General features: G+C 65.0%; 60 protein-coding genes (2 of these 60 running past the window's edge). 31 read left to right on the forward strand and 29 right to left on the reverse strand.

Going from position 1 to position 54459, the window contains the following annotated elements; translation table 11 throughout:
- A protein-coding gene (locus tag WA950_RS04065; RefSeq protein ID WP_424550398.1) for an MFS transporter crosses the window boundary here: on the reverse strand, nucleotides 1–136 show its beginning. The gene continues 1106 nt to the left of window position 1, outside the view; the window shows 136 of its 1242 coding nt (coding positions 1–136); its start codon is at nucleotides 134–136; its stop codon lies beyond the left edge, outside the window.
- Between the two features lie 172 nt (nucleotides 137–308).
- On the reverse strand, nucleotides 309–752 hold the full coding sequence (locus WA950_RS04070; protein WP_424550538.1) for a MarR family winged helix-turn-helix transcriptional regulator: 444 nt from the start codon (nucleotides 750–752) through the stop codon (nucleotides 309–311).
- Between the two features lie 169 nt (nucleotides 753–921).
- On the opposite strand from WA950_RS04070, the gene WA950_RS04075 reads away from it, so the two are divergent.
- The 5 genes from WA950_RS04075 (at nucleotide 922) to WA950_RS04095 (ending at nucleotide 3424) form a co-directional block, all read left to right on the forward strand.
- Complete coding sequence (locus WA950_RS04075) at nucleotides 922–1344, forward strand: organic hydroperoxide resistance protein (RefSeq protein ID WP_424550399.1); 423 nt, start codon at nucleotides 922–924, stop codon at nucleotides 1342–1344.
- Between the two features lie 223 nt (nucleotides 1345–1567).
- On the forward strand, nucleotides 1568–1858 hold the full coding sequence (locus WA950_RS04080; RefSeq protein WP_424550400.1) for an ArsR/SmtB family transcription factor: 291 nt from the start codon (nucleotides 1568–1570) through the stop codon (nucleotides 1856–1858).
- Nucleotides 1859–1870: 12 nt separating this feature from the next.
- A complete protein-coding gene (locus WA950_RS04085) occupies nucleotides 1871–2266 on the forward strand; it encodes a VOC family protein (RefSeq protein WP_424550401.1) in 396 nt (131 codons plus the stop codon).
- A 62-nt stretch (nucleotides 2267–2328) separates the two neighbouring features.
- Nucleotides 2329–2706 (forward strand): antitoxin Xre/MbcA/ParS toxin-binding domain-containing protein, encoded by a 378-nt coding sequence (locus WA950_RS04090; protein ID WP_424550402.1) that lies wholly within the window; start codon nucleotides 2329–2331, stop codon nucleotides 2704–2706.
- The gene (locus tag WA950_RS04095) at nucleotides 2666–3424 is read left to right on the forward strand and encodes an RES family NAD+ phosphorylase (protein ID WP_424550403.1); all 759 of its coding nucleotides are present in this window, start codon (nucleotides 2666–2668) and stop codon (nucleotides 3422–3424) included. The genes WA950_RS04090 and WA950_RS04095 overlap by 41 nt, the downstream gene beginning before the upstream one ends.
- On the opposite strand, the gene WA950_RS04100 is transcribed toward WA950_RS04095, so the two are convergent.
- Both WA950_RS04100 and WA950_RS04105 read right to left on the reverse strand, forming a co-directional pair.
- The gene (locus WA950_RS04100) at nucleotides 3413–4939 is read right to left on the reverse strand and encodes an ABC-F family ATP-binding cassette domain-containing protein (RefSeq protein ID WP_424550404.1); all 1527 of its coding nucleotides are present in this window, start codon (nucleotides 4937–4939) and stop codon (nucleotides 3413–3415) included. The two genes, WA950_RS04095 and WA950_RS04100, sit on opposite strands and share 12 nt — an antisense overlap.
- Nucleotides 4940–5238: 299 nt before the next feature.
- A complete protein-coding gene (locus tag WA950_RS04105) occupies nucleotides 5239–6795 on the reverse strand; it encodes a helicase HerA-like C-terminal domain-containing protein (RefSeq protein ID WP_424550539.1) in 1557 nt (518 codons plus the stop codon).
- A 267-nt stretch (nucleotides 6796–7062) separates the two neighbouring features.
- Here WA950_RS04105 and WA950_RS04110 point away from each other — a divergent pair, with 267 nt between their 5' ends.
- Nucleotides 7063–7455 (forward strand): hypothetical protein, encoded by a 393-nt coding sequence (locus WA950_RS04110; protein ID WP_424550405.1) that lies wholly within the window; start codon nucleotides 7063–7065, stop codon nucleotides 7453–7455.
- A gap of 43 nt (nucleotides 7456–7498) precedes the next feature.
- Here the strand turns inward: WA950_RS04110 and WA950_RS04115 are convergent, their stop codons facing one another.
- From WA950_RS04115 to WA950_RS04135, 5 genes are all read right to left on the reverse strand, one after another.
- A complete protein-coding gene (locus tag WA950_RS04115; protein ID WP_424550406.1) occupies nucleotides 7499–8011 on the reverse strand; it encodes a ClbS/DfsB family four-helix bundle protein in 513 nt (170 codons plus the stop codon).
- 5 nt (nucleotides 8012–8016) lie between these two features.
- A complete protein-coding gene (locus WA950_RS04120) occupies nucleotides 8017–9171 on the reverse strand; it encodes an MFS transporter (protein WP_424550407.1) in 1155 nt (384 codons plus the stop codon).
- Between the two features lie 92 nt (nucleotides 9172–9263).
- Nucleotides 9264–10037 carry a trans-aconitate 2-methyltransferase gene (gene tam / locus WA950_RS04125; RefSeq protein WP_424550408.1) on the reverse strand — a complete coding sequence of 258 codons (774 nt, stop codon included), beginning with the start codon at nucleotides 10035–10037 and terminating at the stop codon, nucleotides 9264–9266.
- On the reverse strand, nucleotides 10038–10688 hold the full coding sequence (locus tag WA950_RS04130) for a haloacid dehalogenase type II (RefSeq protein ID WP_424550409.1): 651 nt from the start codon (nucleotides 10686–10688) through the stop codon (nucleotides 10038–10040).
- Nucleotides 10689–10776: 88 nt separating this feature from the next.
- On the reverse strand, nucleotides 10777–11817 hold the full coding sequence (locus WA950_RS04135; RefSeq protein WP_424550410.1) for a zinc-dependent alcohol dehydrogenase family protein: 1041 nt from the start codon (nucleotides 11815–11817) through the stop codon (nucleotides 10777–10779).
- Between the two features lie 181 nt (nucleotides 11818–11998).
- Here WA950_RS04135 and WA950_RS04140 point away from each other — a divergent pair, with 181 nt between their 5' ends.
- Nucleotides 11999–12883, forward strand: a complete 885-nt coding sequence (locus tag WA950_RS04140; RefSeq protein ID WP_424550411.1) for a branched-chain amino acid aminotransferase — start codon at nucleotides 11999–12001, stop codon at nucleotides 12881–12883.
- Between the two features lie 67 nt (nucleotides 12884–12950).
- Here the strand turns inward: WA950_RS04140 and WA950_RS04145 are convergent, their stop codons facing one another.
- Complete coding sequence (locus tag WA950_RS04145) at nucleotides 12951–13343, reverse strand: hypothetical protein (protein ID WP_424550412.1); 393 nt, start codon at nucleotides 13341–13343, stop codon at nucleotides 12951–12953.
- Between the two features lie 264 nt (nucleotides 13344–13607).
- Between WA950_RS04145 and WA950_RS04150 the strand changes: the two genes are divergently transcribed.
- The gene (locus tag WA950_RS04150) at nucleotides 13608–14210 is read left to right on the forward strand and encodes a superoxide dismutase (protein WP_119258180.1); all 603 of its coding nucleotides are present in this window, start codon (nucleotides 13608–13610) and stop codon (nucleotides 14208–14210) included.
- A gap of 54 nt (nucleotides 14211–14264) precedes the next feature.
- Here the strand turns inward: WA950_RS04150 and WA950_RS04155 are convergent, their stop codons facing one another.
- Nucleotides 14265–14960 carry a helix-turn-helix transcriptional regulator gene (locus tag WA950_RS04155; protein ID WP_424550413.1) on the reverse strand — a complete coding sequence of 232 codons (696 nt, stop codon included), beginning with the start codon at nucleotides 14958–14960 and terminating at the stop codon, nucleotides 14265–14267.
- Between the two features lie 121 nt (nucleotides 14961–15081).
- Between WA950_RS04155 and WA950_RS04160 the strand changes: the two genes are divergently transcribed.
- The 3 genes from WA950_RS04160 to WA950_RS04170 all read left to right on the forward strand — a co-directional run bounded on the left by WA950_RS04160 (nucleotide 15082) and on the right by WA950_RS04170 (nucleotide 17295).
- Entirely contained in the window at nucleotides 15082–15717 is a 636-nt protein-coding gene (locus WA950_RS04160) for a LysE family translocator (protein WP_424550414.1), read from the forward strand.
- 120 nt (nucleotides 15718–15837) lie between these two features.
- Entirely contained in the window at nucleotides 15838–16281 is a 444-nt protein-coding gene (locus WA950_RS04165) for a c-type cytochrome (protein ID WP_424550415.1), read from the forward strand.
- Between the two features lie 102 nt (nucleotides 16282–16383).
- Nucleotides 16384–17295, forward strand: a complete 912-nt coding sequence (locus tag WA950_RS04170; RefSeq protein ID WP_424550416.1) for a c-type cytochrome — start codon at nucleotides 16384–16386, stop codon at nucleotides 17293–17295.
- A gap of 68 nt (nucleotides 17296–17363) precedes the next feature.
- Here WA950_RS04170 and WA950_RS04175 read toward each other — a convergent pair whose 3' ends face one another.
- The 6 genes from WA950_RS04175 to WA950_RS04200 all read right to left on the reverse strand — a co-directional run bounded on the left by WA950_RS04175 (nucleotide 17364) and on the right by WA950_RS04200 (nucleotide 25724).
- A complete protein-coding gene (locus WA950_RS04175) occupies nucleotides 17364–17864 on the reverse strand; it encodes an N-acetyltransferase family protein (RefSeq protein ID WP_424550417.1) in 501 nt (166 codons plus the stop codon).
- Nucleotides 17865–18099: 235 nt separating this feature from the next.
- The gene (locus tag WA950_RS04180) at nucleotides 18100–18558 is read right to left on the reverse strand and encodes a hypothetical protein (RefSeq protein WP_424550418.1); all 459 of its coding nucleotides are present in this window, start codon (nucleotides 18556–18558) and stop codon (nucleotides 18100–18102) included.
- A gap of 68 nt (nucleotides 18559–18626) precedes the next feature.
- Nucleotides 18627–20303 (reverse strand): ABC transporter ATP-binding protein, encoded by a 1677-nt coding sequence (locus tag WA950_RS04185; protein WP_424550419.1) that lies wholly within the window; start codon nucleotides 20301–20303, stop codon nucleotides 18627–18629.
- A 192-nt stretch (nucleotides 20304–20495) separates the two neighbouring features.
- A complete protein-coding gene (locus WA950_RS04190; protein ID WP_424550420.1) occupies nucleotides 20496–22829 on the reverse strand; it encodes a glucose/quinate/shikimate family membrane-bound PQQ-dependent dehydrogenase in 2334 nt (777 codons plus the stop codon).
- Nucleotides 22830–22971: 142 nt separating this feature from the next.
- Nucleotides 22972–24480 (reverse strand): protein adenylyltransferase SelO, encoded by a 1509-nt coding sequence (locus WA950_RS04195; protein ID WP_424550421.1) that lies wholly within the window; start codon nucleotides 24478–24480, stop codon nucleotides 22972–22974.
- A 65-nt stretch (nucleotides 24481–24545) separates the two neighbouring features.
- Entirely contained in the window at nucleotides 24546–25724 is a 1179-nt protein-coding gene (locus tag WA950_RS04200; protein ID WP_424550422.1) for a GNAT family N-acetyltransferase, read from the reverse strand.
- 217 nt (nucleotides 25725–25941) lie between these two features.
- Here WA950_RS04200 and WA950_RS04205 point away from each other — a divergent pair, with 217 nt between their 5' ends.
- Complete coding sequence (locus tag WA950_RS04205) at nucleotides 25942–27978, forward strand: caspase family protein (RefSeq protein ID WP_424550423.1); 2037 nt, start codon at nucleotides 25942–25944, stop codon at nucleotides 27976–27978.
- Between the two features lie 83 nt (nucleotides 27979–28061).
- Here WA950_RS04205 and WA950_RS04210 read toward each other — a convergent pair whose 3' ends face one another.
- From WA950_RS04210 to bigR, 4 genes are all read right to left on the reverse strand, one after another.
- Nucleotides 28062–30155, reverse strand: a complete 2094-nt coding sequence (locus WA950_RS04210) for a S9 family peptidase (protein WP_424550424.1) — start codon at nucleotides 30153–30155, stop codon at nucleotides 28062–28064.
- An 82-nt stretch (nucleotides 30156–30237) separates the two neighbouring features.
- Nucleotides 30238–30672: a DUF6691 family protein gene (locus tag WA950_RS04215; RefSeq protein ID WP_424550425.1), complete on the reverse strand. Its 435-nt coding sequence runs from the start codon at nucleotides 30670–30672 to the stop codon at nucleotides 30238–30240.
- Nucleotides 30669–31079 (reverse strand): YeeE/YedE family protein, encoded by a 411-nt coding sequence (locus WA950_RS04220; RefSeq protein ID WP_424550426.1) that lies wholly within the window; start codon nucleotides 31077–31079, stop codon nucleotides 30669–30671. Before WA950_RS04220 ends, WA950_RS04215 begins: the two co-directional genes overlap by 4 nt.
- Complete coding sequence (gene bigR / locus WA950_RS04225) at nucleotides 31076–31369, reverse strand: sulfite-sensing transcriptional repressor BigR (protein ID WP_424550540.1); 294 nt, start codon at nucleotides 31367–31369, stop codon at nucleotides 31076–31078. The genes WA950_RS04220 and bigR overlap by 4 nt, the downstream gene beginning before the upstream one ends.
- Before the next feature lie 250 nt (nucleotides 31370–31619).
- Between bigR and WA950_RS04230 the strand changes: the two genes are divergently transcribed.
- Nucleotides 31620–32030 (forward strand): DUF930 domain-containing protein, encoded by a 411-nt coding sequence (locus WA950_RS04230; RefSeq protein WP_424550427.1) that lies wholly within the window; start codon nucleotides 31620–31622, stop codon nucleotides 32028–32030.
- A gap of 53 nt (nucleotides 32031–32083) precedes the next feature.
- Here the strand turns inward: WA950_RS04230 and WA950_RS04235 are convergent, their stop codons facing one another.
- Entirely contained in the window at nucleotides 32084–32941 is an 858-nt protein-coding gene (locus WA950_RS04235) for a VOC family protein (protein WP_424550428.1), read from the reverse strand.
- A 300-nt stretch (nucleotides 32942–33241) separates the two neighbouring features.
- On the opposite strand from WA950_RS04235, the gene WA950_RS04240 reads away from it, so the two are divergent.
- Together WA950_RS04240 and trhA are read left to right on the forward strand one after the other, a co-directional pair.
- On the forward strand, nucleotides 33242–33565 hold the full coding sequence (locus WA950_RS04240; RefSeq protein ID WP_424550429.1) for a TraR/DksA family transcriptional regulator: 324 nt from the start codon (nucleotides 33242–33244) through the stop codon (nucleotides 33563–33565).
- Between the two features lie 101 nt (nucleotides 33566–33666).
- The gene (trhA, locus tag WA950_RS04245; protein WP_424550430.1) at nucleotides 33667–34320 is read left to right on the forward strand and encodes a PAQR family membrane homeostasis protein TrhA; all 654 of its coding nucleotides are present in this window, start codon (nucleotides 33667–33669) and stop codon (nucleotides 34318–34320) included.
- A 94-nt stretch (nucleotides 34321–34414) separates the two neighbouring features.
- Here the strand turns inward: trhA and msrB are convergent, their stop codons facing one another.
- Entirely contained in the window at nucleotides 34415–34822 is a 408-nt protein-coding gene (msrB, locus tag WA950_RS04250) for a peptide-methionine (R)-S-oxide reductase MsrB (RefSeq protein ID WP_424550431.1), read from the reverse strand.
- 237 nt (nucleotides 34823–35059) lie between these two features.
- Here msrB and WA950_RS04255 point away from each other — a divergent pair, with 237 nt between their 5' ends.
- The 10 genes from WA950_RS04255 (at nucleotide 35060) to WA950_RS04300 (ending at nucleotide 43329) form a co-directional block, all read left to right on the forward strand.
- Complete coding sequence (locus WA950_RS04255; RefSeq protein WP_424550432.1) at nucleotides 35060–37396, forward strand: putative monovalent cation/H+ antiporter subunit A; 2337 nt, start codon at nucleotides 35060–35062, stop codon at nucleotides 37394–37396.
- A complete protein-coding gene (locus WA950_RS04260; RefSeq protein ID WP_424550433.1) occupies nucleotides 37393–37812 on the forward strand; it encodes a Na(+)/H(+) antiporter subunit B in 420 nt (139 codons plus the stop codon). Before WA950_RS04255 ends, WA950_RS04260 begins: the two co-directional genes overlap by 4 nt.
- A complete protein-coding gene (locus tag WA950_RS04265; RefSeq protein WP_424550434.1) occupies nucleotides 37812–38189 on the forward strand; it encodes a Na+/H+ antiporter subunit C in 378 nt (125 codons plus the stop codon). The genes WA950_RS04260 and WA950_RS04265 overlap by 1 nt, the downstream gene beginning before the upstream one ends.
- 17 nt (nucleotides 38190–38206) lie before the next feature.
- Nucleotides 38207–39748: a Na+/H+ antiporter subunit D gene (locus tag WA950_RS04270; RefSeq protein WP_424550435.1), complete on the forward strand. Its 1542-nt coding sequence runs from the start codon at nucleotides 38207–38209 to the stop codon at nucleotides 39746–39748.
- Between the two features lies 1 nt (nucleotide 39749).
- Nucleotides 39750–40223 carry a Na+/H+ antiporter subunit E gene (locus WA950_RS04275; protein ID WP_424550436.1) on the forward strand — a complete coding sequence of 158 codons (474 nt, stop codon included), beginning with the start codon at nucleotides 39750–39752 and terminating at the stop codon, nucleotides 40221–40223.
- Nucleotides 40223–40579: a cation:proton antiporter gene (locus tag WA950_RS04280; RefSeq protein ID WP_424550437.1), complete on the forward strand. Its 357-nt coding sequence runs from the start codon at nucleotides 40223–40225 to the stop codon at nucleotides 40577–40579. The genes WA950_RS04275 and WA950_RS04280 overlap by 1 nt, the downstream gene beginning before the upstream one ends.
- A complete protein-coding gene (gene mnhG, locus WA950_RS04285; RefSeq protein ID WP_424550438.1) occupies nucleotides 40576–40932 on the forward strand; it encodes a monovalent cation/H(+) antiporter subunit G in 357 nt (118 codons plus the stop codon). The genes WA950_RS04280 and mnhG overlap by 4 nt, the downstream gene beginning before the upstream one ends.
- A 422-nt stretch (nucleotides 40933–41354) precedes the next feature.
- Nucleotides 41355–41789 carry a MucR family transcriptional regulator gene (locus tag WA950_RS04290; RefSeq protein ID WP_424550439.1) on the forward strand — a complete coding sequence of 145 codons (435 nt, stop codon included), beginning with the start codon at nucleotides 41355–41357 and terminating at the stop codon, nucleotides 41787–41789.
- A 282-nt stretch (nucleotides 41790–42071) separates the two neighbouring features.
- Nucleotides 42072–42542 (forward strand): helix-turn-helix domain-containing protein, encoded by a 471-nt coding sequence (locus WA950_RS04295; protein ID WP_424550440.1) that lies wholly within the window; start codon nucleotides 42072–42074, stop codon nucleotides 42540–42542.
- Complete coding sequence (locus WA950_RS04300) at nucleotides 42535–43329, forward strand: DUF6456 domain-containing protein (RefSeq protein WP_424550441.1); 795 nt, start codon at nucleotides 42535–42537, stop codon at nucleotides 43327–43329. Before WA950_RS04295 ends, WA950_RS04300 begins: the two co-directional genes overlap by 8 nt.
- Before the next feature lie 64 nt (nucleotides 43330–43393).
- On the opposite strand, the gene WA950_RS04305 is transcribed toward WA950_RS04300, so the two are convergent.
- Complete coding sequence (locus WA950_RS04305; protein ID WP_424550442.1) at nucleotides 43394–43813, reverse strand: SufE family protein; 420 nt, start codon at nucleotides 43811–43813, stop codon at nucleotides 43394–43396.
- A 202-nt stretch (nucleotides 43814–44015) separates the two neighbouring features.
- Nucleotides 44016–44441 carry a DUF5330 domain-containing protein gene (locus tag WA950_RS04310; protein ID WP_424550443.1) on the reverse strand — a complete coding sequence of 142 codons (426 nt, stop codon included), beginning with the start codon at nucleotides 44439–44441 and terminating at the stop codon, nucleotides 44016–44018.
- A 504-nt stretch (nucleotides 44442–44945) separates the two neighbouring features.
- Between WA950_RS04310 and WA950_RS04315 the strand changes: the two genes are divergently transcribed.
- The 5 genes from WA950_RS04315 to WA950_RS04335 all read left to right on the forward strand — a co-directional run bounded on the left by WA950_RS04315 (nucleotide 44946) and on the right by WA950_RS04335 (nucleotide 49376).
- Nucleotides 44946–46475, forward strand: a complete 1530-nt coding sequence (locus tag WA950_RS04315; protein WP_424550444.1) for a sensor histidine kinase — start codon at nucleotides 44946–44948, stop codon at nucleotides 46473–46475.
- Entirely contained in the window at nucleotides 46447–47148 is a 702-nt protein-coding gene (locus WA950_RS04320; protein WP_424550445.1) for a peptidoglycan-binding domain-containing protein, read from the forward strand. Before WA950_RS04315 ends, WA950_RS04320 begins: the two co-directional genes overlap by 29 nt.
- Nucleotides 47149–47265: 117 nt before the next feature.
- Nucleotides 47266–48717 carry a methyl-accepting chemotaxis protein gene (locus WA950_RS04325; RefSeq protein ID WP_424550446.1) on the forward strand — a complete coding sequence of 484 codons (1452 nt, stop codon included), beginning with the start codon at nucleotides 47266–47268 and terminating at the stop codon, nucleotides 48715–48717.
- 59 nt (nucleotides 48718–48776) lie between these two features.
- Nucleotides 48777–49148 carry a DUF1491 family protein gene (locus WA950_RS04330; protein ID WP_424550447.1) on the forward strand — a complete coding sequence of 124 codons (372 nt, stop codon included), beginning with the start codon at nucleotides 48777–48779 and terminating at the stop codon, nucleotides 49146–49148.
- Nucleotides 49149–49244: 96 nt separating this feature from the next.
- On the forward strand, nucleotides 49245–49376 hold the full coding sequence (locus WA950_RS04335) for a hypothetical protein (protein WP_424550448.1): 132 nt from the start codon (nucleotides 49245–49247) through the stop codon (nucleotides 49374–49376).
- 5 nt (nucleotides 49377–49381) lie between these two features.
- On the opposite strand, the gene WA950_RS04340 is transcribed toward WA950_RS04335, so the two are convergent.
- A complete protein-coding gene (locus WA950_RS04340; protein ID WP_424550449.1) occupies nucleotides 49382–50296 on the reverse strand; it encodes a DUF2336 domain-containing protein in 915 nt (304 codons plus the stop codon).
- Between the two features lie 645 nt (nucleotides 50297–50941).
- Here WA950_RS04340 and WA950_RS04345 point away from each other — a divergent pair.
- Entirely contained in the window at nucleotides 50942–51130 is a 189-nt protein-coding gene (locus WA950_RS04345; protein ID WP_424550450.1) for a hypothetical protein, read from the forward strand.
- Nucleotides 51131–51235: 105 nt separating this feature from the next.
- Here the strand turns inward: WA950_RS04345 and WA950_RS04350 are convergent, their stop codons facing one another.
- The 3 genes in view from WA950_RS04350 to WA950_RS04360 are tightly spaced (at most 29 nt apart) and all read right to left on the reverse strand, a layout consistent with a single transcriptional unit that may run on beyond the window.
- Nucleotides 51236–51787: a DUF1254 domain-containing protein gene (locus WA950_RS04350; protein WP_424550451.1), complete on the reverse strand. Its 552-nt coding sequence runs from the start codon at nucleotides 51785–51787 to the stop codon at nucleotides 51236–51238.
- On the reverse strand, nucleotides 51780–52373 hold the full coding sequence (locus tag WA950_RS04355; RefSeq protein WP_424550452.1) for a DUF1214 domain-containing protein: 594 nt from the start codon (nucleotides 52371–52373) through the stop codon (nucleotides 51780–51782). The genes WA950_RS04350 and WA950_RS04355 overlap by 8 nt, the downstream gene beginning before the upstream one ends.
- A gap of 29 nt (nucleotides 52374–52402) precedes the next feature.
- Nucleotides 52403–54459 carry the 3' portion of a transglycosylase domain-containing protein gene (locus tag WA950_RS04360; RefSeq protein ID WP_424550453.1) on the reverse strand. It continues 115 nt past the right edge of the window, so 2057 of the gene's 2172 nt are visible here — the last part of the coding sequence; its start codon lies off the right edge, out of view; its stop codon occupies nucleotides 52403–52405.

Here is a 54459-nt window from a genome sequence, read left to right on the forward strand (position 1 = left end):
CGAGGAAGCCGATGAGAGAGGTGGAGAACCCTTCCTGCGAGGCCCTGAGTGCGATGAAGGTGCCTTGCAGGCCATTGCCCCCGATGAGGATGCCAGCAGTGACGAGAAGGGGAATCAGCGGACGAATCGTGGACATGCGGCCACTATGGCGAAGGTTTTGCGGAAAGGGAGGGGGAATGTGGAACGGGGTTTCGAAATTGTGTATGCGGCGCTTTGCAACCCTGCATCCGGCAGGCCCGGCCGCAAACCTTCAGCAATTTCACCGCTCTATGCAGAAGAGGGGCCGGGGCGGAAGGCGGGAGCCGCCATCAGGCCGCGTCGTCGCCCGCCTGGCCCGCCTCCAGCCGCTCGGTCAGCATCTGGAGTTCGCCGGTCAGCGCCTGCAACGCCTCCAGCGAGCAGCCGGTCGCCTTGCCGATGGCCATGCGGATGGCAAGCGCCTCGCGCTCCATGGCGCGGCCCTTGTCGGTGAGGGTCACCAGCACCTGCCGCTCGTCGCTCTTGTCGCGGGTGCGGTGGATGTAACCGGCCGCCTCCAGTCGCTTGAGAACGGGCGAGAGCGTGCCGGAATCGAGCCCCAGCTTCGCGCCGAGCGTCTTCACCGTGCGCCCGTCTTCCTGCCACAGCGTCATCAGCGCGATATATTGCGGATAGGTGAGGCCATAGGGATCGAGCAGCGGCTTGTAGGTGCGGTTCAGCGCGTGGGCGGCCGAATAGACGGCAAAACAGAGCTGCGCATCGAGCGCCAGCATGCCTCCCGGCCCCGTCGGCGCACTATCGTCCGTCTCAGCTTCGTCATGTTTGTCGATCATGCTGCCATTGTCGCACAAGCGGCCAAAATTGCAATTTGCAAAATCATATTGCGCGCAATCTAATTTTGCGCTACCTATGTCCGTCATCAACCGAAGGAAGGAGACATTCATGCCCATTCTCTACAGGACCAAGGCTTCCGCAACCGGCGGCCGCGCCGGTCATGGCGCAACGGAAGACGGCACCGTCGACGTGACGCTGACGGTTCCTAAGGAACTCGGCGGCGATGGCGCGTCCGGCGCCAACCCGGAAAAGCTCTTTGCCGTCGGTTATTCCGCCTGCTTCCTCGGCGCGCTGAAATTCGTCGCCGGCCAGCAGAAGGTGAAGATCCCGGATGACGCCAAGGTCACCGCCACCGTGGGCATCGGTCCGCGCGAAGACGGCGGCGGTTTCGGCATCGAGGCTGCGCTCGAAGTGTCCGTGCCGGGCGTCGACAAGGCCGTGGTCGAGGACCTCGTCAAGAAGGCCCATGTCGTCTGCCCCTACAGCCACGCCACGCGCGGCAATCTCGACGTCAAGACCACTGTCGCCTGATCCAATCGCCTCCATTGAGAAAAGGCCGCCCGGCTCCGTTCCGGGCGGCCTTTTTATGTGTTCCTCGCGGAACAGCGGCGGGAAAGGCGATGTGAGACCTTCTGATCACCGGACGAGAGAGGCTCATCCCCACCCGAAGGCTCGGACGTCCCTGCGTCCGGGCCTTCTTTCCATGCGCAGGCGCGCATCTTGACGTGCAATAATTCTATTGCATATTCTCCGCATGACAGACGACGACCTCGACCGCATCTTCAAGGCGCTCGGCGATCCGACCCGCCGCAGGATCATGGATCGCCTGCGCGCGCGGCCGCGTCAGTCGCTGTTCGAAATCTGCGCCCATTCCTTTGCGCAGGATGGTGCGCCGCTATCGCGGCAGGCGGTGACGCAGCATCTCGATGCGCTGGAAAAGGCCGGCCTCATCCGCATTGAGTGGTCGGGCCGCACGAAATTTCATTCGCTGAATCCCGGCCCGTTGCAGCAGGCCGTCGAACAATGGCTTCACAGCCATCTCTAGAAAGGAAGTGTCATGCGAATCTACATCACCAGCGTCCCCGTGGACGATCAGGCGAAAGCCGAGGATTTCTATACCCGCGTGCTGGGCTTCAGGGTGAAGCACGACGTGCCTATCGGAGCCGACCGCTGGCTCACCGTCGTCTCGCCGGAAAATCCCGAGGGCACCGAATTGCTGCTGGAGCCGAGCGGCCATCCGGCCGTGCCGCCCTACAAGGAGGCGCTTGTGGCCGACGGCATTCCCATCACCTCCTTCATGGTCGATAGCATCGATGCCGAGCATGAAAGGCTGCTGTCGCTCGGCGTGTCCTTCACACAGGCGCCGATGGATGCCGGGCCTGTGCGGATGGCAGTGTTCGACGATACCTGCGGAAACCTCATCCAGATCATCGAGATGAAAGCCGCCGCCTGAACCACATCCTTGTCATGAGAAAAATAAGTGCTATATTATTTCTCATGAAAGGAGATCGTGTCATGCAGCGCAAACCCGTCCCGCAAACCAATGCCGAAGGCGTCGTGCTCACCAAGGCGACCGTCAATGCGGCGGACCGGCTGGGGCTGACGGCGCGCATCCTCTCGGCGGTCATCGGCGTTTCGGAGGCGACAGTCTCGCGCCTGAAGCGGCAGGACGTGCTCTTGGAGCGCGGCACGAAACCCTTCGAGCTTGCCGTGCTGCTGGTGCGGCTGTTCCGCTCGCTCGACGCCATCAGCGGCGGCGACGAAGGTGTCGCCCGCGCCTGGATGACGGCGGAAAACACCATGCTCGGCGCGCGCCCCGTCGATCGCATCATCTCCATTTCCGGTCTGGTCGATGTCCTTGCCTATCTGGACGCCCGCCGCGCTCTCGTCTGAGGCGCGGCCCTTTGCGGGCGCGGTCTGGCGCTTCGTCGAGGCGCAGCACCGCGTCTCGACGCTGAAGCTCGTCGATACGCTCGACGAGCAGGCGCTGCTGGAAGATATTCTCGAAGAGAGCAAGCCGGTGCTGCCGCCCGAATGCGCCGGGCTCGACTACCTGCTTGCCACACCCTTCCGCTACGGCGCGGTCTATCCGCACGGCTCGCGCTTCCGCCGGGCAGGGCGCACGCTCGGCGTCTACTATGCGGCGCTGACGGTGGAGACGGCGCTTGCCGAAATGGCCTTCTACCGGCTGCTGTTCTTTGCAGAATCGCCCGCAACGCCGCTGCCGGCAAACGCCGCCGACTATACCGCCTTCTCCGCCGCTGTCGCGACGGACAGGACCATAGACCTTGGGCTGCCCCCGCTCGACCACGACGCCCCGCACTGGATGCATCCGACCGACTACGCCGCCTGCCAGTCGCTGGCCGACGGCGCGCGGACGGCAGGCATTGCCGCCATCCTCTACCGTTCGGTGCGCGATCCCGGTGCCGGCACCAATCTGGCGCTGCTTACCGCAACCGGCTTCGCCCAGCCAAGACCGGTGGAGCGCCAGACCTGGCGCATCCGTCTGTCCGCGCTCGGCGTGCAGGCGCTGTGCGACCACCCACCAAGACGCATCAGTTTTTCGCGTGAGGATTTTCGTGGCGATCCGCGCATCGCCTCACGGCGATAGCGCCGCTTCGGCGAAGAAATCCTCCGGCCCGTCCACCTCGATCAGCCGCCGCTTCTCGATCAGCCAGAAGCGGTTCGCCACCGCGCGCACGAAGGCGCGGTCGTGCGAGACGAACAGGCAGCTTGCCTCCTGCGCCATCAGTTCCCGCTCCAGTGCTTCCTGCCCTTCGATATCGAGATGGTTGGTCGGCTCGTCGAGCAGGAAGAAGTTCGGGCTGGTGAGCCGCAGCACCAGCATGCCGAGCCGCGCCTTCTGCCCGCCGGAAAGCTGGCCGACCGGCCGGCCCTGCCTCTCGATGGAAAAGCCCGCGCCGGCGAGCAGGCTGCGCGCCCGCTGGTCGCCGATATCGAAGCGGTGAATGATCGTGCCGTGCGGCGTTTCCGCGTCCGAAAGGTCGGACAGCGCCTGGTCGCCATAGCCGAGCACCAGCGAGGGCGTCGCCTTGATGCCGGGCTGTGATGCGCCGTCCGGATCGATCGCGCGGCGAAGCTGACCGACCAGCCGCGTCTTGCCCGCACCGTTGAGGCCGAGCAGCACGATGCGGTCGCCCTGGCAGATGAACTTCTGGCCGGTGCGGAACAGCAGGGTGCCGTCCGGCGTCTCCACCGGCGCGTCCTCCAGTGTCACCAGAACCTTTGCATGGGTGCCGCGGCTGGCAAGCCGGATGGCGCCGGCGGAATTCTCCTGGTGCGCGGGGCGCGCCGCCTCCTCGATCCGCTCCGCCCGCGCCTTGAGCTGCTTGGTCTTCACCACCAGCAGGTCGCTGCCGGAATTGATGCCGATATTGTTGAGCTTGGCCGCCTGCTGGCGCAGTTGCTGGGCGGTCTTCATGTCCTTCTCGAAACGCCGCTCCTCGGCCGCGTCCGCCTCGTCGAGCGCCGCTCGCGCCCGGGAGTAGGGCAGGGCGAAGAGCTGCGAGCGTTCCGGCCGCAGGAACAGCGTGCGGTTGGTCACGGCATCGAGGAAGGCGCGGTCGTGGCTGGAGATGATCACCGGCATGTCGCGCGGCAAAGCGGCGAGCCAGGTCTCCAGCATGGCGATCTTCGACAGGTCGAGATGGTTGGTCGGCTCGTCGAGCAGCAGCACGTCCGGCTCGCTGACGCGCATGCGCGCGACAAGCGCGATGCGCTGCCAGCCGCCGCTGAGCGCGTCGAGCCGGCGTTCTCGCAGCGCCTCCGGCACCTCCAGCTCCTCCAGCGTCACATCGGCGCGCCAGCTTTCGCTTTCCTGCTGTTCGGGCGAAAGCGCGCCGAGCACCGCCTCGCGGAAGGTGCGCGTTTCAAGCCCGGCGGGCAGGTTCTGCTCCATATGGCCTATGGTGAGGCCGCGCGTGCGGGTGATTTCGCCCGTCGTCGGCTCGAATTCGCCGGTGATGCAGCGCAGCAGCGTCGATTTTCCCCGCCCGTTGGCGGCGACGAGCCCGATGCGGTCGCCGGCGGCGACGGAGAGGGTGAGGTTGGCGAAGAGGTCGGTGGAAAGCGTGACGCCGAGCGCACGGATATTGATGAGCGACATGGAAAATCTCTGGTCTTCAAGGCCCTTGCGGTGCGGCTTCAGCCGACGAACGCGCGGATAGGCTCAAGGGAACTGATGCGGGCAGCACAGGCAACCGCATCGCCGGATAGGGCAGACCAGAAAAGAAAGTGTGTTCGTTCCGATCAGCCCTGCAAACGCATTTGCAGGGCAAGATCAGGACCATGCGTGCGATGTGGCAGGCAGTCGAGCTTCACGGCACAGTCCTCTCTTACGTGTTGCGAACGGGAGAGAACTACCATTGGAAGGGGGATGTTGGCAATGGGGGCCCGCCGAAGGCGTTACCGCCGCAAACTGCCCAATATCCCCCGTACCAGCGCCCGGCCGAGCGAGTTGGCGACGGTTCGCGCGACGGACTTCATTGCCGCTTCCGCCACCGTCTCGCGCTGGTAGCCGGCGCGGGCCTTGGGCTGCTTGGGCGCGGGTTGCGCCGGGGCGTCCTCGTCGCCGAAGCCGGGCAGCGTCCAACGGCTGCCGCCGGCGGGCTTTGCTTCGGTCTCTGCCTGTTCCTGCGCGGCGGCGGCGTCGGCGGCTTTCTGGGCGCGGGCCATGAGGATTTCGTAGGCCGATTCGCGGTCGAAATCCTCGTCATAGAGGCCGGCGACCGGGCTGACGTCCATGATCTGCTTGCGCTCGGCATCCGTGACGGGGCCGAGGCGCGAGGAGGGCGGGCGCACCAGCGTGCGCTCGACCATGGAGGGCGCGCCCTTGCCTTCCAGCGTCGAGACGAGCGCCTCGCCCGTGCCGAGCTGCGTGATGACTTCAGCGCAGTTGAATTCCGGATTGGGGCGGAAGGTGTCGGCGGCGGTCTTCACGGCTTTCTGCTCGCGCGGCGTATAGGCGCGCAACGCATGCTGCACCCGGTTGCCGAGCTGGGCGAGCACCGTTTCCGGCACATCGAGTGGATTCTGCGTGACGAAATAGACGCCGACGCCCTTGGAGCGGATGAGACGGACGACCTGTTCGACGCGCTCGGTCAGAACTTTCGGCGCGTCGTTGAAGAGCAGATGCGCCTCGTCGAAGAAGAAGACGAGCTTGGGCTTTTCCGGATCGCCCACTTCCGGCAGCACCTCGAACAGTTCCGAGAGCATCCAGAGCAGGAAGGTGCCGTAGAGGCGCGGGTTCATCATCAGCTTGTCGGCGGCCAGCACCGAGATCGCGCCGCGCCCGTCATTGGTGGTGCGCATGATGTCGGAAATCTTCAGCGCCGGCTCGCCGAAGAACTGTTCGGCGCCCTGCTGTTCGAGGATCAGCAATTCGCGCTGGATCGAGCCGACGGACGCCTTGGAGATGAAGCCGAACTGGTTGGACAGCGCCGAGGCGTTCTCGCCCATATAGTTGAGTAGTGCCTGGAAATCCTTGAGGTCGAGCAGCGGCAGGCCGCCCTGGTCGGCGATCTTGAAGGCGATGTTGATGACGCCTTCCTGCGCATCCGTCGCGTTCATCAGGCGCGAAAGGAGGAGGGGGCCCATCTCGGAAATGGTGGTGCGGACGCGGTGGCCCTTCTCGCCGTAGAGATCCCAGAAGATGACCGGGAATTCCTGGAACTCGTAGGGCGTGAGGCCGATCTGGTCGGCGCGCTTCTGGAGAAAATCCTTCGCCTCGCCCATCGCGCCGATGCCGGAAAGGTCGCCCTTCACGTCGGCGCAGAAGACCGGCACGCCGGCATTGGAAAAGCCTTCGGCCAGGATCTGCAACGTCACGGTCTTGCCGGTGCCGGTCGCGCCGGTGACGAGGCCGTGGCGGTTGCCGAACTTGAGATCCAGGTATTCCGGCTTGTTGTTGGCGTCATCCGGCTTGCGGCTGGTGCCGATATAGAGTTTTCCGTCCTGAAGAATGGAATCCGTCACGTTGAAACTCCCTGAAGCCGGACTTTGGATCTTACGCAGTTCCGGACGCAAGCCGCTGCGCATTTTGCGATGGCGTCCAGATGTCGCCGGGCCATCTTTTCATTGAATCGTCTCACGCAGGTTATAAGGATAGTCCGCCACGGGAACAACACGCTTTCAGGCTCGGCCTCCTGTTGAACAGTGATATGCCGGCTTGAGTTTGCCGGATAATTATTTTACCTTGACGTTAACGTCAATTTTTTCGGAGGATTTTCCATGAACGATCTCGTTACCCGCGTTTCTGAAGCTGTCGGCATCGATGCGGCGCTTGCTGAAAAGGCCATCGGCATGATGCTCGGCTTCCTGCAGCGCGAAGCTGCCGACGGCCCGGTCGCCAAGATGATCGAAGCCATTCCGGGCGCTTCCGACCTCGTTGCCAAGTACAATGGCGAAGGCCAGGGCGGCGGCGGCCTGCTCGGCGGCCTGATGAGCGCCATCGGCGGCGGTGGCGTTATGGGCCTCGGCCAGCAGCTGATGAGCCAGGGCCTCGGCATGGGCGAAATCACCGGCCTTGCCAAGGAAACCATTGCGGTCGCCCGCGAACATGCCGGCAGCGACGTGGTCGACGAAGTCGTCGCCTCCGTTCCGGGCCTCAGCCAGTTCGTTTGAGCGTAAATCTTCGCCATCCCGTGCTCGCGCGGGATGGCGACTCTCATGCTTTTGTATGGGATTTCAGCCATTTGCGCAGGCGGCCGCGCGCATTGGCATAGGGCGATGACGTGTTGAACTGGATCATCCTGCCCATCGGCCATTTCTCGTACCATGGACGGCCATAGAGCGCCGCATCGTCATGCCGGCCGATCGTCGCGACGATCCTGCTTTTGGCTGCATGAAGCCGCTCGACAAGCTGCGGATAGGGAATATCCGCGTAGTCGCCGTAGAATTTCCCGGCAAGCCTGCCCAACTCGTTCCATTTGAAACCGGTTTCTGGAAAATCGACCGGCTGGCCCGCGGCATCCCGCTCCAGCCATTTGAGGACGAGTTCGTTCCAGCCGGTGAGATAGGCGACGAGATCGAAGGGGCTCATCTGCGTGCCCTTGGCGTGCCCCTCCATCGTGCGCTGGTGGATGAGCGCGGGAGGAACCTCTTCCAGCAGCCTTGCGAGTTTTGCGAACTCCGTGTCGATCGCCGCCAGCAGTTCGTCCTTGTCTTGCGGGATCGCCATCGGACCTACCGCCGCCGCGCCAGCATCAGTATGGCGGTGAAGAGGACGAGGCCGATGCCCACCGAGAGCGGCCCGGCCTTCGGTCCGCCGGCCTCCATGATCGCGCCGGTGATGCTCGATCCCGCGCCGCTGCCGGCGGCGTAGGCGAGCGCGAAGGCGGCGCTGCCGGCCACCAGCATGGCGCCGTTGTAGCGTTCGCCGAGCATGGTGAGCGCGCAGGTATAGAGCGAGAAGGCCGCCGTACCCATCAGCGCGAAGACCGAGAGAATCGCGATTTCCGACTGCATCGACGGCAGCACGAGGTAGCTGGCGGCCGCGACGCTGACGGCCACCATCGCGACGCGTTCACGCGGCAGCTTGTCGAGCAGAACGCCGATGAAGGGCTGGGCGATTGCCGTCGGCAGGGCGAGCACGGTGACGCTGATCGCCGCGAAGGCCTCGCTATGGCCCATTTTCACGAAATAGACCGGCATGGCGGAGATCGCCGCGATATCGGCAAAGCCGAAGACGAAGACCATGCCGACAAGGAGGGGCGCGGCCTTGAAGAAGCGGAAGACGTCGCCGGTGGAGGAGGGCTCCGGCACCGTGCGGGTGGAGAACATCAGCATGGCGGTGGCGAAGGCGACGATGGCGAGATAGACGGCCGTCATCGCGAAGCCGAGCCCGCCCTCGCTGCCGAGCAGCGGAATGGCGAGTGGCCCGGCGGCAAAGCCCGCGCACATGCCCGCGCCATAAAGGCCCGAGACGCGGCCGCGCAGCCGGTCCGGGCAGGCAGCGTTGAGCCAAGCCTCGCCGAGCATGAAGATAAGGCTGGCGAAGAAGCCGAGCAGGAAACGCGCGACAAGCCACACCGTGAACGAGCCCGAGGCCGCGAAGGTGGCAAGGCAGAGCGAGCAGCCGACGAGGCTGGCGATAATCAGCCGGTCGGCCCGCCAGCGCGCGGTGAGGCTGCCGAGCAGCAGCGTCGAGGCGGCAAGGCCGGCGGCGAAGGAAAGCGCATTGACGCCTATCAGTGCCGGCGAGAAGCCGCGCGCTTCGAGCGTCAGCGAAATCAGCGGATAGGTGAGCCCCTGCGCCACGGAAAAGGCGGTGACGCCGAGAATGACGGCGGCAATGGCCGGCCAGTCCGGCGCGAGGACGGTCGAAGACGAGGACGACATGAAGGGCTCCCTGCCGCATGCGAGGCGGCGCATCACCCATATCCGGCCGGCGGGCTTTTGAAAAGCCGGGCAGGCGGGGCCTCAGGGCCGGTTCAAGCCTTCACGGCGATGATGAACAGGCGCGGGAAGCGCAGCAACCGCCGCCCGTCCGCCATCGGCGCATAGGCCTTGGCGATGCGCTCCTCGTAGTCGGCAAGAAAACCGTCGCGCTCCTGCGCCGGGATGCGGTCGAGATAGGGACGAAGGCCGGTGGCCTTCACCCATTCGACGATCGCGCCGGCATCCGCCATCGGGTGGTTGTAGGCGGTGTGCCAGACGTCGACGCGCGCCGCCTTCGGGCCGAGCGCGTCGAAATAGGCCGCCGGGGCCGGCAGCGACTTGCGGCGCGGCGTGCCTTCGGCAAAGGCCGTGCGCCACGGGCCGGCGACAGCGCTTTCCTCCATCAGCAGGTGCGAGGGCTCGGAGAGATTGTCCGGCATCTGCACGGCGAGCACGCCGCCGGGGCGAAGGCCGTCCATCAGCTGCGTCAGCAGCGCCACATGGTCGGGCAGCCACTGGAAGACGGCATTGGCATAGAGCAGGGCGGCCGGTGCGGGCGGTCGCCATGCGGCCAGGTCGCATTCGACGAAATCGACGCCCGGCAGGCGCTGGCGGGCCGCCTTCAGCATGTCGGCCGCGTTGTCGACGCCTCGCACGCCCCGGCCGGGGAAGCGCCTGACGAGCAGTTCCGTCGAATTGCCCGGCCCGCAGCCGAGATCGTAGACCGTGCCGGCGATGAGATCGGCCGGCACCTGGGCGAGGAGGTCGGAGGCCGGGCGCGTGCGCTCGTCCTCGAATTTCAGGTATTGCGCGGCGGACCAGGCCATTCAGAGGCTCTCCAGTGTGGGAAGGATAAGGGATGGCCCGAGGTCGAAATACTCGTCCGGCATGTTGCTGCGGTTGATCCAGACGGTGCGGAAACCGAACTTCGTCGCCCCGGCAATGTCCCAGCGGTTGGAGGACTGGAACGACACGACATTGGGATAGAGCCGGTAACTGGTCGTCACCAGATCGTAGACAGCGGGCGCGGTCTTGTAGGTTCTCAGCGCATCGACCGAGAAGATGTCGTCGATCACCGTGTCGAGCGCGGCATTTTTCACCGCCGAGGCGAGCATGGCGGGCGAGCCGTTGGAAAGGATGGCGATATGCGCGCCGCGCTGCTTCAGCGCCTTCAGGACGGCCGGCACTTCCGGATAGCAATCGAGCTTCCAGTAGGCGTCGAGCAGCTTCGGGCGCAGCGCCGGGTCGACGCCGCCGATGCGCTGGAAGGTGTAGTCGAGCGCCTGCTCGGTCAGCTGCCAGAAATCGGCATAGGCTCCCATCAGCGCCCGCGTCCAGGAATATTCGAGCTGCTTGGCGCGCCAGATCTCGGAGAAGATCTGGTAGTTCGGCCCGACATCCCCCGCATGGCGGCGCACCGCCGCGTGCACGTCGAACAGCGTGCCATAGGCGTCGAACACATAGGCGGCATGGGACATGGCGGCGATTCCTTCTGGCATTCTCGCCGGCGATTGGCGCGTATCGGCAGGGGAATGTCAATCGTCCGGAGCGGGTGGCGCGGTCCCCTCAGAACCGCGTGATCACGCTGATGCCGAGGTCCGTCGCGCGGTCCATGGCCATCAGTGCCGGCACGGCCTCTTCCAGGCTGATATGGCGGCCGATCAGCTTTTGCGGGGCGAGCTTGCCGCTCTCGATCATCGCAAGCATGGCATCATAGCGCCAGGCCTGCATGCCGTGGCTGCCGTAGATTTCCAGCTCGTGGCCGATGACCTGCGCCATGGGGATCTGCGGCGTCGCATGATCGGCGAGCATCAGGCCCACCTGCACATGCCGCCCGCGGCGGCGCAGGTTCCTGATCGAGTTGAAGCAGGTGACGGGCGAGCCGAGCGCATCGATTGAGGCATGCGCACCGCCGCCGGTGATCTCGCGCACCGCCTCGGCGACATCGGCCACCTCGCGGGCGTTGATCGCGGCGACCGCGCCCATCTTTTTCGCGAAGTCCAGTTTTTCGGCGGAAATGTCGATGGCGATCGGGTTGGCCCCGAGCGCGGCCGCGATCATGATCGCCGACAGGCCGACCCCGCCGCAGCCATGCACCGCAACCCACTCGCCGCCCGTCACCCGCGCCTGGTCGACCACCGCGCGGAAGGACGTGGCGAAGCGGCAGCCGAGGCTGGCGGCAGTGGCATAGTCGATCGCTTCGGGCAGATGCACGAGATTGTGGTCGGCGTGGTCGATGGCGACATATTCGGCAAAGGAGCCCCAATGGGTGAAGCCCGGCTGGAACTGTTCCTCGCAGACCTGGCTGTGCCCGGCGCGGCACTCGCCGCAATGGCCGCAGCCGGAAACGAAGGGCACCGTCACCCGTTCGCCCTCGCGAAAACGCTGCACCGCCTTGCCGACGGCCATCACCGTGCCGGCAAGCTCGTGGCCGGGCACATGCGGCAGCCGGATATCGGGATCATGCCCCATCCAGCCGTGCCAGTCGCTGCGGCACAGCCCCGTCGCCTCCACCTTGACGACGACGCCGCCGGGCGTCGGTGTCGGGTCGGGCAGAACCCGGATTTCCGGTGTCGTCTCGAAGGCTTCGTAATACATTGCACGCATGATCATCTCCCTTTGGTTCTCTATCGCACGCACCCCGAAGGCCCTCAACCACGCCATCCATGATAAGACCTGATGCACCCATTCAACATCTTGAATGGACAAGCGGCGCGTGCTGTCGGAAGGAAATTTCGACTTGACCGGCCGTGCCGGCCGGGCGTTGATGGCGAAAAGGAGTTTGAAAATGGCAGTCGATACCTCACCACGCTCGACGACCTGGACCTTCGTGGATGGCGAATGGATTTCGGGCAACCCGCCGCTCATCGGCCCCACCTCGCATGCCATGTGGCTCGGCTCGACCGTGTTCGACGGCGCGCGGTGGTTCGACGGCATCGCGCCGGACCTCGACCTGCATTGCCAGCGCGTGAACCGCTCTGCAGAGGCGCTCGGCCTCATGGCGACGATGAAGGCCGAGGAGATCGAGCGGCTCTCCTGGGAAGGCATCAAGAAATTCGACGGCAAGACCGCTATCTACATCAAGCCGATGTACTGGGCCGAGCATGGCTCTTCGACCAGCGTCGTCGCGCCAGATCCGGGCTCGACCCGCTTTGCGCTCTGCCTCTTCGAGGCGTCGATGGGTGACCCGAACGCTGCCTCCTCGCTCACCGTCTCGCCGTTCCGCCGCCCGACGGTGGAATGCATGCCGACCGACGCCAAGGCCGGCTGCCTCTATCCGAACAATGCCCGCATGCTGATGGAAGCCCGCAAGCGCGGCTTCGACAATGCGCTCGTGCGCGACATGCTTGGCAATGTCGCCGAAACCGCCTCGTCCAACATCTTCATGGTCAAGGACGGCGTCGTCTTCACGCCTGCCGCCAACCGCACGTTCCTCGCCGGCATTACGCGCTTGCGCGTCATCGGCCTCCTGAAGGAAGCCGGGTTCGAAGTGGTCGAAACCACGCTGACCCCCGCCGATTTTGCAGCCGCCGACGAGATCTTCACCTCCGGCAACTATTCCAAGGTCGTGCCCGTCACGCGTCTCGAAGACCGCGAACTCCAGCGCGGCCCTGTTACCGCCAAGGCCCGTGACCTCTATTTCGACTGGGCCCATTCCAACGGCGATGCATGAATGAAAAGAGCCGGCCCCGGGGCCGGCTCTCTGCTTTGGATGCGGGTCGGGCGACGGGCCGCGCGGCCTATTCCTGCCCCGAGGCATCCTCCGTCTTGTTGTCGCCGGTTGCGGCCTTGGCCTTTGCCGCCGCCTCGCGTTCGCTCTCGCGCACCACATGCAGGAATTCGGCGGCGATCGGCGGCGAGATTTCCACCGTCTGCTTCTGCTTGTCGTAGATGCAGACATAGGTGATCAGGCTCTTGGATTCCGGCGAAAGCCCCTCGATGGCGGCGATGCCGTAGGATTCGGTTCCCGTCGGCTCGACGAAGACGTTGGGTGTGCCGAGCGCTTCCGGCAGGCTGGCAAGGCAGCTCTTCTCCACGTCGGCGCGAAATTCCTCCCAGGCATCCGGCGAGGAGGCGTGGGCGGCAGGGACGGCCAGCGAAAGGGCGAGGATGGCAGAGGAAATGATGCGCATGAAAGGCTCCGGGTTGGCAGGGGCGGGACAAAACGTCCCGAATCGGACCTGGGTTCCGCTTGTCATTGATCTGACAGGAAAAACGGGAATGATTTTGTCGCTTGTCAGGAAAATTTGGAGGACGGGCGGTTGCCTCTTCCGGTTGCCGCTCCTATGTTCAGCTTACGGATTTCCTTCATAAAATTCCGTCGCTCAGGCAGTTCCGGCGAAGGTGCGAAGCAGTTTCGCCTCCGGAGTTGCGCCAAACAAAGAGGAGACATCACGATGGCTTTCGAACTTCCGCCGCTTCCCTATGATTACGATGCGCTGGCGCCCTTCATGTCGCGCGAAACGCTCGAATATCACCACGACAAGCACCACAAGGCCTATGTCGACAACGGCAACAAGCTGGCGGAAGAAGCCGGCCTCGCGAACCTGTCCCTCGAAGAGATCGTCAAGAAGTCCTACGGCACCAACCAGGGCCTCTTCAACAATGCCGGCCAGCACTACAACCACGTCCATTTCTGGAAGTGGATGAAGAAGGGCGGCGGCGGCAAGAGCCTGCCGGGCGCCCTGCAGAAGGCAATCGACAGCGATCTGGGCGGCTATGACAAGTTCAAGGCCGATTTCGTCGCCGCCGGCACGACGCAGTTCGGCTCGGGCTGGGCCTGGCTTTCGGTAAAGGACGGCAAGCTTGCCATCTCCAAGACCCCGAACGGCGAGAACCCGCTGGTGCACGGCGCAGAGCCGATCCTCGGCGTCGACGTATGGGAGCATTCCTACTACATCGACTACCGCAACGCCCGCCCGAAGTACCTCGAAGCCTTCGTCGACAGCCTGATCAACTGGGACTACGTCCTGGAGCGCTACGAAGCCGCAACGAAGTAAGCCTTCCTGCTTGCTGGTTTTTCGAGAGCCCCGGCCGGAAACGGCCGGGGTTTTCTATTGGGCCTGCCCGTTTTCGGCCCAGCCGGAAATCCAGAGCTGCCTCAGCCCGTCGCCCTTGCCGCGGAAGTGCTCGCCCGTCGGCGCGCAATCCTCCACCCGGTCGGCGCGGAAATTGCGGATCGCTTCGCGCAATTCGCACCAGCCGACGATATTGGCCGTTTCGGAATAATAGATGAGGGCGATCGGACGGATGGTTCGCTCGGTGGCGCGGGCATACTCGTCACGATAGTCGATGAGGAGCTTTTCCTCGTCGCGGATCGCCCGGCGCACGGTGGCAAGGTCGATGCCCTCGGGCTGGCGCGGCGTCGTGCCCCAGGCATGCAGCGCGCGGGCGGAAAACGTCTGGCGCAGCGGCGGCGGCACGGCGCCCGCGATCTTGTCGCCGACCCTGCGGGCGGCGGCCTTCAGGTCCGTGTCGCCCGTGCGCTCCAGCAGGGCCAGCGCCAGAACCACGGCCTCCGTCTCCTCGATGGAAAACATCAGCGGCGGCAGATCGAAGCCGGGGCGCAGGATATAGCCGATGCCGCGCTCGCCCTCGACCGGCACGCGCATCGCCTGCAGGGCGGCGATGTCGCGGTAAATCGAGCGCACCGTCACCTCCAGCCGCTCGGCGATCGTCGCGGCGGTGACCGGGTGGCGGGCGAGCCGCAGGATCTGGATGATCTCGAAGAGTCGCGATGCCTTGCGCATGGATTTCTCCGTCTCTACTGACACATCCCTGTCAGTTGGCTTTCGGTATAGAACATCTCAAGCGTTTGAAACAAAAGGCAGCATAGGGCTGCGGCGCGAGAGAAAACAATGGCCAACTGACATGACCTACAGCGAAAACCTCTGGCTCTTCTTCCTGCTCGTCTCCGGCATCATCGTCGTGCCGGGCATGGATATGGTCTTCGTGCTGGCCAGTTCCCTGTCCGGCGGCCGCAAGGCCGGGCTTTCGGCCACCTTCGGCATCATGGCCGGCGGGCTGGTGCACACGCTCTATGCCGCACTCGGCGTCGGCATGCTGCTGCATTTCGCGCCCGGTCTCTTCAATGCCCTGCTGGTGATCGGCGCGGCCTATGTCGCCTTCATCGGCTGGCAGCTGTTCCGCAGCTCCATCGTGGTCGATGCGGTGGACAGCATCGATCGGCGCGGGCTCCTGACGCGGTTCCGGCAGGGCGCGCTGACCAGCCTGATGAACCCGAAGGCCTATCTCTTCATGCTCGCCGTATTCCCGCAGTTCCTGCGGCCGGAATTCGGGCCGCTCTGGCGGCAGGCGCTGGTCATGCTGCTGCTGATCTGGATCACGCAGCTTGCCGTCTATGGCGGGCTGGCGCTGGCCGCAGCCCGCAGCCGCGACGCCCTTGTCGGCAGTCCCGCCGCCACCCGCTTCATCGGCCGCGCCGCAGGCGTGCTGCTCGTCGCGATCGCGGTGTTTACCGTATGGCGGGGCTGGGGCGGTTTGTGAGGCCGACAGTCCGGTTTCAAAAAAATTTTACTTTCATCGACTTGCCAAAATGCCATCATGCCCCCGCATCGTAAAACCGGTGGCACGGAATCAACCGGCCGCCTGGAAAGGGAGTTGTCGATGAAATTCAGGACTTTGGCTGTAGCGGCCGCACTTGCGGCGCTTGGCGCGGGTGCCGTCGTGGCTGCGGACGAGCCGCAGGTCGTCCGCCAGGAAATGATGAAGAAGGTGGGCGGCGCCATGGGCGCGCTTGCAGGCATCGCCAAGGGTGAAAAGCCTTACGATGCGGAGATCGTCAAGGCATCGCTGACCACGATGAGCGAAGTGGCGAAGGCCTTCCCGGACCAGTTCCCGGTCGGTTCCGAGGCAGGTAGCGAGACGGAAGCGAAAGCGGCGATCTGGGAGTCGATGGACGACTTCAAGGCTAAGTCTCTCAAGTTCGGCGCGGACGCCGAAACCGTGCTCGCCGGCATGCCGGCGGACCAGGCCGCAGTCGGCGCGGCACTCGGCACGATCAGCCCCAGTTGCGGCGGCTGTCATGAGGTTTACCGCGTCAAGAATTGATCGCGGTAAGCCGAACCACCCCCACAGCAAGCGCACCGTCCCGACGCCCGTCGCCGGGATGGTGCCTTCATGTTTGGACGCCGCAGCGCGAGGCAAGGGCTCATGGCATTTAAGAAGATTCTAGGCGGCATCGTCGTGCTCGGCGCGATCGGCGCGGGCGCGTTCCTCCTCGTCACGGCGCCCGAACGGCTGCCGGCGGAGACCTGGGCCGCGGCGGGCGAACCCGACCTTGCAAACGGCGAGCGCATTTTCCATGCCGGCGGCTGCGCGAGCTGCCATGCCGCGCCGGGGTCAACGGACGACCAGAAGCTGGTTCTGGCCGGCGGGCTTGCGCTCAAGAGCCCGTTCGGGACCTTCCATGTGCCGAATATTTCGCCAGACGAGACGGCGGGCATCGGAGCTTGGACGCTGGCCGAATTCGGCGATGCGATGCAGCGCGGCACCGGCAGGAATGGCGAACATCTCTACCCGTCCTTCCCCTACGCCTCCTATGCGCGCATGACGGTGAAGGACGTGGGTGACCTGTATGGTTACCTGAAGACGCTGCCGGCGAGCGCGAATGTCGCGCCCGGGCATGAGCTGCCGTTCCCGTACAACATCCGCCAGGCGCTCGGCGGCTGGAAGCTGCTGTATCTCGATGAGGAGCCGGGCGTCGAACTGGCCAATGATGCCGACGACGTGGTCAGGCGTGGCCAGTACCTGGTCGAAGGCCCGGGGCACTGCGGCGAGTGTCACACCCCGCGCGACATGCTCGGCGGGCTGAAGACCGACCAGTGGCTCGCCGGCGGGCCGAATCCTGAAGGCGAGGGGCGCATCCCCAACATCACGCCCAAGGAAGGCGGTTTCGGCAGCTGGAGCGCGGGCGATATCGTCAGCTATCTGGAAACAGGCTTTACCCCGGAATTCGACAGCGTCGGCGGCTCGATGGTTTCCGTGCAGAAGAACATGGCGCAATTGCCGAAGGAGGACCGCGAGGCGATCGCGGCCTATCTGAAGGCCATTCCCGCCCGCTGACGGGCGCACTGCGACGAAACGCCCGACCTGGAGCCGAAAGGTCGGGCGCCGCGCCATTGCGGCATCCCTCAGCCGAGAGCCTGAACGTAGCGCATGCCGGTCACGGGGCCGGCCCGGAAATTCAGCTGCTCGTAGAAGCGGTGCGCGCCGAAATTACCCGTTGCAGCGCTCACCGAAAGGTAGCCGCAGCCAGCGATGCGGGCATGTTCGCGGGCGCGCGCAACGAGGTGATGGCCGACGCCGTGGCCGCGATGACCGTCGCGCACGAAGATCTGGTGCAGTTCCATGCCGCGCAGGCCTTCAAGCGCGCGGTACAGGGGCACGAGAAGAGCGTAGCCGATCAGCCGGCCGCCGGTCTCGGCGACGAGTGCGGTGATCCAGGGGCTGGCGCCGAAGAGGTCGCGGTCGAGATTGACGGCCGAGATATTCGCCGTGTCGCCGTGGCATTCGGCGTGCAGCGCGATCATGTCGAGAATCTGCTGCAAATCGCCCGGACGTGCGGCGCGGATGTTCAGCATCGGCGGGCGGTCGGCGGCGTGTGGATCGAGTTTGATGACGGTATTTTGCATTTCAGGCTCCTTCGGTTTTCTGCCATCAGGTGCCTGGAAACAACAAAGCCGCCTGACGGCGGCTTGTTGACATGATCAATCAGCCGCTCCCTATCGGAACAGCCAAAAATACGTCGCGGCGATGTGCGTGTGCTTGATCATGGGCGCGATATTCTCCCTTTCGCGCCGTTTGTCAATCGGGTTTTTCATCGCCCCCGTCCGGGCAGCCGGGAGAAGGAAATGAAGCGAAGGCTGGTCAGGCCTTCGCTTCCTGCCGGCCGGCGTCGGATTGCCCTTCCGTACCGCCGGCCTGTTCCGTGCCGTCGATGCCGAGCCGTTCCTTGATGGTGCGGGCGATCTCTTCCTCGATCTCCTTGCGCTGTTCGGGCGGCAGTTGCGCAAGGCTCTCCTCGGTAAGCCCCATCGCCTCGAGCAGTTCCTTGCGTAGCCGCTCGAGCGGCGACATTTTCGAAAGCTCCATGAAGTCGGCGAGCAGGCTGTCACTCTCGCTCTCGGCCTTTTCCAGCTTGGCCGCGTTCAGCCAGAGCGCGTTGGCAAGGCCGGACGGCATGGCGGCGGCGGGTCCGATGGTCGGGATGTTGCGCGCCGAAGAGCCGCCGCCGCTGCCGAGGCCGCCCGAAAGGCTGTTGTCGCCGGTGGCGGGGCGCTGCCGGCCGAGCGCATAAGCGGAAAGCATGCTGCCGTCGATCTTCATCAAAATGGCTCCTGAAATCGCTTGCAGGCACCATTAGCGGTTGCAGCTTTTGCGAGACTTGCGGGTGTTCAGGTCTCGCTTTCGACGCGCCCGGCGGCAAGGCGCAGGACATGGTCGGACGGGGCGATCACGCTCTTGCGATGGGTTACGGCAAGGATCGTCACCTCGCCGGCAAGCCCGCGGATATGCTGCATGATGCCGGCCTCCGTGGCCTCGTCCAGCGCCGAGCTCGCCTCGTCGAGGAAGAGGAATTGCGGATCGGCATAGAGCGCGCGGGCAATGGCGATGCGCTGACGCTCGCCGCCCGAGAGCTTCATGCCGCGCTCGCCCACCAGCGTCTCGAAGCCCTCCGGCAGGTCCTCGATGAAGGCGAGGATCGCTGCCTTCTCGGCCGCCCGCCGCAGCCGGTCACGGTCGATGGCGCGGCCGAGCACGATGTTGACGGCGAGCGTTTCGTTGAGCAGCGTCGGCTCCTGCGGCACGATGCCGACGGCGGCGTACCAGTCGCGTTGCGAAACGGCCTGGAGATCGACGCCGTCGACGGCGATCCGGCCGGCGGCGGGGCTGAGCGATTTCAGCGCGAGGCGCAGGAGCGTGGACTTGCCCGAGCCGGTCTCGCCGACGAGATAGGTGATCCGGCCCCGTTCGGCGGCGAAGCTGACGTCCTCGATCCCGCGGCCGTTCTCATGGGCGTAGGAGACGCCTTCAAAGGCGAGTCGGCCTTCCCGGGCTGAAAATCCGCCGGGCGTCGCGGCATCGGGCTCCTCGGGCGCGGCCCAGATGCGGGCGAGCGGCAGCAGCGAGGCGCGTGCCCGCACCACGTCGTCGAGCGCATGGCCGATCATCTCGAAGGGCATGTTGAGCTGGAGCAGCAGCGTGTTGAACAGCACCACGTCGCCGACGCTGAGATCGCCCGCCCGGTAGCGCGGCAGGAGCAGGAGGAAGGTAACGACGAACTGCAGGACAAGGCCCGCCCCGAGCACCGACGAATATCCGATGCGGCGGCGGCAGAAGGCGGCCCAGTTGTCACGTTCCTCGCGGGCCTTTTCGGCAAAGCGCGCCTGCATCCAGTGGTGGCTGCCGAAATGGCGCAGCGTCTCCATCGCCGTCATGGCGTTACCGACGAACTTGGCGTTTGCCTGTCCGGCCTCGATGGCCGCATCCAGGTAGCGGCGCGTGCGGTGGTTGGCGATCGCGGTGAGGGCGATGAAGCCACAGCCATAGGCGAAGACGATCAGCACGACCTCCAGATTGATCGTCGCGCCCAGCATGAGGAGGGCGAGCACGATCTGCGTGGCGCCGGGGATGAAGACGACGAGGCCGAGCTGCACGAGCGTCATCAGCGCGCCCTGGCCGCGCCGCCGCGCGCCTTCGATCTCGGCGGGATTGTGCTCGACGAAGAAGCCGGCGTGCTTCCTGAGCAGCCGTTCGAACAGGCTGGTGCTGGCGATGAAGCTGAGGTTTTCCGCGCTCATGTAGGAGAGGTACTGCACCATGTGCTGCATCGCCGCCGCCATGCCGATGAGCAGGGCATAGACGACGAGGCCGAGGGCCAGCGTCTCGGCGAATCGGTCGGCTGTCATGGCGTCGATCAGCCGCGAGAAGAGATAGGGCGCGGCGACGGCCGAGATCGCCGACAGGAAGACGATGACCGCGACGAGCGCCAGGAGGCCGCGCGAGGAGCGCCAGTAGTTGCCAAGGATGATCTTCACCGGCGCGGCGATCAGCCGCCAGTCGTCTTTCAAGGCGAATCTCCCTGGGAGGATGGGCAAGGCGGGATAATGGGAGGAGCGAGGCGGGGAGGCAAGCCGCGCCGGCGATATTGCCGCCTGCGAAGATGGGCCTGACGAAGGGGGCAGCAACGCGCCTGCTGCTGCGTCGCCTCGGGGATGGGGAGGCCGCGCGGCGTGCTTGCCGCGCGACCCGGTTCAGGCTCCCTATGGAAGCGTATAGGCGATGATATAATCGCCCGGCTTGGTGCCGACGGAGCCGTGGCCGCCCGCGACCATCAGCACATATTGCTTGTCGCCGACCGTGTAGGTCATCGGCGTTGCCTGTCCGCCGGCGGGAAGCCGGGCTTCCCAGAGCTGGCGGCCGTTGGTCACGTCATAGGCGCGCAGGTAGTTGTCGACGGCCGCGCCGAGGAAGGCGAGGCCGCCCTTGGTGATCATCGGGCCGCCGATGCCGGGCACGCCGACCTTGAAGGGCAGCGGCAACGGCGTCATGTCCATGACGGTGCCGTTCTTGTGCTTGTAGGCGATATCGCCCGTCGCAAGGTTTGCCCCGGCGACATAGCCCCACGGCGGCGCCTGGCAGGGGATGCCGAGCGGTCCGAGGAACGGCCCCATGAAGACGCCATAGGGCGCGCCCTCATTGCGGTTGAGGCCCTGTTCGGAACCCTTCTCGTCCTGTCCCTTCGGCGGGATCTGGTCACGCGGCACAAGCCGGGAGGTGAAGGCGAGGTAGGTCGGCATGCCGAACATGATCTGCCGTTCCGGATCCACCGCCACCGAGCCCCAGTTGAATGTGCCGAAATTGCCCGGATAGACGATCGTGCCTTCCAGAGACGGCGGCGTGTAGCGGCCCTCGTATTTCAGCGACAGGAAGTCGATGCGGCAGGCGAGCTGGTCGAACATGCTGACGCCCCACATGTCCTTTTCCGTGAGCGGCGGCGGCATGAAGGTGAGGCCGGAGACCGGCTGGGTCGGCGCGGTGAAGTCTTCCGGGATCGCGCCGGTCGGGGCGGGCACTTCCTTGACCTCGATGATCGGCTCGCCGGTGCGCCGGTCCAGCACGTAGATGTCGCCCTGCTTGGTCGGGCCGACGAGGGCGGGAATGGTCACGCCCTCGCGGGTAATGTCGATCAGCGCCGGCTGGGCCGGAACGTCCATGTCCCAGAGGTCGTGGTGCACGGTCTGGCGCACCCAGCGTACCGCGCCGGTCTTGATGTCGAGCGCGACGATCGAGGACGAATACTTCTCGACATGCTCGCTGCGGCCCATGCCGAGCTGGTCGGGCACCTGGTTGCCGAGGGGGATATAGACGAGGCCGAGGGCATCGTCATAGCTGAATACCGACCAGGAATTCGGCGAGTTGGCCGTGTAGACCTGACCCGCCGGCAGTGGCGTGGTGACATCCGGATTGCCGGAATCCCAGTTCCATATCAGCGCGCCGGAATTGACGTCGAAGGCGCGGATGACGCCCGACTGCGACTGCGTCGAGTAATTGTCGTTGACCGCCCCGCCGATGATGATCTTGCCGTCGGTGATGACGGGCGGCGACGTGGAGTAGTAGTAACCCGCCGGGTTGTAGGGCATTCCCTGTTCGAGCCGCAGCACGCCGTTCTGGGCAAAGCTGGTGCACACGTCGCCGGTGGCCGCGTCGAGCGCGATCAGCCGGGCGTCGGAGGTTGGCAGGTAGACGCGCGTGGCGCAGGTCGTGCCGGCGGTGGCGAGCGGATCGGCATAGTAGGTCACGCCGCGGCAGGTCTGGTGCTGGCGGTCGGGGTTCATGCCGGAATTGGAATCGTATTTCCACTTCTGCTTGCCGGTCGCCGCATCGAGCGCGATTGCCCAGTTGTGCGGGGTGCACACGTAGAGCGTGTCGCCGATCTTCAGCGGCGTCACCTGATAGGTGGTCTCGCCCACGTCGTCCGGTAGTTTCACGTCGCCGGTCTGGTACTGCCAGGCGACCTTCAGTGTCGAGACATTGTCCGTGTTGACCTGATCGAGCGGCGAATAGCGCTGGCCGTATTGCGTGCGGCCGTACTGGTGCCATTCGCCGGCCGGCACGTTGCCGCCGAGGGCGGGCGTGGCGTTCACGACGTCGGCCGGCAGGTCACCGGCAATGTCGTGCGGGTCCTGCGTCATCGAATAGCCGGCAACGGCGATGGCGATGATGGTGGCCACGGCGAGCGGCAGGGCCGATGCGGCATAGGATGTGCCCGTGGGGCTCGAAAAGCCCAGCGGCCGGCGGATGGCCGGCAGCATCAGCCACAGGCCGATCAGCACGATGACGCCGCCGCGCGGGCCGAGCTGCCACCAGTCGAAGCCGACTTCCCACACTGCCCAGGCAAGCGAGCCGAGGACGATGAGAGCATAGAGCCACAGCGCGGCGCCGGAACGGCGGAAAAGAAGAACCGCCGTGACGAGGAAGGCGATACCGGTGACGATGTAATAGGGGCTGCCGCCGAGCGAAAGCAGCCAGCCGCCTCCGCCCGTCAGCACCAATCCGATCAAGGCGACGACGGCGGCGGTAAATGCTAGCAACATGATGATCTCCGTTAGCAATGCCGGTCGGGAAGGGCCGGCATGACGTCCGGCTCAAGGAGGGACATCGGAGAAACTAGGGCGCAAGCGGGGCGCTTCAATGCCGGGCGTCACGACTTTGCCGCGCCGTCCGGCAGGCCCGGGGTCAGGTGCCGCAGAACGTGGCGGTGACTTCCTCGCCGGGCTTCGGCGGTTCGGCATAGGCGGCGAAACCCGGCTGGTCCTCGTAGGGGTTCGCAAGCACGTCATTCAGCGCCTCGAACAGCGAGAAATCCCCTTGATCAGTGGCCGCCGCAAGGGCTTCCTCGACCTTGTGATTGCGCGGAATGAAGGCGGGGTTGACCCTGCGCATCGCCGCTGCGCGGTCCTGCGGCGGGGTCTTGTCCTGCGAAAGCCGTTCACGCCAGACGGCAAGCCAGGGCGAAAGCGCGTCCGGGGCTTCCAGCAGTGCGCCGAGCGTTTCGTCCGTCGCGTCGTTCTCCGCCGCATCGGCCAGCCGGCGGAAGGTCAGCGTATAGTCGGCCTTCTGCTCGTAGAGCGTGACGAGCAGGTCGCGGATCAGCGCCTGATCGCTCTCCTGTTCGTCCGCGCCAAGGCCGATCTTGGCGCGGATCACGGCTTTCCAGTGGTCCTGGAAGCGCTCCATGAAACGGCCGACCGCCTCGTTGGCCATCTCCACGGCCTTGTCCTGATCCTCATCGAGGATGGCGAGCATCGCTTCGGCGAGCCGCGCGATGTTCCACTGGCCGATCATCGGCTGGTTGCCGAAGGCATAGCGCCCGTTCCGGTCGATGGAGGAAAAGACCGTGCGGGGGTCGTAGCGATCCATGAAGGCGCAGGGGCCGAAGTCGATCGTCTCGCCCGAGATCGTCATGTTGTCGGTGTTCATCACGCCGTGGATGAAGCCGACGCCGAGCCATCGGGCGATCAGCGACGCTTGCTGGTCGGCCACCGCATCGAGCAGCGCGAGATAGGGGGGGGCGATGCCCTTCAGTTCCGGATAGTGCCGCTCGATGACGTGGTCCGCCAGAACCCGCACATTCTCCGTATCGCCGCGCGCGGCGAAGAACTGGAAGGTGCCGACACGGATATGGCTGGCGGCGACGCGGGTGAACACCGCGCCGGGCAGCACGCGGTCGCGATAGACCGGCTGGCCGGTGGACACCGCCGCCAGGGCGCGCGTCGTCGGGATGCCGAGCGCGTGCATGGCCTCGCTGACGATATATTCGCGCAGCACCGGGCCGAGCGCGGCGCGCCCGTCGCCGCGGCGCGAGTAGGGCGTCTGGCCGGAGCCCTTGAGCTGGATATCGCGCCGCCTGCCGTTCCGGTCGACGACCTCGCCGATGAGGATCGCCCGCCCGTCGCCGAGCAGCGGCACGAACTGGCCGAACTGGTGGCCGGCATAGGCCATGGCGAGCGGCAGTGAGCCGGGCAGGAGGACGTTGCCGGAGAAATAGCCCGCGCCGTGCCGCTCCAGCGCATCCGCGTCAAGGCCAAGCTCCTCGGCGAGCGCGCGGTTGAGCTTGATCAGCCGCGGCGCTTCCACCGGCGTCGGATCGACCGGCGAGAAGAACGCGTCCGGCAGGCGCGCATAGCTGTTGTCGAAGGGGATGGCGCGGGCCGTGCCCGCCGCTGCCGTCGTTGCGCCGCTCATGATCGTCCGTCCGTTGCTGTTTCACCCTATCAGATAGGGTTTCCGGCCGCCGAACGAAAGGTTCGTCAGGCGATGATCAGGAAAAGCCCGACGCTTTGACCGAACTGGGCAAGGCGGCGGACCTTGTCGGGCAGGCTGCGGTAGAAGCGTTGCAACGGCGGTCGCAGGCCTGCCGTCCAGAGGTTGGTATAGGCCTTGCCGACAAGGGTGACAGGCACCGCATAGGTTTCGAGGCCGATTGTCTTGTTGCTCCAGCTGTCCTTGTAGTCGGTCGGATTGGCGAGCAGGTCATAGGTTTTCACGCCCTGTTCGATCAGCCAGCAGACCGTCATGTCCATCTGCGCCTTGCCCGGTGAAACGTCGCGCAACGCCCAGTCGAAGGCGCCGAGATAGGCATAGTAGTGGCCGTGATGCAGGAAGCCGAGTTCGCCGGCCACCATGCGGTCCCCGGCCTTGAGCGCGAAGAAGCAGGCGCCGGACAGGGTATCCCGGTCACCGGTCAAGGTGTGGAGGAAGCGGTCGAATTCGGGATAGGCGATGGCATGGCCGCGCCGCACCGTTTCCCGTAGCCATTCGCGCTTGTGGCTCATGAAGACGGGAAGGGCCTGTGCGAAGCCGGCATCGCCCGGAAAATGCACCTCGAAGGAGAGTTCGCCGTGCCGCGCAAGCGCATTGCGCCGCCGGTTGCGGTTGCGACGCTGGGTCTTGCTGAGCCGGTTCGTGTAGTCGTCGACCGATGCGAACCCGGAAAGGTCGAGCATGGAGGCCGTGTTGCCGCGACCGGACAGCGGCGACGTGTCCTCAAGCAGCGCGGCGAGGGCGGAGCCCTGCGGCACGCCTTCGATCAGCGCCAGGTCGTGGTTGCCGTTGGCAAGGGCGGCCAGAAGCTTCTGCACCGCTGCCTTCCCGAGACCCGGATCGACAAGGACGTTGGCGTACTGGCAGTGCGGCGAGGTCAGAGGCTCGATGCGCTTCACCCTGCCGCCCGTCAGCATCAATGGCCAGACGGCGACGAGCCTAGCGCCATGCCAGAGCGTGTGGATTTCCGGCTGGCAGCTTTCGCTGCCATAGGTGCCGATCCAGCGATGGCACCAGTCATAGCTCTGGAAATAGGAAAAGGGGTCGGCGGCGCGGGCATCGAGCGCTCGCCAGGCTGCAGCCACGTCTTCCATGGCGGCACGGTCGCGGAGCACACGGTGCTCCACGCCGATATCCCCGGTGACGTCGATGCTGTGAATGGTCATGGCACTTTCCTTCGGTCTTGTCCGCGAAGGTAGCCGGGGGCACTTAATAAATCTTTTCCGATAGTTCGCGTCGTCTCTTGCGGCGCGCGCGGAAGGGAATTTCATCACAGTCTGAATAAGCGGGCGGGACGGTCCGTTCCCTTCTTCAGCGGGGAAGCGCGCAGGTTCGGCATGCTGGCCATTCCGGCTGGCTCGAACCGTTTTCTTGGAGGGTATCGTGCAGCGGAAAGTCGAACGACTGGTCGGGGCGCTTGCCGCCTGTCTCCTCCTTCTCCTTGCAGCGCCCGCGGCCTTCGCCGCCGAACGCTACGCGCTCCTCATCGGCAATGCCGAATATGAGGATGCCGCGCCGCTGGAAAACCCGCTGAACGATGTCGACCTCGTCGGCGAGGCGCTGGAGCGGGCCGATTTCGACGTGACGCGCGCCACCGACGTCGACTATCTCGGCATGCTTTCGGCCCTCAACAATTTCACGCGGGTTGCGGAAAAGGTCGAGAATCCGGTGCTTTTCGTCTATTTCTCCGGCTATGCGGTGCAGATCGACGGCGACAACTACCTGCTGCCGACGGATGCGTCCGGCCGCACCATGACGGGCCTGCGCAATCGCTCGCTTGCCGTCTCGCAGCTGACCGACACGCTGCGTAAGCTCGGCACCGGGCTCAAGGTCGTGCTGTTCGACGCGGCGCACGAAAATCCGTTCCTGACGCTGCGCGACATTCCCGAGGGCCTTGCCGAGCCGAAGAACGCGGACGGCATCCACTATGCCTACGCTTCTGCGCCCGGCACGGCCTATGACTATGACGGCACGCCGATCAGCCCCTTCGCATCGGCCTTCGTCGATGCGGTCAGCATTCCCGGCATTGCGCTGGAAGAGGCGTTCGACAAGGTCGCCGGCATCGTCAAGGAGCGCAGCAAGGGCAGGCAGGAGGTCTGGCAGAGCGATGCCGACTACGGCAGGTTCGCCCTGAGCGCGAAGGACGCCAAGGCCGACGAGGCGGAAATCGCCTTCTACGAATTCGCCTCGCTCTCAGACAACCGCGAGGCCTATGATCGCTATCTCAGCCGCTACCCGCAAGGCGTCTTCGCCTATGTCGCCGAGCGCAAGATCGAGCTTCTCGGCAAGCGCTTCGACCGCGAGCGTGAGCGCGCGGACCTCGACAACCTGCCCTATGTGACACTCGCCAACGACCGGCGCGATCCCTGCGGCCGGCTGGCCTTCGGCGGCAAGGACCGCGACCGGCGGCTCTCCGACCTCTACAAGGACGGCCAGCTCGTGCTGATCGACGTCAGCTTCTGGGCCCCGCCGGAGAGCTGCGACTATCTTTCCTACTTCTCGACCGTCTATTCGCGCGAGCGCCTGCGCAACATCATCACCTCGGCAAGCATTCCCGAGCGCCGCATCTACGTGGCGGGCGAGGACGATCTCAGCCCGAGCGAAGAGCGCGCCATCTACGACTATTTCGACGGGGACCGGCGCGGTTACGCCCAGTCGCTGATGTTCCGCGCGATCAATGACGAGCGCCGCCACAGCCTCGGCATCGCGGTGAAGACACCGGACGACAATGCGCGCGAATATGTCGACGAGGTCGCCTGCGGCGAGGGGTGCCTGCGCGTTCGCGGCCTCGTGCGCTTCCGCGACAATTCGGTGCGCGCGCTGGAGGACTACGAGTTCGAGTTCGTCGACGTGCGCCGTCTCGGCTACTACGACCGCTACCGAGATGCGCTGCGCGACTTCCCGGTCGAGGATCATGCATCGAACGAGACGGGCCACGACACGAAGACGGATGGCTATGCGCAGGGCAGTTCGCCAAGCCATGACGACGGCTACGGCTCCGATGCCGATCCCTATCGCGCCGCGCGCACTGTGAGCGGCTGGGATATCGTCGCGGACTTTTCCGATGATCGCCGCTTTTCCAACTGCCGCGCGGTCCGGCGCGGCGATGGCGGCCGCTTTGCCGCCTTCCGCTGGTACGATGACGGCCACGTAACCTTCGGCTTCCAGGACACGTCCTACGACTATGCCGACGGCTACATCAGCGATGCGAAATACTGGATCGACGACGGCGAAGGCTACGACGTCGTCGGCAAGGCTTATGGAAGCCAGGAGATCGCCTATGACCTCGGCAGCGACCGGGCGATCATCGACGCCCTGAAACGCGGCAACCACATCCGCATCGGCGACGTGCGCACCAGCCTGAAGGGCTCGAGCGCCATGCTGAACGACCTGCAGGAATGCGTGGGGGCATTCCGCTGATCCCGGTCAGGTCGACCCTCTGACCGGATTCTTGGCCGGCGCGAACGATGCGCCGGCTTTTTCTTTGGAGCGCTTTGCTGCTCCTACATCTTCCCCGCCACCTTGATCGCGAAGGCGTATTCGAAGGCGATTTCCTCCAGGCGCTGGAAGCGGCCGGAGGCGCCGCCGTGGCCGGCGCCCATATTGGTCTTGAGCAGGATCGGTTCCGAGCCGGTCGTCTTCTCGCGCAGCCTGGCCACCCACTTGGTCGGCTCCCAATAGGTGACGCGCGGGTCGGTGAGGCCGGAAAGGGCGAGGATGGCGGGGTAAGCCTTGGCCTCGACATTGTCATAGGGCGAGTAGCTGGCCATCAGCTGGTAGAAGCCCTTGCTGTCGATCGGGTTGCCCCATTCGGGCCATTCCGGCGGGGTGAGCGGCAAGGTGTCGTCCAGCATCGTGTTGAGCACGTCGACGAAGGGCACGGCGGCGATGATGCCGCCGAACTTTTCCGGCGCCATGTTGGCAATCGCCCCCATCAGCATGCCGCCCGCCGATCCGCCCTCGGCGACGATGTTCGCGTAGGAGGTGAACTTCTCCTGATTCAGATAGTCAGCGGCGGCGATGAAGTCCTTGAACGTATTGGTCTTCCTGTCCATCTTGCCGTTTTCGTACCAGGCAAAGCCCTTGTCCTTGCCGCCGCGGATATGGGCGATGGCATAGACGAAGCCACGGTCGACGAGCGACAGGCAGTTCGTGTTGAAGGATGCCGGGATGGTGATGCCATAGGCGCCGTAGCCGTAGAGCAGGCACGGGGCCGAGCCGTCGAGGGCGGTATCCTTGCGATAGAGCAGGGTGACCGGCACCGTCTCGCCGTCCCATGCCGGAGCGAAGACGCGGCGGGTGATGTAGTCGTCCGGGTTGTGGCCGGAGGGCACTTCCTGCGTCTTCAAAAGCGTGCGCTCGCGCGTCGCCATGTTGTAGTCGAAGAGTTGCGAGGGCGTCGTCATCGAGGAATAGGAGAAGCGGATGACATCCGTGTCGTATTCCGCCGCGCCCGAAAGGCCGAGCGAATAGGCTTCTTCCGCAAAGGCGATGGCGTGTTCCTCTCCGCTCTCCCGGTCGCGAACGACGATGCGCGGCAGGCCCTCGTGGCGCTCCAGCCAGATCAGGTGGCGGGCAAAGGCCATGTGGCTGAGGATCAGCGTGCCGGGGCGATGCGGCACGACTTCGGTCCAGTTCTCCCGGTTCGGCGCCATGACCGGCGTCTGGCAGATCTTGAAGTCCTTGGCACCATCGGCATTGGTCAGGATGTAGAAGACGTCGCCGCCCTCCGTCATCGAATATTCGAGGCCCACCTGGCGCGGGGCGACGATGGCCGGGGTGGCAAATAGATCGTTGGTCGGGAGCAGGCGATACTCGCTCGTCTCGTGGTCGTGGATGTCGATATAGATGAAGTCGTCGATCAGCGAGCCGCCGACCGACAGGAAGAAGCCTGCGTCCTTCTCCTCATAGACCAGGCGATCCTTTTCCTGCGGCTCGCCGAGGATGTGATGGAAGATTTTCGACGGCCGGTGGTTCTCGTCGAGCGCGGTGTAGAAGAAGCTTCCGGCATCCGGCGCCCAGACACCGTCGCCGCCGGAATTGAGGATCGTATCCGTGCGGTCCTCGCCGGTCGCAAGATCGCGCACCTTCAGCGTGAAATATTCCGACCCCTTGTCGTCATAGCCCCAGATTCCCAGCGAATGGTCGGTGGAATGATCGACGCCGGAAAGCCGGAAATAGTCCTTGCCGGCGGCCTCCTTGTCGCCGTCGAGCAGGATGGTGCGCGTTCCGCCATCGCGGGGCTCGCGGAAGAAGCGCGGCTGCTCGCCGCCGGTGACATAGGCGGTGCCGTAGGCGAAGGGGCCGTCCTTGACCGGTACGGAGCTGTCGTCCTCCTTGATGCGCCCGCGCATCTCGGCGAACAGAGCCTTCTGCAAGGCTTCCGTATCGGCCATGGCAGCGGTCATATAGGCGTTTTCCGCCTCCAGATGCGCGCGGATCTCCGGCTGCAGGATGGAGGGATCCTTGAACATCGCCTGCCAGTTGTCGTCGCGGAACCACGCATAGTCGTCGGTGCGGGTGATGCCGTGGCGGGTGTCGGAGACCGGCTTCTTGGCGGCGACGGGGGCGGCGGGCAGGTTTTTGAAGACGGACAAGATTTCACTCCGGCAAATCGATAGGCGGGATCAAACAGATAGAGAGGCCCGCCCTCCGCATCAAGGTGTCTTGCCGATTGCCTCAGGCGGCGCGACGGGCAAGAAAGCGGTCATGCGCCACCATGCCGCCCACCATGAAGGCGACGAAAAGAAGCGGTTCGACAATGCCGAGCGAGAGCGCTGCGACGGCCGGACCGGGGCAGAAGCCGCCAAGGCCCCAGCCAATCCCGAACAGCGCCGAACCGAGGACAAGCCTGCGGTCGATGGTGCGGTTTTCCGTCAGGTCGAAGCGCTCCGCGAAGGCCGGTCGCGGCAGGCGGCGGATTGCGAGGTGGCCGAGGAACATGACGCTGACCGCGCCGCCGAGAACGAAGGCAAGGCTCGGATCCCATCTGCCGGTGACGTCGAGGAACCCCTGGATACGGGCCGGATCAAGCATGCCGGAAAGGGCAAGGCCGAGGCCGAACAGGGTGCCGCAGACAAGCGCGGCGAGCATTTGCAGGGCGGAGCGGGTCACAGGCCGAAACCTCTCAGAATGGTGACGGCGACGACGCCGGCAAGAAGGAAACTGGCGACGGCGGCGAAGGAGCGCGGCGAAAGCCGGGCGAGCCCGACGATACCGTGGCCGCTGGTGCAGCCCGAGCCCATGCGCGTGCCGAAACCGACAAGAAGGCCGGCGACGGCGATGAGGGGCAGCGGCGTGGTGATCGTCACCGCCGGCCAGCCGCCGGCAAGGGCGCGGTAGAGCACGGGGCCGAGGAGGAGGCCTGCGACGAAGCTGGCATTGACCGCGATGTTCGCGCCCTGCGCGAGCCGCCCGACAATGCCGCTGATGCCGGCAACCCGGCCATTGAGCGCCAGCAGCAGGAAGGCGGAGAGCCCGATCAGCATGCCGCCGAGAAGGGAGGGAAGATAGGTGGTCATGCTGCGTGTTCCTCCGCGCAGAAGATGGCATGGAGCGCGCCGACCAGTCTGGCAGCCTTCTGCTCGGTCAGGCGATAGAAGATCTGCTTGCCTTGCCGCCGTGTCTCGACGATGCCGGCCTCGCGCAGCACGTTGAGCTGCTGTGAAAGCGTCGGCTGATGGATGCCGAGCGCCTGTTCCAGTTCGCTGACGGAAAATTCGCCCTCGACGAGGGAGCAGACCAGCATCAGCCGTGCGGGATGGGCAAGCGTCTTCAGGTGCCCGGCGACCTCCGTCGCGCGTGCGGCCATGGCCTGCGGGCCAGCCGAAGGCGCGGTGTCCGGGAAGGTGTGTGCGATCACGGAAATGTCTCCACAAGTACAATATACATTTTCATATAACGTATATTGTTATCCCGCAAGCCTGAATCCGGCCCGGCAGGAGAGGGGGCGGCAATGACGCCTGTAACCTTGGGTAAGTTGCAGCCTGTCACCGAATGGGGGTATTGCGTATTACTCCGAACGAGATGTCGTCACGATGGCACGAAGAGGAGGCAGATTGTTGAAACGGCCGGCAACCAGGCTACGAATCGCCCTTTGCACCCTGGCGCTCGCGCCGCTCGCCGCATCGCCAGCGTTTTCCATCGACGCGCGCATACGCGGCCAGCTCGAAAAGCTCACGCCGGAAGAGCGGCTGGAGCAGCGCTGCGATATCGAGGCGATGGACAGGATCAGCGACGGAAAGGGCGGCTTTCGCCCGGACAAGGTGATCGCCTATGCCTTCGGCGATCCCAAGCTCGATGGCACGACCCTCAAGACTAGGGGCGCCGTGTTCCGCAGCCGGGGCGAATGGTTCCGCCTGTCCTACAAGTGCGAGGCAAGCGACGACCGGCTGGAGGTCAACGCCTTCAAATACACGGTCGGCGACAAGGTGCCGCATGAAGAATGGGCGGCGCACTATCTCTACGATTGAGAGCGATCGGCCGGCACCTTCTCCCCGAAGGGAGAAGGCGGAAATCGCGACGCTCAGGCTGAAAGCTTGAGGCTGATGCCCCAGGGATCGACGAGCGAGATCGCGCCGTCCGCGCGGGTTGTCGGGATGGCAAGCTCGTCGAGCTTCTTCACGGCCGTTTCGAGCCGTGCCGGATCGTTGAAGCGGATCGTGTAGCCCGCAAGGCCGGTCATGCCGGTTTCGCGCTTCGGCTGGCCGCGCGAGTTCCAGACATTCGCCGCGACATGGTGGTGGTATTTACCGCTGGCGAAGAAGCTTGCGCCCGGATACCGCGCCATCACGTCGAGGCCGAGTATGTCCTGGAAGAAGGCGTCGGCCTGCGGAATGTCCGAAACCTGCAAATGCAGATGGCCGATGACTGTGCCGCTTTCCTGGCCCGTCCAGTCGTCCTTCGGCGCCTCGTCGTAGAGCGCCTGCAGATCCAGCCGGTTCGTCGCCATCTTCACGGTTCCGTCCGGCACATAGGTCCATTCGGAACGGTCGCGGTCGCGATAGATCTCGATGCCGTTGCCTTCCGGGTCGTCGAGATAGATCGCCTCGCTGACGAGGTGGTCCGAAGCGCCGGTGAGCGCTATGTTGTTGTGTGCGGCATGGGCCAGCCAGCGGCCGAGTTCCTTGCGATCCGGCACGAGGAAGGCGGTATGGAAGAGGCCCGGCGCATTGCGCGGCGCACGCGCGGCATTGCTGCCCGTCGTCAGCGTCAGGAGCGGCCGGCCGGCAACGCCGAGCGTCTCGCCGGAAGCGGATTTCTCCAGAACCGACAGGCCCATGGCCTTCTGGTAGAAGGAGGATACCATCGGCAGGTCGATCACCGTCAGGTGCGAATGATCGACGAAGGCCGGCATGTCGACGGCATGGGTGCTGGTGTTCATGGTTGCGCTCTCCGCGTGAGTGGGGCCGGCCTTGCTTGCGACGATGCCAGCGGCGGCTGCGCCGAGGAATGTCCGTCTGTCTAGGTCCGTCATGATATGATCCCTGTTTCGGTTTCCCTCGGAAACCGTTTGTCGGGAGGAATATGGCGGAGCAGCATCGTTCATGAAAGGTGGTGTTTTGGTGATTTACTGTCAATACTGCGTTGACGATGCGCCGCGCGGAGCTTGCTCCCGATCAATGCCGCCCGGCATGGGCGATGCTAGACTTTCTGCATATCCAAACGAAGGGAGACGGAAATCGTGACGGACCTGGCGCACTACAAGGACATTCTTCACAGCCGCAAGCGCGAGCTTCATGGCCGCTTGAACAGGATCGAGAAGGATCTCGACACGCTGAAAAGCGATGACAGCGGCGAACGCGCCATCGAGCGCGAGAACGACGAGGTCCTGGAGGAATTCGGCACGACCGGCCTCAAGGAACTCGCCGCCATCGACGCCGCGCTCGACCGCATTGCCGCTGGCACCTTCGGCATCTGCGCCAAGTGCGGAAAGCCGATTTCGCCTGCGCGCCTTGCCGCCGTGCCGCACGCCGCCTTGTGCGAGGCCTGTATCGCGGGGCAGTGAGGATCCATGTCGGGCGGCAAACTTTCGTGATCCGTCCGCTGCTTGCTCCCGCGCCGCAAACACGCCAACATGGCCGTTCGGGCAATGCAGGATCGGCGGCAGTGGAAATCAACGGCGTCAAGTGGAACTACGACCGCTACGAAGTGATCGCCGACGGCATCGTGCATGGCGTCGGCGTCGTCCTTGCGCTGATCGGCGTGACGGCGCTGATCTTCTACGCCACGGTCTGGGCGACGAGTGGGCAGCTGGCGGCCGCCTGGGTCTATGGTGTCGGCCTCCTCCTCGCGCTATCCACCTCCTTTGCCTACAATCTCTGGCCTGTCTCGAAGGTGAAATGGCATCTGCGCCGCTTCGATCATTCGGCGATCTTCGTCTTGATCGCGGCCACCTACACGCCCTTCCTGCAACGCGGCATCGAGGATCCGTTCCTTGTCGGCATGCTCGTCTTCATCTGGAGCATGGCGGCGGCGGGCGTGGCGCTCAAATTCTTCTTTCCCGGCCGCTACGACCGGCTGGCCATCCTCATCTATCTCGGCATGGGCTGGAGCGGCGTCTTTGCCGCAGGACCGCTGCTGACGCATCTATCGGTCGCCACGATGACGCTGATCGTCGTCGGCGGCGTGCTCTATTCGGTCGGCGTCATCTTCCATGTCTGGGAAAAGCTGCGCTTCCAGAACGCCATCTGGCACGGCTTTGTCGTGACGGCGGCGGCCGTGCACTATTCGGCGGTCCTCACCAGCGTCGTTTCTATCTGAACCTGTTGCCGCGCGGCCGTGCCGGCGGCATCAGGTTCGGCCGTTGGCTGGACCTAGCCTGCATGGAATTCAGGGTTTCCAGGCGGCAGGCCGCTCAGTCGGGATCGAAACTGAGCGCCACGCCGTTCATGCAATAGCGCAGGCCCGTCGGCGGCGGGCCGTCCGGAAAGACGTGGCCGAGATGGGCGTCGCAGTCCGTGCAGCGGATTTCCGTGCGCGTCATGCCGTAGGAATGGTCGGAATGGCTCGCCACCGCGCCCGGCTCGATCGGCTCGTAGAAGCTCGGCCAGCCGGTGCCGGAATTGTACTTCGTCTCCGACCGGTAGAGCGCCCTGTTGCAGCAGATGCAGCGATAGGTGCCCTTCTTGGACAGGTCGAAATCCGGGCTGGAGAAGGCGCGCTCCGTGCCGTGTTCACGCGTGACGCGGAACTGTTCCGGCGTCAGGATCTGCCGCCATTCTTCCTTCGTCTTGTGGACCTTCAATGTCGTCGTCTCGCTCATGGCGTCCTCCTGTGGGCTCCATAGATAGGGCCTGAATTGTGGCAAGACAATTGGCGCGCGCGCCAATGCAGGGTTCCCGATCGACATCGTTCGCAATTCACGCCGGGGGCGAAAGGTGGGTGATAACGTCGCGTCTTTGTTGTTCAAGGGTGGTCATCTTGTACAAACCGACATAGAAACTGCGCTCTGACAATTTGTGGCGGACGACGGGCCAAGCTTGCGCAAGAAGGAGAAGGAATGACACCAGACACGATGGGCTTGACCTTCCTTGTCTTCTGTCTGCCGTTTCTCGGCGCGCTGATCGCTCCGGCCCTTACGCGGCTTCTCGGGCACAACGCCGCCTGGCCGCTGGCGCTCGTGCCGTTCGCCATCTTCCTGCATTTCCTCGGTTTCAACGCGGAAGTCTCCCGCGGTGAAGTCGTGACCGGGGGATATGCCTGGGTGCCGTCCTACAATGTCAGCTTCTCCTGGATGATCGACGGCCTGTCGCTCGCCTTCCTGCTGCTGATCTCCGGCATCGGCACGCTGATCGTGCTCTATGCCGGCGGCTACCTGAAGGGCCATCCGCACCAGGGGCGGTTCTTCTCCTTCATCCTGATGTTCATGGGCGCGATGCTCGGCCTCGTCGCCTCCGACAGTTTCCTGATGCTCTTCGTCTTCTGGGAGCTGACCTCGATCACGTCCTTCCTGCTGATCGGCTTCGACCATGCGCGCGAGGCCTCGCGCCGGGCGGCCCTGCAGGCGCTGGTGGTCACGGGCGGCGGCGGTCTCTTCCTGCTTGCCGGCCTGCTGCTGTTGTGGAACGTCACCGGCGTCACGCAGCTCTCGCTGCTGATGTCCTTCGGCGCGGAGGTGCGGGCGAGCCCGTTCTATCTCGCCATGCTCTTCCTCGTCCTCGGCGGCGCCTTTACCAAGTCGGCGCAGTTCCCGTTCCATTTCTGGCTGCCGAACGCCATGGAAGCGCCCACGCCGGTCTCCGCCTACCTGCATTCGGCGACCATGGTGAAGGCCGGCGTCTATCTGTTGATGCGGCTCAACCCTGTCATGGGCGATACGCTCGCCTGGGAAACGATCCTTCCGGCCTTCGGCGGGTTGACGCTGCTTGTGGGCGCGGTGCTTGCGATCCGCCAGACCGACCTGAAGCTGATGCTCGCCTATACCACGGTCGCCTCGCTCGGCCTGCTGGTCATGCTGACCGGCTTCGGCTCGGAGCACGCGGTCGCGGCGGCGGCGCTCTATCTCGTCGCCCATTCGCTCTTCAAGGGGGCGCTGTTCATGGTCGCCGGTCTCATCGACCACGAGGCGGGAACGCGCGACATCACGAAACTCGGCGGTCTCCGCCGCGCCATGCCCATCACCTTCCTTGCCGCGCTTCTCGCCGCGCTGTCCATGGCTGGCCTTCCGCCCTTCTTCGGCTTCCTCGCCAAGGAGGAGATCTATGTGGCGCTGGCCGGCGGCAGTCTGCGCGCCATCGCCTTCACGCTCGCGGCCATCATCGGCAACGGCCTGATGTTCGCCGTCGCCTTCGCCGTGGCGCTGAAGCCGTTCCTCGGCGCGCCGGTCAAGACGCCGAAGCATGCGCATGAAGGGCCGGTGCTGCTGTGGATCGGACCGGCGCTGCTTGCCGTGAAGGGGCTTCTCATCGGCCTGTTCTCCGCGCTGACGCATACGCTGCTGACCTCTCCGCTTGCCTCCGCCATTGCCGGCAAGCCGGAAACCGTCACCATTTCGGCGGTGCCGCATGTCGGCATGGCGCTGCTGCTTTCCGTCCTCACCGTGGCCTTCGGCGTCATCGTCTTCCTGTCGCTCGACAGGGCGCGCGCGGCGGCCAACCGGCTGGTGGAGGATATCGGCTGGGGGCCGGACAAGGGGTTCGACCAGGCGATGCGCGGGCTGGTGCGGGCAGCTTCCTCCGTCAGCCGCCTGACGCAGCCGGGCCTCATGGAAATCTACATGACCGCGACCTTCGCGGTGGTGGCGCTGGCGCTGCTCGTGCCGCCCGCCATCTATGGCGAATGGCCGCGCCTGCCGGTCTGGCCGGCAAATGTGCCGTTCCATGAACTGGCGGTGATGGCGCTCGCCGTCCTCGGCCTTGCCGGGGTTCTGACGGCCAGGACCCGCCTGATGGCCATCGCCGCACTGGGCATCCAGGGGTTCTGCGTGGCGCTGCTCTTCCTGCTCTTCGGCGCGCCGGACCTTGCCTTCGTGCAGTTCATGATCGAGACGCTCTCCGTCGTCATCCTTACTCTCGTCATGACGCGGCTGAAGCTGACCCCGCGCGACCACAGGCCGATGCGCGAGAAGATCCCGGATATCGTGATCGCCATCGCCTGCGGCCTCGGCTTCTCCCTCTACCTCCTGAAGGTCACGCAGGGCCGCTTCGACACCGCGCTCACCGACTTCTTCAATCTCTATTCCAAGACGATCGCCCATGGCGCCAATGTGGTGAACGTCATCATCGTCGATTTCCGCGGCACGGATACGCTGGGCGAGATCGCCGTCGTCATGGTGACGGGGCTGGCGGTGCTGTCGCTCATCCGCATTCGCAAGGGCGGCAGGGGAGCGCAGTCATGAACACGCTCATTTTCCGCACGGTCGCACCCTTCCTGACGGCGCTGCTGGTGCTCTTCTCGATCTTCATACTTCTGCGCGGCCACAACGAGCCGGGCGGCGGGTTCACCGGCGGGCTGATCGCGGTCTCGGCCCTGGCGGTCTTCGGTATCGCCAACGGGATTGCCGCCGTGCGCAAGGCCCTGTGGTTCCACCCGATGGCGATCTCGGCCTTCGGTCTGTTCATCGCCTGTGTCGCCGGGCTTGTCTCCATCCTCTTCGCCGTGCCCTTCATGACGGGGCTCTGGGTCTATCCGGTGATCCTCGGCGTCGAGATCCCGCTGTCCACCGTCATGCTGTTCGATACCGGCGTCTATCTTACCGTGGTGGGCGCGATCACCTCGATCGCGCTGGCGCTCGAAACGGAGGAGGAGGTCTGATGGAATTTCCCTTCGCCATCCTGATCGGGCTCTTCTTCGCCGCCGCGGTCTATCTCATGCTGTCGAAGTTCCTGGTGCGCGTGCTGCTCGGCGTCGTGCTGCTCGGCAATGCGGTGAACCTGCTGCTCTTCACCAACGGGCGCATCCTGCGCGACGTGCCGCCGATCATTCCGGTCGGCCATGACGTGCCGGCGACGCTCACCGCCAACCCGCTGCCGCAGGCGCTGATCCTGACGGCCATCGTCATTTCCTTCTCCTTCTTCGCCTTCCTTCTCGTGCTCGTCTACCGCGCCTATCAGGACCTCGGCACCGACAATGGCAACGAGATGCGCGTGGCCGAGCCCGAGAACGATCCCCTTCCGCCGACCGGCTACTGACAGGAACCGCCCCGCCTATGGCCGTGAACACCGTTGATCTCTCCGCAGCCTTCGTCATGACCCCGGTCGCGCCCGCCGACTGGCTGGTCGTGCTGCCGCCCGCCTGGTGCATCCTTGCCGGCGCGGTGCTTCTGATGATGCGCAAGTCGCTTCACCTGCAGGGATGGCTCGCCGTCCCGGCGCTCGCCGTGCTCGTGCTGCTCGATGCGCTGCTCCTGATCCATGTATCGACGAACGGTCCCGTCACCATGGTCATGGGCCGCTGGCTGCCGCCCTTCGGCATCGCCTTCACGGCGGACCTGACGGGGGTGCTCTTCGCGCTTGCCGGTGCGGTGGTGGCGCTGGCCGGCGCGGTGCATGCGCTGAGCGATATCGACGGCAGTGGCCGGCGTTACGGCTTCTATCCGTTCCTGCTGCTCTTGATGGCCGGCGTTTCCGGCGCGTTCCTGACGGGCGACATCTTCAATCTCTATGTCTGGTTCGAGGTGTTGCTGATCTCGTCCTTCGGCCTGATCACGCTCGGCTCGGAGCCGCGGCAGGTCGACGGCGCGATCAAGTATGCATTCCTGAATCTCGTCGCGACGACGCTGTTCCTCGTCACCACCGGCTATCTCTACGGCATCTTCGGCACGCTCAACATGGCCGATATCGCCACCAAGGCGGCGGCCGGGCGCGCCGACCTGCCGCTGATGACGCTCGCGACGCTCTACCTGCTGGCCTTCGGCATGAAGGCGGCGGCCTTCCCGGTGAATTTCTGGCTGCCGGCCTCCTACCATACGCCGCGTGTCGTGGTGTCGGCGCTGTTTGCCGGCCTTCTCACGAAGGTCGGCGTCTATGCGCTGCTGCGCACGCAGATCATGCTCTTCCCCGTCGAGCGCGAAGAACTGAGCTTCGTCATCGCGCTTGCCGCTGCGGCCACCATGATCCTCGGTGCGCTCGGCGCGCTCGCCCAGAGCGACCTGCGCCGGCTGCTCGGCTATGTCGTCATTTCGGGCATCGGCGTCATGCTTGCCGGGCTTTCGCTCGGCAGCCCCGGCGGCGTGGGCGGGGCGATCTTCTATGCGCTGCATTCGATGGTGGTGATGACGGCGCTCTACATGGCGGCCGGGCTTGCCGGCCGGCTGACGGGCAGCTTCGACCTCAACAGGCTCGGCGGCCTCTACACGCGCTCGGCACTGTTTTCCGCCCTGTCGCTTGTGCTGTTCTTCTCGGTCTCCGGCCTGCCGCCGTTCTCCGGCTTCTGGCCCAAGGTCATGGTGGCCAAGGCCGCCATGGATATCGGCGCCTGGTGGCTGGCGGCCACGGTGTTCCTCACCGGGTTCATCACCACCATCGCGCTCGGCCGCGTCTTCCTGCTCGCCTACTGGCGTCCGGCGGGCGAGGCCCTGCCGGCGCAAACCATGCCGGCAAGCGCGCTGCTGCCGCTGGCCGTCCTGACGGTGCTGACGGTCGTCTTCGGCCTGTTGCCCGAGGCGCTGCTGTCGACCGTCCAGCTTGCCGCGCAGGGGCTTGCCGATCCGCGCGCCTATATCGGCTCCGTCTTTCCGGGGGTGAACTGACATGCGGCCCGCAGCCATCATCGCCGTCTTCGCCCTCGTCTGGCTTGCCGTTTCCGGCAGCTTCACCATCCCCAATCTCGTGCTCGGCATCGTCGCCGGTGCGCTGTCCCTGCTGCTGATCCGTGGCCATATCCAGCCCGATGGCAGGCGCATCCGGCCGCTGAAGCTGTTGTCGCTGGTGGTGCTGTTCATCAAGGAACTCGCCCTGTCGGCCTTCAAGGTCGCGGTCCTGGTGGCGAGCCCGAAAATGGTGCTGAAGCCCGGCATCTTCGCCTTTCCGCTGAAGGTCGACCGGGATTTCGAGATCACGCTGCTCGCCAATCTCATCACGCTGACGCCGGGCACGCTGTCCGTCGATGTGTCCGAAGACCGCAAGGTGCTCTACGTGCACGCGCTCGACTGCTCCGATCCGGTCGGCGCGCGCCGCGACATCGCCAACGGCTTCGAGAAGAAAATCCTGGAGGCCTTCCGCTGATGGATGCCGAAACCGTCATCTCCGCCGCCGCGACGATCGCGCTCTTCCTGATGTGCGCGGCCCTTTTCCTGACGGCCTTCCGCGTCATCCGGGGGCCGACGCTGCCGGACCGCATCGTCGCGCTCGACATGCTGGTCGCCATCGCCATCGGCTTCATCGCCGTGATCGCGATCCGGACCGGCTTCAACCTCTATATCGATATCGCCATCGCGCTCGGCCTCGTCGGCTTTCTCGCGACCGTCGCTTTCGCGCGTTTCGTCATGCGCCAGGGCATGCAGGCGGGCGAGGAAGACGAAACCGCGCCGAGGACGCAGCGGCAGGGCAGGCAGGGCAAGAAGGGGAGGGCGCGTCGATGATGGAACTGGTTCTGGCATTCGTGGCCGGCGCCATGCTGGTTGCAGGCGGCGTATTCACCTTCCTCGCGGCGCTCGGCGTCGTGCGCCTGCCGGACGTCTATACCCGCATGCACGCGGCCTCCAAGGCCGGCACGGTGGGGTCCGGGCTGATGCTGTTTGCCGCCGGCATTCATTCGATGGATGTGGCGATCTTCGCGCGGGCGCTGGCCGGTTTCGTCTTTTTCGTGCTGACCGCGCCGATTGCCGCCCATCTGGTGGCGAAGGCCGCACATGGCGCGGGCTATCGCCTGACGCGGGCGAGCGTGATCGACGATATGCGCGACGCACAGGAACGCAACGCCAAGAAGCGTTGACGGACAGTTAATGTGCCTATCCCGAAAATTTACAGTATCCTTTTCTTTTCAGTGGGCAGAGCGATTGGATAGAAGCTCTTGCCATATATTATTCAAATTAATACTGGACAACGAATTGAAGAGTGATATCTCAATCTAAGTAAAGCGTGTCTGTTGATTTAGTTTGCGCGTATATTTCCAGTCTAAGTTGTGTGTACGCTGCATCTGAGTTCAATCGGTATATGCGCTCGATAAGCTATCTTGCGGAAGTCGCCTCCGCTGTGGTCAAAAAATATATTGTCGTTGGCGACAGTGCTTTGAAGCGCATCATGCATGCGAGCATCGCCACGCCATACAATCAGCCCGTAACGGGCTTTATCTGAAATTCAACAATCGCATCGATGACGGGTCATCGGTTTTGCGTCATCCGACAGGAGAAACAAATGTCTGAAACTACCCTTGGCGCCGGCTCCAACCTGCTTGTGGAACTGACTGCGGATATCGTCGCGGCCTATGTCGGTAACCATGTTGTGCCGGTTTCGGAACTGCCGGGCCTGATTGCCGACGTGCATGCAGCCCTCAACAACACGACGCAGCCCGCCGCTGTCGTCGAGGCTCCCGTCGTCGCCGAAAAGCCCAAGCCGCCGGTGCCGGTGAAGAAGTCGGTGCAGAACGACTACATCATTTGTCTCGAGGACGGCCAGAAGTTCAAGTCGCTGAAGCGCCACCTGATGACCCATCACGGCATGACCCCGGAAGAGTACCGCGAAAAGTGGGATCTGCCGGCCGACTATCCGATGGTCGCTCCCTCCTATGCCGAAGCCCGCTCGCGCCTTGCCAAGGAAATGGGCCTCGGCCAGCGCCGCAAGGGCAAGTAAGCACCGCATTGTCCAATGCCGAGGCGATGCCGCTTCGGCTGGAAATGCTCAAATCGAAATCGCAAGACCGGGGCCGCAAGGCCCCGGTTTTTTTGTTTTGCCGGCAGGAAAGCCGCTGAATCCGGGCAGGGGGAGTGACGCAGAGGAATAAAAGCCTTAATTGGGGATATATGTCTAAAATATAGTTAAAAATTCAAGGACTGGTTGCGGGTTGATACTTCATTCATCCCCGCCCATCCTCTAGGGTGTATGAATAAATTCCTATCAATGGAGTCGCAAGCCATGCACCAGTTCCTCGTTTCCCATCGGCAGCCTTTTCCCCAGCCGGTTGCCGGCAACAATCCGGCGCCGGAGACCAAGAGCCGGGAGCCGGATGAAGCGGCCGGACGCGCCCGCGGCATGACGGATCTGCCGCAAGCGCCATTTGTTCCTGCGCCGGTCGCCTGCCGCATCGTGCGCCAGCTCGTCCTGGAAATGACGGCGATGGCGAGCGACTGGGCGCTGCGCCGCCGCGACGGGCGGCGCTCCACCTGCCATGTGCGCCAGATCGCCATGTATGTCTGCCACGTCGTGCTGCGGCTGTCGCAATCGGAGATCGGCGCCGCCTTCGGCCGCGACCGCACCACTGTCGGCCATGCCTGCAATGTGGTGGAGGACCGCCGCGACGATGCCGCCTTCGACGCCTTTGTTTCCGCCATCGAGCGGGTCGTCATTTCCGTCTTCGGCCCGGCGGGGATCGGCAGTCATGAATAGGAGCGCTGCGAAACAGAACGATGCCGAACTGGCAAGGCTCCTGCGTTTCCTGCTGGCTGGCGGGCCGGCAGAGATCGCCGCCAATGACAGCCTGGTCTCTCCCGACGGGCGTGCGCAACCGCTCCTGCTCCCGGTTGTCGAGGTGGCGGTGCGCCTCGGGCTCGTTTGCCGCAGCGGCGACCGGCTCGCGGCGACGCCGGAGGCGCGCGCGCATCTGAAACGCCGGCTCTGCGAAACGGGGATGCCCTATGCCGGCCAGCACCGTGATCTGGCCGAGGTGGTCGTGCTGCGCGACGGGGTGCGGGAGAAGGTGCTTTCCAACCGGCTGGAATCGCCGCTGGCGGGTCTGGCGCGGCTGAAGGAAAAGACCGGCGAGGCTTACCTGCCGGAAAGCGCCATCGCCGCCGGTGACCGGTTGCACGCCGATTTCACCCGTGGCGGGCTGCAGCCGCGCATGACCATGTCGTTCGAGCCGCGCATCGCCACGCGCCAGAAGGGCGAGGCGGGCATGGCGCGCGAACTCACCGACACGGCGCTTGCCGCAAGGCTGCGCGTCGCCCGCGCCGTCGAGGCGATCGGGCCGGAGCTTTCCGGTGTCGCGCTCGATGTCTGCTGCTTCATGAAGGGGCTGGAGATGGTGGAGCGCGAGCGGCAATGGCCGGCGCGCTCGGCAAAACTCATGCTGCGCGCCGCGCTGATGGCGCTCGCCCGGCACTATGCCCCGCCATCGCCCGCCGGGCGACGGTCACATGTCTGGGGGGCTGAGGGGTATCGGCCGGAAATGTAGCGGTAGCCGGCGCGCCTCATCCAGCCTGCCGGCAGGCGGATGAGGGGCAGTCCCGGAACATTGCTCAGGCCGCGACCTTCACCGCCGCTTCGTTGCGGATGCGCTTGACCATCGAGCGCAGGCCGTTGGCGCGCTGGGAGGAGAGGTGTTCGACAAGGCCGATCGCGTTGAAGGTGTCGATGGCGTCGAGGGCGGCGATTTCGGAGGCGCGCTTGCCGGAATAGATGGCGAGCACGATGGCGACGAGGCCGCGCACGATATGGGCGTCCGAATCACCGTCGAAGGTCATCACCGGATCGACGCCGTTGTCGGTGCTGCTGACGAGCCAGACCTGGCTGGCGCAGCCCTGTACCTTGTTCTCGGCCGTGCGCTGGTCTTCCGGCAGGTCCGGCAGCGCTTTGCCGAGTTCGATGACATAGCGGTAGCGATCCTCCCATTCGTCGAGGAAGGCGAAGTCGTCGATGATCTGCTGTAGCGTGGCCATGGGGTATCCGTCTGCGGGCATTGTCTCCTTATAGATAGGTGAGCGCACCCGCAATTTGAACCGGAATCCGCCCGAATAGAAAGAAACGCCGTATGGAACGGATCCATACGGCGGTTGCAGGGCAACAGTCAGGCAGGCAGAAACTTGAAAGCAGGTCCGGCAGGATGGGAAGCCGGAATTGCGCGGGAAAGAAACGGTCGGCTCAGCCCTCGTGGGCGGGGCGGCGGGTCGGGACGGCGACGGTGCCGGTGATGACCTCGTCATCGGCATCGATTTCGGCGACGGCCGGAAGCGGCTGGCCGAGCGCTTCCTTCTTCTCCGGCATCGCCTTGGCGATATCGGCGCCTTCTTCGGCAAACTGGGTATCGAGGAACTGGTAGGCGATGCGGGCGCCCTCGCGGGCCCGGTGGCCGAGGGCGACGAAGGTTTCCGCACCCTTCTCGCAGACGTCCGGCTTCTCCAGGCACATGGCGGTCACATAGTTGAGCGCGTCGGTTGCGGCGCTGAACGTATCACCGATCTGGACGGTCGGCCCCTTTTCCAGTTTCGCGGAGGATTCCGCGTCCAGGAAGGGGAGCAGTACGAGAACCATCGAGAACCAGAACGTTCCCTTGATCAGAAACCACATCGCTTGCCATCCTTATATTGGGCCTCGGCTCTTTGCGGCCTTCGGCTTGTCTGGTCCTTGGCGAACCGTTGATGCGAGAATACGGGCCGGAAGGAAATTCCCCTTTTCTGGAATCACTCGGCTTTTGCCCAGTTTTGATTAAAATGCGAACTAATCCGCACCTTGCAGGCATTTGAGGCAGATTTTAGCGATTGCCGTTAAGGATGATGGCGGGGCTTGCCGCTGGCAGCGCCCGGAATGCCGGGAGGGCGGTTTGCGGCGCTTTGCCCCAGAAGTTAATATGAACAGAAAAATGCCGCAAAATGAGGCGCTTACGCCCCGTTAACCACGCCGGACGAATGGCCTTTGGATTGACCCGAAATGGGACTTTTGGGCCTTTTTCCGCCCTTTCCGGCCCCTGGCGTTTATCCTTTCCTTAAGCCGCCAATGCGATTTTGGGCTCACACAAAAGAACACGAACGGCAGGGTTTTGCGTTGCGCCAATTGACCACCATCGCTGACAGAATGGCAGCCCGTCTGGGCGCCGTTGCTGGCGTTGCTGGCATCGACGCCGCCGCGGCCCGCCCGTCCGCGTCGCTGCGCGCAACGACGCTGGCGCTGCTTGCCGCCGTACCCGGCCTGCCGCTTGCCCTTTCGGCGGTCATGCCTGCTTCCGCCGCACTGCCCGCGGGCGTGGCGCTTGCCGGCGCCGGCGCGCTGTTTGTTGCCGCCGCAACCTCCGCGCGCCAGCCGGCACCGGCCGAGCCGAAGACCTTTGCGCAGGAACTGGCGAATGCCGCTCCCGCTCCTGTTTCTCCTTATGATCTCTTCGCGGGCCTCGTGACGCTGCACGATGCGCGCGGCTTCGTGACCGCCGTGCATGGCCGCGACCGCGCCGACATGCTGTGCTGGATGCGCGATCCGGCAGGACGCGGCTATCTCGACCAGATCCACGTTTCCGACCGTATCGGCTTCCTTGCCGCGATCGACCGCCTGCGCCAGGGCGGCACGCGCGAGACCGTCGACATCCGCATCGATCGTCCGCGCATCGAGGTGAATGCAGAGCAGTTCGTGCATATGCGCGTGGAAATGACGGCGCTGGCCGGTCCCGACGGTGCGCTTGCCGCCGTCGTCGCCCAGTCGCGCGACATTTCCGACGAGGCGAAGCTGAAGAGCGAGAACGCCCGCAAGGCGGAAGAAGCCGAATCGGCCAACGACGCCAAGACCCGCTTCCTCGCCGCCGTCAGCCACGAGCTGCGCACGCCGCTCAACGCTATTCTCGGCTTCTCGGATATCCTGACGGGCGAGTATTTCGGCAAGCTCGAAAACGACCGCCAGCGCGAATATGTGGCGCTGATCCACCAGTCGGGCGCGCATCTGCTTTCGGTGGTCAACACGATGCTCGACGTCTCGAAGATCGAGGCCGGCCGCTACGAGCTGCTGATGGAACCCTTCATCGTCTCGGACAGCGTCAAGGCCTGCGAGCAGATGCTCGGCCTCCAGGCGCGCGACAAGGGCATCAAGCTGACGAGCCGCGTGCCGCGCGCCATCGGCGAGGCGGTTGCCGACCAGCGGGCGATCCAGCAAATCCTGATCAACCTCGTCGGCAACGCGATCAAGTTCACCGACCGCGGCGGCATCGTCACCATCGATGCGGCGCGCGAGGGCAAGGACCTACTGCTCATCGTCAGCGACACCGGCATCGGCATTCCGGCAGACAAGCTGGCGCTGATCGGTCAGCCCTTCATGCAGGTGCAGAACGAATATACCCGCAAATACGAGGGCACCGGCCTCGGTCTCTCGCTGGTCAAGGGGCTGGTAGCGCTGCATGGCGGCAGCTTCACCATGCAGAGCCGGCCGGGCGAGGGCACGGTCATTACCATCCGCGTGCCGGCCGACGGTTCGGGCGTCGCGTGCGAGGGCGAGCCTGGCGCGGAACCTTCGTCCACCGTGGATTTCCCGCCGCGCCTTGCGGTGGCCCTGGAGACCGTTTACCAGCCATCGAAGGATGGCAAGGACACGCAAGATGAACGCGCACGTCAGAAGACAGCCTGAGCGGCGGCCGCAGGGCCAGGTCCGCAAGGGCCGGTCCGGTGCGCGCGCGCAGCCGCAGAAGCGGCCCAATATCGCGCTGAGGGGCCTCGTCGCGCTCGGCGGGCTGGCGGCGCGCCATCCCAGCAGCGTCGGCGGCACCTGCGCCTTCCTCGTCGTTTTCTCCTTCATTGCCGCCAATGCGCTCTGGTATCAGCCGGGAGGCCACCCGGCGCCGTTCCTGAAGATGCGTTCGGCCGACAATTCCCTCGGCTTCACCGCCGCCATGCCCGAGCCGCAGGATGTGACGACCTTCGTCATCGAGCGCGAGGAAGAGCAGGACCTGCCGGAAATCTCCGACGTGACGCCGGCCGAACGGCCTTTCGACGAGGTGGCAAAGGTCATCGAGCGCCAGCCCGCGCAGGACGAGGGCGACCCGGTCGCCGCCGCGATCATGGAGGCTGAGGCGGATCCGGCCGTCACCTCCGCCGTTGCAAGGCCCGCCCCGAGCGACCTGGTGATGAAGATTCAGAAGGGGCTCAGCAATATCGCCTATACGGATATCGCCGTGGACGGGCTGATCGGCGAGAAGACGCGCACTGCGATCCGCCATTTCGAGAAGCATTACCGCCTGCCGGTGACCGGCCAGCCAAATGACCAGGTGCTCGCCAAGCTCAAGGATATCGGCGCGCTGTAAAGGCGGCATGCGACCAAAGTCGTACTCCTGCAAGAAATACATCTGAAGGTTGTTTTTAAAGGATATCTTAACCATGTCTGCCGGATGATCTTCCGATAATCGGAGGATCGTCGAACTATGTCCAGCGCTGCCTTGCGTAAGACTACGGATACTTGGGAAGAGGGGGCTGTCGAGCCGCTGGCCGATGCCGCAACGCTGCGTCGGGTGGTGGGATCGCTGGCCGCGGAGGCATCCGATCTTGGGCTGCATCTCGTCGATATTGCCGGCTCTATCCAGGATACCGCCGCCCAGTCGCGCGAGCATGCGGCGCTCTTTACCCGCCTGACCCAATCGGCGACGGCGATTGCCGGCACCAATGGCGACATTGCCCGTGCGCTCGGCGAAACCGACCAGCTTGCCGCTAGCGCCCGCAAGGTGCTGGGCGAGCAGGCCGTGCAGCTCGACGGTTCGATTGCCGCCATCGACAACATGGTGACCGCCTCCAACGAAATCGGCGCGGAAATCTCGGCCTTTGCCGGGGCGCTTGCCGATGTCGGGCGGCTGGCGGATGCCATCGGCACGATTGCCCGCCAGACCAACCTGCTGGCGTTGAACGCCGCCATCGAGGCGGCGCGGGCGGGCGACGCGGGCAAGGGCTTTGCGGTCGTGGCGGCGGAAGTGCGGGCGCTGTCGCTGGAAACCTCCAACACGACGGCCTCCATCCAGAAGACGCTTCAGGAACTGCGCGCCCGGATCGACCGGCTGGAAGGGGCGGGCGAGGGCGCGCGGGTTTCGGCCGAGGGCGTCAAGACGACGGCGTCACAGGTGCAGGGCTCGTTCGCCGGTGTCGAAGAGGTCATGTCGAAAATCCTCGACAGCGCCTCCTCGCTGGCCGCGACGACGGGTGCGGTCGACAAGGAATGCAGCGAGTTCGCCCGTTCCATCGGCGCGGCTTCGGCGCAGATCATCCGCTCCAACGAAATGCTGCAGGGCGCCTCCGCCAAGGTCGTCGAGGTCGTGGCGATTTCAGAGCGCATCATCCAGGCGACGGCGAGCGCCGGCATCGAGACGCCGGACAGTCCCTATATCAATCTCGTGCAGCATCTGGCGGACACGGTGTCCCTCCGCTTTGCGGAGGCGGTGCGTAGCGGCGAGATCGGCATGGAGGCGCTGTTCGACCGCCAGTACCGCCCGGTCCCCGGCACGGACCCGGTGCAGATGGTGACGCGCTTCACCGACTTTACCGACCGCGCCCTGCCGGCGATCCAGGAACCGGCGGTGGCGGGCGACGAGCGGATCGCCTTTTGCGCGGCGATCGACGAGAACGGCTACCTGCCGACGCACAACCAGAAATTCTCCGCGCCGCAGCGGCCGGACGATCCGGCCTGGAACATGGCCAACTGCCGCAATCGCCGCATCTTCAATGACCGCGTGGGACTGGCGGCGGGCCGCAACAAGGAGCCGTTCCTGCTCCAGACCTATCGCCGCGACATGGGCGGCGGACAGTTCGTGCTGATGAAGGATATTTCCGCGCCGATCACCGTGGGCGGCCGCCACTGGGGCGGGCTAAGGCTGGCGATCCGGGTGTGAGGGACAGAGGGGCGGCGCCGATCCTTGCAGCGCCTGCTTGCGCCGTGTATGCCGCCGTCATGCGCCTTCGCACCGACATCTTCGTTTCCGCCCTGATGCGCCGCGTCTTTGCCCGCGGCGATTTTGCTGCCGTGGAGGCAAAGGGCGCGGAGGAGGCCGGGGCAGTGTTCGTGCGGCAAGCCTTTCGCGATGGCACCGAAAGCCTGCATGCCCCGGCGCCGCAGAGTTTCTTCGAGGAGGAGGACAGCGGCTGGCGGCTGTTCGAGACGCGGCTTGCGCGCGTCGAAGCCGGGGCGGTTGCCGAGGCGATCGCACGGGAACGTCGCTTCGACAGTGATCTGTGGGTGGTGAGCGTCGAGACGGACGAACTGGGCGACCTGATCGAATTTACCGGCGCTGAGCCGAAGGACGACGGGTTCTTCCGTCGTTAGGCCCTGTTCCGGCGGGAACAGCCGGCCGGAGCCCGACATGGGAAAAGGGCAGGCATGCAGGCAATGGCCTGTATCCAACCCTCGAAGGAGCGCCCCATGCTTGTCGTGCTGCCTGCCCTCGCACTGCTGATCTCGGGAATGTTCGTCGCGACCGTGCTGGCCGCGCTCTCCGCCGGACGGCGCGAGGATGCGGCGGTTCGCCTGTCGGCCAGACGCCGGGACTTCTAGCCGGGTCAGCCGGCGGCGCGTTGCCGGCCGCTATTGGAGGATTTGCCGTGGTCATCCTGCCGCTTCGCCTGAACGTCGTCACCATTGGCCGCCTTCGGCAGGCCGTCGCCGTTCGTGTAGCGATCCGCCCGCTGCCAGCTCTCGACCCGGCGGGTCGCCTCGGCCGGGTCTAGCGCCGCGAGCAGCGTTTGCGCGCCGCCCTCGGCCAGATGCGGATAGATGTTTTTCAGCACAAAGATGTTGTCTTCCTCGGGCACGGCGAGCGCCACGAGCGTTTCGGCCAGCTGTCGTCCCGAAACATCGAGAAGGATACGCTCCGAAAGCCACTGGCTGGAGGAAAGCGCGTCGGCGAGCGCCACGGCAATCATGCCGACCTCGCCGGTGCGCGCAAAGCGCACGAACAGCACCTGGTGCATCTCGCTTGCCGGCTCGAGCCGGACCGGGGCCTCGACCTGCGGTGTCGCGGCGCGCACGAGCGCGCGCAATTCGTCCCGGATCTCTTCTTCCCGTTCCAGCCGCGCGGCTTCCCGCAGGGCGGCTTCGCGGTCCTCGCCGGTGCGGCGGGCGGCGTGATACTGGTGCGTTCCGACCAGCGCCTCGACGACGGCGGGCGACAGGTCCGCACGCCGGCCGATGGCGTGGGCGTGCTCCGGTCCGGCCGCGCCGAGAATTTGGAGCAAAGTGCCGTCGGGGATCGCTTTCGAGCCCATGAGGAAGATGGCGGCGGTGCTGATCGGCTGGCGCGCGATGAAGACGGCGGTTGCTTCCGGCACCTGCGGGCAGCGGGAAAGGGCCGCCACGGCCTGCCGGCGCGCTTCCTCCGTAGAGGCGACATAAAGCGGCTCGAAGAGCTCTCCGAACTGCAGCAGGTCAGATTTCGACGGAAAGCGCAGGCTCTCGAAGCTGGAGACCGTGGCCATCAATACGATGTCCTTCGGCCGCCCGGCTTGCGGTCTCTCCAGTTCGCGAAACCTGTCCGCCACAAAACACCTGTCATCCCCGGACCGGCAGCCCCCTGCCGATCCCCGTTGTCGTTCATGAAAAATAGAGGAAAAGCGTTAGCGAGCCGTTAACCTTGCTCGCGCGGAAACCGCAATGTTAACAAGGCAGTGTCGCCGGGGTTGCAGCCGGCGGCCGGGCGAGCGCGTGCCGCATCGGGACGCTGCTTCCCGAGGCGGCTGTATCGCAGGAAACAGCGCAAGGCGGCCATTCAGGGTAGTGTTAAGAGTGTGTTAACCGAAAGGTCGCTAGTTTTAAGGACATGGATCGGCTCGTCGAATGCTTTGGACGTGGTATGATTCGACCATGGAAGCGGCTGCTCCCGCAGGGGGCTACCGTTTTGCAGGGAAAGGTGCGATGTTCCGGATACCGGGCGGCCACCAGACACTATCCCGAGAACGGGAAAATTCTGGGCCGTATCGCCGTTTTCCATCCGCATGCGACCGGAGTGCATCACGCTCATGTCGCGTCCGGGTGACGGAACCGGATGCACCGGCCCGTTCAACGGGCAGGGTGAGATTTGTAGGAGTACTTCATCCGTCTCGAATCTTCTTTTGGAGGCGAGAATGGCAGACGTGGTACGATTGACGGAATGGCTCGCGCGAACGCCGAGACGCGACACCGCTCGACCTGTGGCTCCGGCCCAGATACTGCTCTTTACCGGTGTGCGCTACGAGCGCCTGACGTCCGCAATGCTGGCTGCGCGCCGCAAGGCGGCCAAGCACGGCACGACGGATACGGCTCGCCGGCCGTAAAGCACTTTCGATCGCTGCGCGGCAGCGGTCGGTGGCGTGCGCGCCTGACTGCCGCGCAACGCGGATTGCGGGATACCCGCATCACGCTCCCTTCGGAGCGGCTTCCTATTGCTCTGCCGTGAAAAGCTCGCAGCTGGCCTCGCCAAGAAAGGCGGCGGCAGCTTCCTGGCGGCTTTGCGCGGGCACGAAGGTGCGCAGCACGGCATAGCCTTCGTCGCCGCGCATTTCCACGAGGATCGACTGTTCCAGCTCCTGTGGCACCGCCTTGCGGATGCCGATGAGCTGGATAGGCGTTGCGATCAGCGTATCGAGCGCGCCGGAGACCGAGGTGCGGTCGTTCATGCTGAAGACCTCGTTGGACGCGCTGTCATAGACGGCAAGCGACCAGAAGGGCACGTCGCCATCGGCGAACAGGCGGATCGGGCCGTTTTCGACCGAGAAGGCGCAGACGGCGGTCTTCATCGCCGGGTCGTCATTGATCGGCGCAATCGTGTCGCCGCCGCTTGCCAGCGCAAAGAAGCGGTTCGTTTCGCCGAAGGTCTGTACCCGCGTATAGGCGTCGCGCCCGGTAAAGCTCGGCAGCGACAGAATGATGACGATGTGGAGAAGCGCCGCGCCGACGAGGCCGATGGCAACGGCATAAAGGAAACTACGCATCGGCGCAGTCCAGTCGCGTGATGCCGGGCATGGCAAGGTCGATGACGCCGGAACTGCCGGCGGTCGGCGTATCGAGCAGCGTCATGACCAGAAGGAACGAGGCCGTGCCCTCCGGCAGCGCCAGCCAGTTTCCGGGCGTTGCCGTGGAGGCGATGCGGATGGAAAAACTGCTGTCGGGGCTGCGCAACACGGTCCAGGCGTTGAGGCCGGTCGGCAGGTCCGGGCGGGCGCCGGCGAGCGGGTTGCCGCGGCGGTCCGCCGCGTGCAGCGTCCACAGGCGGGCAGGCGGCGTGATGCCGGCGATCTCATAGCGGCAGTTCTCGACGAGCGTGCGGTTCTCGCTGTCCGTGGCGGCGGTGAAGGTGAGGCCTTCTGCACTGCCGAGCAGCAGCTTGCCGTCGCGCGCGCGGTGGGCCTTGGCATAGGGATCGGCGTTGATCGTCTGGGCGGTCGGGAAAGCCGTCCACGGTCCGAGCGTGATTGCGCCGAAGCCGACCGTCGCCCTCAGCGCATAGATCGAACTCAGGATACCGAAGCCGAAGGCGACGGCGAGCGCTGTGGCGATGACGAGGGGGGTACGGAACAAGACGGTCAACCGTTGGAATCAGCGTTTAGTCACTCTGTCCGGTTCGAAACAGTGCCGTCAAGCGCGGCCACGCGGCCTTCTGCCTTGAGCGGCTTTGCTTCGTTGAACTGGCGGGCGAGATCCTTCAGCAATCTGGTGACCTCCGTCGACAGCGAACGAGGCCGCACGAGCGCCGGCAGCGCGTTCTCGTCGGTCGCCTTGGCAGCGACTTCGGTTGCCTTCTTGCCGTCCGGCAACGGATTGTCGATGCCGGGGATGGGACGCAGCTCGATGCCCTGGTGGGCATAGTCCATCAGCCGCTTGAAGGTCATGGCGGGCAGTGAGCCGCCGGTCATGTTGTTCGTCGACGTATAGTCGTCGTTGCCGAACCAGACGGCGGTCGTGTAGTTGCCGGTGAAGCCGACATACCAGGCATCGCGGTAAGCCTGTGTCGTGCCGGTCTTGCCGCCCGACACGATGCCCCGGTCGAGCGCGCCGCGCCGTGCCGTGCCGCTGACGGGGATGGTGACGAAAATCCTGTTCATCGACGCATTGGCCGCCTCGGAAAGGACCCGGGCGGCGGGCGGTTCGTCGCGGCCGAAATCGTAGAGGATGTCGCCGTCGTAGTTGATGATCTGGCTGATGCCGTGGCGGCGCGACTGCATGCCGCCGGCCGGGAAGACCGCATGGGCGGTCGCCTGGTCGAGCACGGTGACTTCCGACGTGCCGAGCGGCATGGTCTTGTCGGTGCGCAGCGGTGTCTCCACGCCCATCAGCCTGGCGACCTCGGCGATGCGCTTGGTGCCGAGCTTGTCCTTGGCAAGACGCACGGGCACCGAATTGATCGACTTCGCCATCGCCGTCATCAGCGTCATGCGGCCGGCAAAGCTGCGGCCGTAGTTCTGCGGCGACCAGCCGTTCCAGCTGATCGGCGCATCGACGATGGTCGTCTCGGGCGTCATGCCGGCTTCCATCGCGGCGGCATAGGTATAGCCCTTGAAGGACGAGCCCGGCTGGCGCAGCGCGCGCGTTGCGCGGTTGAACTGGCTTTCGCCGTAGTCGCGCCCGCCGACCATGGCGCGCACCGCGCCGCCGTTCTCCACCATCACCAGCGCGCCCTGCTTGACGCGGTAACTGTCGCCATACTGGCGCAGGCCGCTTTCCACCGCTTCCTCGGCGGCGGCCTGCAAACCCATGTCGATGGTGGTGCGCACGATGAGCGAATGCTGGGCGAAGGGCTTTGCGATGCGCTGCACCTCGTCGAAGGCCCAGTCGAGGAAGAAATCGGGCGCGGTCTTCTCGTTGCGGTCGATGATGGTCGCGGGGTTGCGCCGGGCGGCGATCACCTGGCCCTCGGTCATCAGCCCGCCCTGCACGAGATTGGTCAGGACCTCATTGGCGCGGGCGCGCGCGGCGGGCAGGTTCACATGCGGGGCATAGCGCGCGGGGGCCTTGAACAGGCCGGCGAGCATGGCGGATTCGGCAAGGTTCACATCGGTGACGTTCTTGCCGAAATAGAACTGCGCCGCCGCCGCCGCGCCGAACGTGCCGCCGCCCATATAGGCGCGGTCGAGATAGAGGCGCAGGATCTCCTTCTTGGAAAGGTTCGCCTCCAGCCAGAGGGCGAGGAACGCCTCCTTGATCTTGCGCTCGATGGTGCGCTCGTTCGACAGGAACAGGTTCTTGGCGAGCTGCTGGGTCAGCGTCGAGCCGCCCTGCACCACGCCCCCGGCGCGCGCATTTTCGTTCATGGCGCGGGCAAGGCCGAGGAAATCGATGCCGAAATGGCTGAAGAAGCGGCGGTCCTCCGTCGCAAGCACCGCCTTGATCAGATGATCGGGCAACTCGTCGATCGGGGCGGAATCCTCGTGGATGATACCGCGGTGGCCGATCTCGTTGCCGTAGCGATCAAGGAAGGTCACGGCGAAATCGCTCTGGGCGCGCCAGTCGCCCTTGGTGTCCTCGAAGGCGGGCAGCGCAAGGGCGAGCAGCAGGACGAAGCCGGCCGTGCCGAGGTTCATGCCTTCGCCGGCAAGCTCGAAGACGGCCTTTTTCCAGCCCTTGACGTGGAAGCGACGGGAGAAAATGGTGATCTCTTCCCAGATTT

Source organism: Shinella sp., from assembly GCF_049651085.1.
In the GTDB taxonomy this organism is placed as follows: domain Bacteria; phylum Pseudomonadota; class Alphaproteobacteria; order Rhizobiales; family Rhizobiaceae; genus Shinella.

Coding starts and splice junctions, on each gene's coding strand:
- WA950_RS04070 (WP_424550538.1), bottom strand. CDS start 752: ATGCTGGCGCTCGATGCGCAGCTCTGTTTTGCCGTCTATTCGGCCGCC.
- WA950_RS04075 (WP_424550399.1), top strand. CDS start 922: ATGCCCATTCTCTACAGGACCAAGGCTTCCGCAACCGGCGGCCGCGCC.
- WA950_RS04080 (WP_424550400.1), top strand. CDS start 1,568: ATGACAGACGACGACCTCGACCGCATCTTCAAGGCGCTCGGCGATCCG.
- WA950_RS04085 (WP_424550401.1), top strand. CDS start 1,871: ATGCGAATCTACATCACCAGCGTCCCCGTGGACGATCAGGCGAAAGCC.
- WA950_RS04090 (WP_424550402.1), top strand. CDS start 2,329: ATGCAGCGCAAACCCGTCCCGCAAACCAATGCCGAAGGCGTCGTGCTC.
- WA950_RS04095 (WP_424550403.1), top strand. CDS start 2,666: ATGTCCTTGCCTATCTGGACGCCCGCCGCGCTCTCGTCTGAGGCGCGG.
- WA950_RS04100 (WP_424550404.1), bottom strand. CDS start 4,939: ATGTCGCTCATCAATATCCGTGCGCTCGGCGTCACGCTTTCCACCGAC.
- WA950_RS04110 (WP_424550405.1), top strand. CDS start 7,063: ATGAACGATCTCGTTACCCGCGTTTCTGAAGCTGTCGGCATCGATGCG.
- WA950_RS04115 (WP_424550406.1), bottom strand. CDS start 8,011: ATGGCGATCCCGCAAGACAAGGACGAACTGCTGGCGGCGATCGACACG.
- WA950_RS04120 (WP_424550407.1), bottom strand. CDS start 9,171: ATGTCGTCCTCGTCTTCGACCGTCCTCGCGCCGGACTGGCCGGCCATT.
- tam (WP_424550408.1), bottom strand. CDS start 10,037: ATGGCCTGGTCCGCCGCGCAATACCTGAAATTCGAGGACGAGCGCACG.
- WA950_RS04130 (WP_424550409.1), bottom strand. CDS start 10,688: ATGTCCCATGCCGCCTATGTGTTCGACGCCTATGGCACGCTGTTCGAC.
- WA950_RS04135 (WP_424550410.1), bottom strand. CDS start 11,817: ATGCGTGCAATGTATTACGAAGCCTTCGAGACGACACCGGAAATCCGG.
- WA950_RS04140 (WP_424550411.1), top strand. CDS start 11,999: ATGGCAGTCGATACCTCACCACGCTCGACGACCTGGACCTTCGTGGAT.
- WA950_RS04145 (WP_424550412.1), bottom strand. CDS start 13,343: ATGCGCATCATTTCCTCTGCCATCCTCGCCCTTTCGCTGGCCGTCCCT.
- WA950_RS04150 (WP_119258180.1), top strand. CDS start 13,608: ATGGCTTTCGAACTTCCGCCGCTTCCCTATGATTACGATGCGCTGGCG.
- WA950_RS04155 (WP_424550413.1), bottom strand. CDS start 14,960: ATGCGCAAGGCATCGCGACTCTTCGAGATCATCCAGATCCTGCGGCTC.
- WA950_RS04160 (WP_424550414.1), top strand. CDS start 15,082: ATGACCTACAGCGAAAACCTCTGGCTCTTCTTCCTGCTCGTCTCCGGC.
- WA950_RS04165 (WP_424550415.1), top strand. CDS start 15,838: ATGAAATTCAGGACTTTGGCTGTAGCGGCCGCACTTGCGGCGCTTGGC.
- WA950_RS04170 (WP_424550416.1), top strand. CDS start 16,384: ATGGCATTTAAGAAGATTCTAGGCGGCATCGTCGTGCTCGGCGCGATC.
- WA950_RS04175 (WP_424550417.1), bottom strand. CDS start 17,864: ATGCAAAATACCGTCATCAAACTCGATCCACACGCCGCCGACCGCCCG.
- WA950_RS04180 (WP_424550418.1), bottom strand. CDS start 18,558: ATGAAGATCGACGGCAGCATGCTTTCCGCTTATGCGCTCGGCCGGCAG.
- WA950_RS04190 (WP_424550420.1), bottom strand. CDS start 22,829: ATGTTGCTAGCATTTACCGCCGCCGTCGTCGCCTTGATCGGATTGGTG.
- WA950_RS04195 (WP_424550421.1), bottom strand. CDS start 24,480: ATGAGCGGCGCAACGACGGCAGCGGCGGGCACGGCCCGCGCCATCCCC.
- WA950_RS04200 (WP_424550422.1), bottom strand. CDS start 25,724: ATGACCATTCACAGCATCGACGTCACCGGGGATATCGGCGTGGAGCAC.
- WA950_RS04220 (WP_424550426.1), bottom strand. CDS start 31,079: ATGACCACCTATCTTCCCTCCCTTCTCGGCGGCATGCTGATCGGGCTC.
- bigR (WP_424550540.1), bottom strand. CDS start 31,369: ATGGCCGCACGCGCGACGGAGGTCGCCGGGCACCTGAAGACGCTTGCC.
- WA950_RS04235 (WP_424550428.1), bottom strand. CDS start 32,941: ATGAACACCAGCACCCATGCCGTCGACATGCCGGCCTTCGTCGATCAT.
- msrB (WP_424550431.1), bottom strand. CDS start 34,822: ATGAGCGAGACGACGACATTGAAGGTCCACAAGACGAAGGAAGAATGG.
- WA950_RS04255 (WP_424550432.1), top strand. CDS start 35,060: ATGACACCAGACACGATGGGCTTGACCTTCCTTGTCTTCTGTCTGCCG.
- WA950_RS04260 (WP_424550433.1), top strand. CDS start 37,393: ATGAACACGCTCATTTTCCGCACGGTCGCACCCTTCCTGACGGCGCTG.
- WA950_RS04265 (WP_424550434.1), top strand. CDS start 37,812: ATGGAATTTCCCTTCGCCATCCTGATCGGGCTCTTCTTCGCCGCCGCG.
- WA950_RS04270 (WP_424550435.1), top strand. CDS start 38,207: ATGGCCGTGAACACCGTTGATCTCTCCGCAGCCTTCGTCATGACCCCG.
- WA950_RS04275 (WP_424550436.1), top strand. CDS start 39,750: ATGCGGCCCGCAGCCATCATCGCCGTCTTCGCCCTCGTCTGGCTTGCC.
- WA950_RS04280 (WP_424550437.1), top strand. CDS start 40,223: ATGGATGCCGAAACCGTCATCTCCGCCGCCGCGACGATCGCGCTCTTC.
- mnhG (WP_424550438.1), top strand. CDS start 40,576: ATGATGGAACTGGTTCTGGCATTCGTGGCCGGCGCCATGCTGGTTGCA.
- WA950_RS04290 (WP_424550439.1), top strand. CDS start 41,355: ATGTCTGAAACTACCCTTGGCGCCGGCTCCAACCTGCTTGTGGAACTG.
- WA950_RS04295 (WP_424550440.1), top strand. CDS start 42,072: ATGCACCAGTTCCTCGTTTCCCATCGGCAGCCTTTTCCCCAGCCGGTT.
- WA950_RS04300 (WP_424550441.1), top strand. CDS start 42,535: ATGAATAGGAGCGCTGCGAAACAGAACGATGCCGAACTGGCAAGGCTC.
- WA950_RS04305 (WP_424550442.1), bottom strand. CDS start 43,813: ATGGCCACGCTACAGCAGATCATCGACGACTTCGCCTTCCTCGACGAA.
- WA950_RS04310 (WP_424550443.1), bottom strand. CDS start 44,441: ATGTGGTTTCTGATCAAGGGAACGTTCTGGTTCTCGATGGTTCTCGTA.
- WA950_RS04315 (WP_424550444.1), top strand. CDS start 44,946: ATGGCAGCCCGTCTGGGCGCCGTTGCTGGCGTTGCTGGCATCGACGCC.
- WA950_RS04320 (WP_424550445.1), top strand. CDS start 46,447: ATGAACGCGCACGTCAGAAGACAGCCTGAGCGGCGGCCGCAGGGCCAG.
- WA950_RS04325 (WP_424550446.1), top strand. CDS start 47,266: ATGTCCAGCGCTGCCTTGCGTAAGACTACGGATACTTGGGAAGAGGGG.
- WA950_RS04330 (WP_424550447.1), top strand. CDS start 48,777: ATGCGCCTTCGCACCGACATCTTCGTTTCCGCCCTGATGCGCCGCGTC.
- WA950_RS04335 (WP_424550448.1), top strand. CDS start 49,245: ATGCTTGTCGTGCTGCCTGCCCTCGCACTGCTGATCTCGGGAATGTTC.
- WA950_RS04340 (WP_424550449.1), bottom strand. CDS start 50,296: ATGGCCACGGTCTCCAGCTTCGAGAGCCTGCGCTTTCCGTCGAAATCT.
- WA950_RS04345 (WP_424550450.1), top strand. CDS start 50,942: ATGGCAGACGTGGTACGATTGACGGAATGGCTCGCGCGAACGCCGAGA.
- WA950_RS04350 (WP_424550451.1), bottom strand. CDS start 51,787: ATGCGTAGTTTCCTTTATGCCGTTGCCATCGGCCTCGTCGGCGCGGCG.